Annotated in this window: 45 protein-coding genes and 1 pseudogene (2 of these 46 only partly in view); 17 read left to right on the forward strand and 29 right to left on the reverse strand. The window is 46.3% G+C overall.

Annotated features, from left to right (window positions below):
- Together P0M28_RS29545 and P0M28_RS29550 are read right to left on the reverse strand one after the other, a co-directional pair.
- Nucleotides 1–289, reverse strand: the 5' portion of a protein-coding gene (locus P0M28_RS29545) for a putative quinol monooxygenase (RefSeq protein ID WP_302207113.1). It extends 11 nt beyond the left edge of the window; the window shows 289 of its 300 coding nt (coding positions 1–289); it begins with the start codon at nt 287–289; the stop codon falls past the left edge of the window.
- On the reverse strand, nt 286–660 hold the full coding sequence (locus P0M28_RS29550) for a DoxX family protein (protein ID WP_302207114.1): 375 nt from the start codon (nt 658–660) through the stop codon (nt 286–288). The genes P0M28_RS29545 and P0M28_RS29550 overlap by 4 nt, the downstream gene beginning before the upstream one ends.
- 76 nt (nt 661–736) lie before the next feature.
- On the opposite strand from P0M28_RS29550, the gene P0M28_RS29555 reads away from it, so the two are divergent.
- Nucleotides 737–1,081: a winged helix-turn-helix transcriptional regulator gene (locus P0M28_RS29555; RefSeq protein ID WP_302207115.1), complete on the forward strand. Its 345-nt coding sequence runs from the start codon at nt 737–739 to the stop codon at nt 1,079–1,081.
- 457 nt (nt 1,082–1,538) lie between these two features.
- Here the strand turns inward: P0M28_RS29555 and P0M28_RS29560 are convergent, their stop codons facing one another.
- The gene (locus P0M28_RS29560; RefSeq protein ID WP_302207116.1) at nt 1,539–3,098 is read right to left on the reverse strand and encodes an MFS transporter; all 1,560 of its coding nucleotides are present in this window, start codon (nt 3,096–3,098) and stop codon (nt 1,539–1,541) included.
- An 88-nt stretch (nt 3,099–3,186) separates the two neighbouring features.
- Between P0M28_RS29560 and P0M28_RS29565 the strand changes: the two genes are divergently transcribed.
- The gene (locus P0M28_RS29565) at nt 3,187–3,813 is read left to right on the forward strand and encodes a hypothetical protein (protein ID WP_302207117.1); all 627 of its coding nucleotides are present in this window, start codon (nt 3,187–3,189) and stop codon (nt 3,811–3,813) included.
- A 36-nt stretch (nt 3,814–3,849) separates the two neighbouring features.
- Here P0M28_RS29565 and P0M28_RS29570 read toward each other — a convergent pair whose 3' ends face one another.
- From P0M28_RS29570 to P0M28_RS29605, 8 genes are all read right to left on the reverse strand, one after another.
- Nucleotides 3,850–5,346 (reverse strand): carboxypeptidase regulatory-like domain-containing protein, encoded by a 1,497-nt coding sequence (locus tag P0M28_RS29570; RefSeq protein WP_302207118.1) that lies wholly within the window; start codon nt 5,344–5,346, stop codon nt 3,850–3,852.
- A 122-nt stretch (nt 5,347–5,468) separates the two neighbouring features.
- A complete protein-coding gene (locus P0M28_RS29575; RefSeq protein ID WP_302207119.1) occupies nt 5,469–6,005 on the reverse strand; it encodes a hypothetical protein in 537 nt (178 codons plus the stop codon).
- Between the two features lie 83 nt (nt 6,006–6,088).
- Nucleotides 6,089–9,034 carry a hypothetical protein gene (locus P0M28_RS29580; protein WP_302207120.1) on the reverse strand — a complete coding sequence of 982 codons (2,946 nt, stop codon included), beginning with the start codon at nt 9,032–9,034 and terminating at the stop codon, nt 6,089–6,091.
- 61 nt (nt 9,035–9,095) lie between these two features.
- Complete coding sequence (locus P0M28_RS29585; protein WP_302207121.1) at nt 9,096–10,475, reverse strand: CsgG/HfaB family protein; 1,380 nt, start codon at nt 10,473–10,475, stop codon at nt 9,096–9,098.
- A 108-nt stretch (nt 10,476–10,583) separates the two neighbouring features.
- Nucleotides 10,584–10,997 carry a curli production assembly/transport component CsgF gene (locus P0M28_RS29590; protein WP_302207122.1) on the reverse strand — a complete coding sequence of 138 codons (414 nt, stop codon included), beginning with the start codon at nt 10,995–10,997 and terminating at the stop codon, nt 10,584–10,586.
- A gap of 70 nt (nt 10,998–11,067) precedes the next feature.
- Nucleotides 11,068–11,610 carry a CsgE family curli-type amyloid fiber assembly protein gene (locus P0M28_RS29595; protein WP_302207123.1) on the reverse strand — a complete coding sequence of 181 codons (543 nt, stop codon included), beginning with the start codon at nt 11,608–11,610 and terminating at the stop codon, nt 11,068–11,070.
- A gap of 10 nt (nt 11,611–11,620) precedes the next feature.
- On the reverse strand, nt 11,621–11,785 hold the full coding sequence (locus P0M28_RS29600) for a hypothetical protein (protein ID WP_302207124.1): 165 nt from the start codon (nt 11,783–11,785) through the stop codon (nt 11,621–11,623).
- A gap of 514 nt (nt 11,786–12,299) precedes the next feature.
- Nucleotides 12,300–13,970, reverse strand: a complete 1,671-nt coding sequence (locus P0M28_RS29605) for an alpha/beta fold hydrolase (protein ID WP_302207125.1) — start codon at nt 13,968–13,970, stop codon at nt 12,300–12,302.
- Between the two features lie 377 nt (nt 13,971–14,347).
- Between P0M28_RS29605 and P0M28_RS29610 the strand changes: the two genes are divergently transcribed.
- Complete coding sequence (locus P0M28_RS29610) at nt 14,348–15,616, forward strand: mandelate racemase/muconate lactonizing enzyme family protein (RefSeq protein ID WP_302207126.1); 1,269 nt, start codon at nt 14,348–14,350, stop codon at nt 15,614–15,616.
- A 43-nt stretch (nt 15,617–15,659) separates the two neighbouring features.
- Here P0M28_RS29610 and P0M28_RS29615 read toward each other — a convergent pair whose 3' ends face one another.
- A complete protein-coding gene (locus P0M28_RS29615; protein WP_302207127.1) occupies nt 15,660–16,496 on the reverse strand; it encodes a tail fiber domain-containing protein in 837 nt (278 codons plus the stop codon).
- A 13-nt stretch (nt 16,497–16,509) separates the two neighbouring features.
- Between P0M28_RS29615 and P0M28_RS29620 the strand changes: the two genes are divergently transcribed.
- Complete coding sequence (locus tag P0M28_RS29620) at nt 16,510–22,224, forward strand: DUF6443 domain-containing protein (RefSeq protein ID WP_302207128.1); 5,715 nt, start codon at nt 16,510–16,512, stop codon at nt 22,222–22,224.
- 611 nt (nt 22,225–22,835) lie between these two features.
- Here the strand turns inward: P0M28_RS29620 and P0M28_RS29625 are convergent.
- Nucleotides 22,836–22,964 (reverse strand): hypothetical protein, encoded by a 129-nt coding sequence (locus tag P0M28_RS29625; protein ID WP_302207129.1) that lies wholly within the window; start codon nt 22,962–22,964, stop codon nt 22,836–22,838.
- A 12-nt stretch (nt 22,965–22,976) separates the two neighbouring features.
- Here P0M28_RS29625 and P0M28_RS29630 point away from each other — a divergent pair, with 12 nt between their 5' ends.
- The 5 genes from P0M28_RS29630 to P0M28_RS29650 all read left to right on the forward strand — a co-directional run bounded on the left by P0M28_RS29630 (nt 22,977) and on the right by P0M28_RS29650 (nt 26,030).
- On the forward strand, nt 22,977–24,032 hold the full coding sequence (locus tag P0M28_RS29630; protein ID WP_302207130.1) for an RHS repeat-associated core domain-containing protein: 1,056 nt from the start codon (nt 22,977–22,979) through the stop codon (nt 24,030–24,032).
- 3 nt (nt 24,033–24,035) lie between these two features.
- Nucleotides 24,036–24,458 carry a hypothetical protein gene (locus tag P0M28_RS29635; protein ID WP_302207131.1) on the forward strand — a complete coding sequence of 141 codons (423 nt, stop codon included), beginning with the start codon at nt 24,036–24,038 and terminating at the stop codon, nt 24,456–24,458.
- Between the two features lie 205 nt (nt 24,459–24,663).
- On the forward strand, nt 24,664–24,939 hold the full coding sequence (locus P0M28_RS29640) for a hypothetical protein (protein WP_302207132.1): 276 nt from the start codon (nt 24,664–24,666) through the stop codon (nt 24,937–24,939).
- A gap of 174 nt (nt 24,940–25,113) precedes the next feature.
- Entirely contained in the window at nt 25,114–25,641 is a 528-nt protein-coding gene (locus tag P0M28_RS29645) for a hypothetical protein (protein WP_302207133.1), read from the forward strand.
- Between the two features lie 5 nt (nt 25,642–25,646).
- On the forward strand, nt 25,647–26,030 hold the full coding sequence (locus P0M28_RS29650) for an RHS repeat-associated core domain-containing protein (protein ID WP_302207134.1): 384 nt from the start codon (nt 25,647–25,649) through the stop codon (nt 26,028–26,030).
- 283 nt (nt 26,031–26,313) lie between these two features.
- Here the strand turns inward: P0M28_RS29650 and glgB are convergent, their stop codons facing one another.
- The 3 genes from glgB to P0M28_RS29665 form a co-directional block, all read right to left on the reverse strand.
- Nucleotides 26,314–28,281 carry a 1,4-alpha-glucan branching protein GlgB gene (glgB, locus tag P0M28_RS29655; protein WP_302207135.1) on the reverse strand — a complete coding sequence of 656 codons (1,968 nt, stop codon included), beginning with the start codon at nt 28,279–28,281 and terminating at the stop codon, nt 26,314–26,316.
- Nucleotides 28,274–31,612: a maltose alpha-D-glucosyltransferase gene (treS, locus tag P0M28_RS29660; RefSeq protein ID WP_302207136.1), complete on the reverse strand. Its 3,339-nt coding sequence runs from the start codon at nt 31,610–31,612 to the stop codon at nt 28,274–28,276. The genes glgB and treS overlap by 8 nt, the downstream gene beginning before the upstream one ends.
- Nucleotides 31,613–31,680: 68 nt before the next feature.
- Entirely contained in the window at nt 31,681–33,696 is a 2,016-nt protein-coding gene (locus P0M28_RS29665) for an alpha-1,4-glucan--maltose-1-phosphate maltosyltransferase (RefSeq protein WP_302207137.1), read from the reverse strand.
- Nucleotides 33,697–34,008: 312 nt separating this feature from the next.
- Between P0M28_RS29665 and P0M28_RS29670 the strand changes: the two genes are divergently transcribed.
- Nucleotides 34,009–34,221 carry a hypothetical protein gene (locus P0M28_RS29670; RefSeq protein ID WP_302207138.1) on the forward strand — a complete coding sequence of 71 codons (213 nt, stop codon included), beginning with the start codon at nt 34,009–34,011 and terminating at the stop codon, nt 34,219–34,221.
- Entirely contained in the window at nt 34,218–36,023 is a 1,806-nt protein-coding gene (locus P0M28_RS29675) for an alpha-amylase family glycosyl hydrolase (RefSeq protein ID WP_302207139.1), read from the forward strand. The genes P0M28_RS29670 and P0M28_RS29675 overlap by 4 nt, the downstream gene beginning before the upstream one ends.
- 34 nt (nt 36,024–36,057) lie before the next feature.
- Here the strand turns inward: P0M28_RS29675 and lpxB are convergent, their stop codons facing one another.
- Both lpxB and P0M28_RS29685 read right to left on the reverse strand, forming a co-directional pair.
- A complete protein-coding gene (gene lpxB / locus P0M28_RS29680) occupies nt 36,058–37,164 on the reverse strand; it encodes a lipid-A-disaccharide synthase (protein WP_302207140.1) in 1,107 nt (368 codons plus the stop codon).
- A 62-nt stretch (nt 37,165–37,226) separates the two neighbouring features.
- Nucleotides 37,227–37,643 (reverse strand): annotated as a pseudogene (locus P0M28_RS29685) (6-pyruvoyl trahydropterin synthase family protein); the annotation flags it as partial.
- Between the two features lie 368 nt (nt 37,644–38,011).
- Between P0M28_RS29685 and P0M28_RS29690 the strand changes: the two are divergent.
- Nucleotides 38,012–38,515 (forward strand): hypothetical protein, encoded by a 504-nt coding sequence (locus tag P0M28_RS29690; protein WP_302207141.1) that lies wholly within the window; start codon nt 38,012–38,014, stop codon nt 38,513–38,515.
- Nucleotides 38,516–38,680: 165 nt separating this feature from the next.
- A complete protein-coding gene (gene leuS, locus P0M28_RS29695; RefSeq protein ID WP_302207142.1) occupies nt 38,681–41,449 on the forward strand; it encodes a leucine--tRNA ligase in 2,769 nt (922 codons plus the stop codon).
- On the opposite strand, the gene P0M28_RS29700 is transcribed toward leuS, so the two are convergent.
- Entirely contained in the window at nt 41,450–41,842 is a 393-nt protein-coding gene (locus P0M28_RS29700; protein ID WP_302207143.1) for a hypothetical protein, read from the reverse strand.
- A 152-nt stretch (nt 41,843–41,994) separates the two neighbouring features.
- Nucleotides 41,995–43,404: a sulfatase family protein gene (locus P0M28_RS29705; protein ID WP_302207144.1), complete on the reverse strand. Its 1,410-nt coding sequence runs from the start codon at nt 43,402–43,404 to the stop codon at nt 41,995–41,997.
- Nucleotides 43,405–43,544: 140 nt separating this feature from the next.
- On the opposite strand from P0M28_RS29705, the gene P0M28_RS29710 reads away from it, so the two are divergent.
- Nucleotides 43,545–45,161 (forward strand): ATP-dependent DNA ligase, encoded by a 1,617-nt coding sequence (locus P0M28_RS29710; RefSeq protein ID WP_302207145.1) that lies wholly within the window; start codon nt 43,545–43,547, stop codon nt 45,159–45,161.
- Here the strand turns inward: P0M28_RS29710 and P0M28_RS29715 are convergent.
- The 8 genes from P0M28_RS29715 to P0M28_RS29750 form a co-directional block, all read right to left on the reverse strand.
- Entirely contained in the window at nt 45,144–45,974 is an 831-nt protein-coding gene (locus P0M28_RS29715) for an HAD-IIB family hydrolase (RefSeq protein ID WP_302207146.1), read from the reverse strand. The two genes, P0M28_RS29710 and P0M28_RS29715, sit on opposite strands and share 18 nt — an antisense overlap.
- 1 nt (nt 45,975) lies before the next feature.
- Nucleotides 45,976–47,277, reverse strand: coding sequence for a mannosyl-3-phosphoglycerate synthase (mpgS, locus tag P0M28_RS29720; RefSeq protein ID WP_302207147.1), 1,302 nt, complete (start codon nt 47,275–47,277; stop codon nt 45,976–45,978).
- A gap of 105 nt (nt 47,278–47,382) precedes the next feature.
- Complete coding sequence (locus P0M28_RS29725) at nt 47,383–47,592, reverse strand: Kazal-type serine protease inhibitor family protein (protein WP_302207148.1); 210 nt, start codon at nt 47,590–47,592, stop codon at nt 47,383–47,385.
- 62 nt (nt 47,593–47,654) lie between these two features.
- A complete protein-coding gene (locus P0M28_RS29730) occupies nt 47,655–48,881 on the reverse strand; it encodes a site-2 protease family protein (RefSeq protein WP_302207149.1) in 1,227 nt (408 codons plus the stop codon).
- Nucleotides 48,878–49,540 (reverse strand): HAD family hydrolase, encoded by a 663-nt coding sequence (locus tag P0M28_RS29735; protein WP_302207150.1) that lies wholly within the window; start codon nt 49,538–49,540, stop codon nt 48,878–48,880. The genes P0M28_RS29730 and P0M28_RS29735 overlap by 4 nt, the downstream gene beginning before the upstream one ends.
- A gap of 42 nt (nt 49,541–49,582) precedes the next feature.
- Nucleotides 49,583–51,091: a SpoVR family protein gene (locus P0M28_RS29740; RefSeq protein ID WP_302207151.1), complete on the reverse strand. Its 1,509-nt coding sequence runs from the start codon at nt 51,089–51,091 to the stop codon at nt 49,583–49,585.
- A gap of 148 nt (nt 51,092–51,239) precedes the next feature.
- Nucleotides 51,240–52,523, reverse strand: a complete 1,284-nt coding sequence (locus P0M28_RS29745; protein ID WP_302207152.1) for a YeaH/YhbH family protein — start codon at nt 52,521–52,523, stop codon at nt 51,240–51,242.
- Nucleotides 52,524–52,650: 127 nt separating this feature from the next.
- Entirely contained in the window at nt 52,651–54,579 is a 1,929-nt protein-coding gene (locus P0M28_RS29750; RefSeq protein ID WP_302207153.1) for a PrkA family serine protein kinase, read from the reverse strand.
- Between the two features lie 325 nt (nt 54,580–54,904).
- Between P0M28_RS29750 and P0M28_RS29755 the strand changes: the two genes are divergently transcribed.
- Nucleotides 54,905–55,606: an SDR family NAD(P)-dependent oxidoreductase gene (locus P0M28_RS29755; protein WP_302207154.1), complete on the forward strand. Its 702-nt coding sequence runs from the start codon at nt 54,905–54,907 to the stop codon at nt 55,604–55,606.
- On the opposite strand, the gene P0M28_RS29760 is transcribed toward P0M28_RS29755, so the two are convergent.
- Nucleotides 55,603–56,115, reverse strand: coding sequence for an adenine phosphoribosyltransferase (locus tag P0M28_RS29760; RefSeq protein WP_302207155.1), 513 nt, complete (start codon nt 56,113–56,115; stop codon nt 55,603–55,605). The two genes, P0M28_RS29755 and P0M28_RS29760, sit on opposite strands and share 4 nt — an antisense overlap.
- A 116-nt stretch (nt 56,116–56,231) precedes the next feature.
- Here P0M28_RS29760 and P0M28_RS29765 point away from each other — a divergent pair, with 116 nt between their 5' ends.
- Together P0M28_RS29765 and P0M28_RS29770 are read left to right on the forward strand one after the other, a co-directional pair.
- Complete coding sequence (locus tag P0M28_RS29765; RefSeq protein WP_302207156.1) at nt 56,232–56,681, forward strand: DUF7832 domain-containing protein; 450 nt, start codon at nt 56,232–56,234, stop codon at nt 56,679–56,681.
- Between the two features lie 69 nt (nt 56,682–56,750).
- Nucleotides 56,751–57,671, forward strand: the 5' portion of a protein-coding gene (locus P0M28_RS29770; protein WP_302207157.1) for an alanine/glycine:cation symporter family protein. It continues 462 nt past the right edge of the window; the window shows 921 of its 1,383 coding nt (coding positions 1–921); its start codon is at nt 56,751–56,753; its stop codon lies off the right edge, out of view.

Below are 57,671 nucleotides of genomic sequence, written 5' to 3' on the forward strand. Positions count from 1 at the left end.
CAAAAACCTCCCCATCAAAATGCCTGTATTTAGGCTTAGATGAAGTAAGTGGTATGACTTCGGTCACAATTTTTTTAACTACCTCAGATTCTTTATAAACCTTAAAATCGGTCATAGATTCAAACTCTCCGTACACCATGTATCCGTTTTTCACATGATGATCCCGAAACCAGGTATAAGCAATACATCCTTTCAGTTTCAGTGCATCATCACATACTTTTTGGATTGTTTTTTCAAAGGCGTCTGTATTTGATGGATTTACCGTTGTGGTTACATGAATGATTATCATTGATTAGGGGTGGTTTTAAGTTGCATAAAATTCACGAAAGCGGTGGTTAGAATCACCAATGCCACCAATATGATTCCAACAGCCGGAACAAGCCCTTCTACGATCAGGTGGGAAGCAATAGCTGAAATCAAATTGATGTAAAAACCAGCAAAAGCCCACTCCTTTAGTCTACTACTTACCGGAGCTACCAATACCATGATGCCTAGCACTTGAGCTAGCCCCAGAATTCTACCAAAGTATTCTGGGTAACCAAGCGTATTGAGACTTGCCACCATGTCAGGTAGCAACAGCAGATTTGATATTCCACCGAATCCGAACAGCACGACAAGTAAGCCTACTAAAATTTTGTAAATGATTTTTTTTCTTTCCATAGAACCAAAGTACTACTTTATCACTATATTTGATATAGTCCTATACTAAAGTATAGTTGAAAAGATAGCATGTTTTATGAGCAAGAAACAAGAATGCAAGGCGGCTATGCTACCCATTCTGGATGCGATGTATGTACTACAAGGAAAGTGGAAATTACCAATTATTCTTTCGCTCTCCTTCGAGCCAAAAGGCTTTGGAGAAATTGAAAAGGAGGTCTTAGGTATTACACCCCGAATGCTTTCTAAGGAGCTAAAGCACCTGCAAGAAAACTTTCTGGTGAATCGAAAAGTAATTGACTCAACTCCAGTTCGTATTGAATATTCTCTCACCAAACATGGCAAATCGCTCAAACCTGTTATCCTTGCCCTTAAAAATTGGGGTGAAAAGCATCGTAAGGTAGTATTTCTTAAAGAGGGTTAAGCCGGAAGCTTTACCGTTGCAGCTTCGTGGCTTTCAATACATCAGTCTTATCCGGCCTAACGATTAATCCCTTCGCTTTTAATATTTGTTAAAATAATTGGCCTGACTAATTGAGAACTTCATGCCTCAATTCTTAAATCAAAAAAATAGAATAAGCAGAAATACTTTAGAAAGTAGAGTCTCACGAAGCACAACCAAAGACGCTAAGGAACGATAACACAATAAAGTACCTATTTGTACTTGTTTTTTCGGCGCGGTACTTCGTCACGAAAAGCCTCTCATAGCTCGGCTATGCTCGGTTTCCGTTCCTCGTCCCGCACCAAAATCCCGGCGTTTAACTTAGATACTTTATTATCTCATCGTTCCTAAAAGTGTATAGCTTTACATTTTTTTATATTGTAATAACAAAAGAAACGCGCTTCTCTAAAAAGACTAAAGAAGTTTGGTTATTGACTATTCATTTCTCCGTTATCTGTCGTTTTTTAATGAGAATGAATGCTACTGCGGCTGAAACCCAAGCTAGCCCCGCACTGATGTACATAAGCTGATTAAACATATCGATAAATGATTGTTGAAAGGCTTGTTGCACCTTATCTCGCTTATCAATGGGAACTACTTTCGGAACTTGAGCATCGCCTAAGTTAGCAGCTTGTTGCATGATCGCTTCCCGATTGCTTTCACTTAGCAGCAATGAATCAACCGTAGGTTCCAAATAGTTAGTAAACAATACTACCGCCAATGCCCCCACCGTGGCGTTCGCAAATACATTGGCGGTTCGGGTCATCGCATTATTGATGCCTGACGCAGTTCCCGAATGCTGATCGGCTACCGATGCCATAACAGTAGTGGTGAGAGGTACAACGGTTAGGGACATACCCAGCCCGAATAATAGAATACCCGGAAAATACGTCGTCCAGAACTGCGAAGGGCCTTCAGTAAGCCCAACGGTGGAGAACCAAAAAAAACCAAACCCGGCTAATACTGAACCACTTACGAGTAGCCAACGGGAGCCGTAGCGATCTACCAAGCCTCCCACCCACCGAGCTAATGAAGCTAATAGTATAGTAAAGGGCAGCAGCGTCATACCCGCTTGCACCTGCCGATAGCCCTGCACTTGAACCAAATTCAAAGACAAAAACAGCATACCGATTGCCAGCCCTGCGTACAGCAAAAAAGTAAGCAAGTTAGCCCCGGTGAACGTTTGATCCTTAAATAAACTTAGTGGCACCATCGGATTACTTTTCACCTGCTCAATACGGACAAAGGCAACCAATAATATTGCACCTGTGGCCAATGTACCGTATACCTTCCAGTGGCTCCAGCCTAGCTCAGGAATCTCTAAGAAGCCAAAAGTAAGTAAGGCCAGCCCTAGTACTACAGTAATTGCTCCGGCATAGTCTAAGCGGTGATCCAGACTATCATTGGAGCTTTCCGGCACCTTACGATAAAGCACTACTAGCGAAGCTAACCCAATGGGCAAGTTAATAAAGAAGATTGCCCGCCACAGGCCGGCATCTCCTAAAGCCCCGCCAAGAATAGGTCCACCCACCGTAACCAGCGTAGTTGCTGCCGACCAAGTACCAATCGCTTTTCCTTTCTCCTGATGATGAAAAGTAGCTGAGATAATAGAGAGGCTACCCGGAATCATAAGCGCCCCACCGATCCCCTGTACCGCTCTTGCTCCAATTAGCCACTCTACCGTAGGGGCAAATCCACAGGCTACTGATCCTACCATAAATATGGCAATCCCGATCATAAAAATCTTTTTCCGTCCTAGCTTATCGCCCAACGTGCCCCCCACTAAAATTAAGGAGGCTAGCATTAGTAAATACGCGTTTAGTATCCAGAAAATATCCGTACCATTGGCTTGTAAGTTATTCTGCAATGAGGGTAAAATTACATTTAAGGCAGTGGAGTCAATAAAAGCCATACTGGATGCCAGAATGGTAGAGAAGAGAATCCACTTTCCAGCCGATGAGGAAAGTGTAATATCGGGGGTAGAAGTTGGTTCAGTCATTAGGCGATAAATTAGCGAAAAAACCGGAGGGGGCTTTGTAATTTTTGAATTAATAGCTATTGTTGGAACAACGACACGGAAAGAATGTATGGCGAAAAATAGTAGTGATCGAAACGGGGCGGCTTCTCACCAATTTATTAAACAAGAATACGGAGGTATTCCTGAGTTATTCTACTCTCATACTACCCAAGCTCCCTTTGAGCGGTGCATTTCTTGCGATCGGGCACTGCAAGCTCCTAATACCCAGTATCTGGTTGAGAAAGCATTCCGCAATTATCCCGATTTCAAAACTACGGATGTGATCTTTGAGTACGCCATGTGCCTAAGCTGTGCCGACCAAATGCGGAAAGAGCTGTCACTGTCTTCCCTCTCCCGCATCCAGGAGTTTTTTGAAAATCGAGTTGACTTTCACCTTCGTCGCGACCAATTGATGCAATCACATTCGCTTGATGCTCCGGCGTGGTTAGAAAACTGCCTAATCACCGGAAAGGCGCAACATACATTGGAGGAGTACCAGATTTACGGGCACTTTATGGATAACCGCTGCGTGTATTCGTTTTTGCCCTACATGATCGGTGGCCCTGCCGTAGATGAAATTACTAGCCTTCTTTCCGAAAAAACGTTGGGCGAGATCGATCGCTTTATTGACGAAAATTTTGGTTTACCACCCGAGCTTAAACAGCCAATTAGAGACAACCCTATTATCTTTGTCTGACCTCGCTTAGTTTGTTACGCCCTTTCTAACTTGATGCTATCTCCAGTCCGGCATTTGAGCGTGTTGATAAAGTAGCTGGCGATTATCACCGTTGAGATCCATAACCCAGACCGAAGCCGCGCGTGGATCATCATTAGGAGCATTCTCAAAGATAATCTTGGCTCCATCGGGAGAATAGCGAGGGCGAAGATCATTCGTCCCAGCCGGTTTGTTCACCGAAACATCCATCCACTCAATGCTATCCGGCGAAGCAGTAGTGGGTACCCGATAGATTCGGCTATCCAGTTGCCGACCTTCTAGGGATTGAAACTCGGAAGCATCGTAGGTGAAGAGTACCTCTTGCCCGTCTACGGAGAAGCTCGGACCGTGGAGCTGGCCCGGGTGATTAGCTACCAGCAAACGCATTGAATCTTCGGCGGGGGAGTAAAGGTAGATTTCTGCGTCATAAATACGGGTACCAATGGTTTGCAGCACAAATTGATTGCCCACTGCCGTCCAGTCCATCTCCCGAAAGTGACGATTGACCGGAGCTTGGGTCACCACCGTTAAACCACTACCATTGGCATTAATACGGTAGAGTTCATGATAATGGGCGTAGGCGAGCTGCCCTCCGTCGGGCGACCAGGTGTACCCAGTACCAATGTTATGAAATCCGGCTAAGGGCACCTGCGTGACCTGGGTAGGTGTACCATCTATCAGTGGGGTCATAAATAACTGGGTTTCTCCCTGCACGTTGGAAGCGAAAGCTACTTGCGACAAACGAGGATGTAACTGAGGTTGCACATCGCGGGCAGGTTGATTAGTGACTTGCACAATAGTGGTATCCGAACCATCCGAAGCATAAATCTCAGCGTTACCAGAAGTGTTAGAAACCCAAGCAATGCGTAGATTGGGGATGGGTTGAATAGTAAAACTACCTACTTCACTCTGGCTGCTCAACCCATTGGGATCGGTAGCAATTACCTGCCAGAAGTAGGTGGTGGCAAATTGCAAGTCACGTACTACCAGGGCTGTATCGGCTAGATTTTGAGCCACTACCGATTGACGTAAGTTGCTCTGCGAGGTAAAAAGTCGCACTTCGTAGTGCAGGCTATCCTCGTCCGGATCGGCACCTTGCCAAGTAAGGGTCAGCGTACGTGATAGGTCGCTAGCTTCGTTTTGCGGACTTACCAAGACAGGAGTGTTGGGGGCTCGGTTTTCTAGTTCAGTTAGCTCCGCTCGAATAGTGACCTCGGTAGCCGAGTCAGAGGTAACCAGAGCGGTAAGACTAGTGGTACGAATACCTTCGCCCCGCACCGTAATGGTGTAGGTATCAGCCGGAATACCCGCTATGCTGAAGCGTCCGGCAGAGTCGGTCAGGAGCTGATTGGTGGCGGGTTGCGTAGTGATATTGACATTAGGTAGTGGCAGGTCGTCCGCGGTCACGATGCCCTCTAGCGTACCTAGGGTGATGGGCGCGATGGTATCTTCGGTGCAGGCAGAAAGCCAGCTAAGTATACTAAGCCACAGGGTAAAAAAAAGTATGCGTTGCATAATTGACAGTTTGTTGGGGGTGGTAATAGAAAAGAATGGGGCGGCACGGAATCGTCTACACTAAGCTGGGTGCCCCATTCTACTTGTTACCCCCAACAAGTGCTATGAAAATTGTTTAAGGCTTAAAAGCCGTTCTCGATGATAACTTGCATGCTGCCTTGCTGATGAACTTGGTACTCCAGGCCGTTTCCGTATTCGCGCTGGATCAGCTCATTATTATCACCTTCTTGCAGCACCTGGTAGGTATTCTGGTTACCCACTATTTCTTGTACTAATCGATTATCGTTACCAAACTGACCGATATTCAGGCGGTTATCATTGCCTTGCACATGACCGTCGTAGGTATTACCATCGCCGACCTGCTGCACCGCTGCCTGGTTACTGTTACCCTGCTGGGTCAAGCTTAGCACATTATAGTGTCCGGTTTGTACCAAGGTGGCATACTGCTGGTTCTGATGGGGAACCGATCCTACCTGCTGGATAAACACTTCGTTGTACATTCCTGCCTGCTCAATATTAGCTCCGGGCAAGGTGATGACTTCGGAGGGAAAATTAACTATTTCTGGCTCTTCCGGTAAAGCGGGTGCTAAGTCCTGAGCGTAGCTCATCCCACTGCTCAGCAGTAATATAGCTAGTAGCTTGATTGTGTGATGTATCATGAGAAGTAGGTTAATAAATAGGCCGAGGTGAGGGTGGATACCCGAAGGAACCGCCCTCAACCCGACTTATTTCAAGTGAGGGATTAATTACCTTGGGTTACATCGGCGACATTACCGGTACCGATCTGATTGATAGTACTGATGTGGCCGTTTCCACTTTGGTCAACGTACGCCTCATTGTATTCGCCTTCCTGAAGCGTAGTAGAGGTTAACTCAAAACCGTCTTGTACTACATCCGATACATTGTACTCCCCGATTTGACTTTGGAACGAAATGTTATCGTAGCCAATCTGAAGAGCGTCAGCTTCATTGTAGTCACCTAGTTGCAGTTGTGTGATATCGTTATCGTAGCCATCTTGCTTAGCGTAGGCATCGTTTCCTTCGCCGTTTTGAGCTTGTACAATGCTATTACGCTCACCCATCTGCTCGGCGTAAGCCACGTTGCCTTCGCCGCCTTGTTGCTGCAAGCTGATGTTATCATCACCCGTTTGGTAGGCTTCGGCCTTCTGGTTATCACCGCGGGATAGTGAGAATGGATCTAAATTCTCTAAGTCAGCCACTTGATCAGCGGAAAGTTCGCCTATTTGCTGCTGAATAGCACTGTTTCGGTTACCAATCTGCTCAATGTATACTTCGGAGTTGTTAGCAATTTGCTGCTGAACAGCAGAGTTTTCGTCACCTGTTTGACTCACGTAAGCAGTATTGAAATCACCCGCTTGTTGGGTCAGGGCTGAGTTCTCGTCGCCTTCCTGGTATTGCTCCGCCAAGTTACCATCTACGAAGTTAGTAGCACTTCCCTGATTGATGGTGGCTTCGTTGTAGTCGCCGTACTGCTCCTGATCGGCTAGGTTATCATCACCGTACTGTCGGGCATCAGCCATATTGTAATCACCTTCCTGGTACTGATCGGCTACGTTATCTTCACCGGCTTGGAAGATGAAAGCGTCGTTTTCATCACCTTCCTGGTACTGAATGGCTTCACTATCTTCCGAAGAGCTACCATCCACTCCTTGCTTAATGGTGGCGATGTTATTATCACCGTACTGATCTTGCTCAGCACTGTTGCCTTCGGCGTAGCCACTCTCAACACCTTGATCGATGAGCGCCTCATTATCCCTGCCTTCTTGGTACTGATCGGCTACGTTATCGCGGGCTTCACCGCCTTGGTCAGCTTGGTTGATGTCAGCATCGTTTCCTTCGCCGTACTGCTCCTGCATCGCTACGTTGTCGTAGGCTTGACCATTATTATCACCCTGATCGATAAGAGCATCATTGTTATCCCCTTCTTGGTACTGAGTAGCCTCGTTACCTTCCGCGTACCCTCCATCATCGCCTTGCTCTATGCGAGCAGAGTTGTCGTCTCCTTCTTGGGTTTGGGTAGCTACGTTATCGTAGGCTTCGCCATTATCATCACCTTGAAAAATGTCAGCATTATTGTTTTTGCCATCCTGGTACTGAGTAGCTTCATTATCTTCAGCGTAGCCACCTTCATCACCTTGCTCAATATCAGCATCGTTTTCTTCGCCGTACTGTTGTTGAGTAGCCTCATTATCTCTGGCTATTCCACCTTGATCGCCTTGCTCAATATCCGCTTCATTGTAATCGCCGTACTGCTCTTGGGTAGCTACGTTATCATACGCTTCTCCTCCTGCGTTATCGCCTTGCTCAATCATTGCTTGGTTGTAATCCCCTTCTTGGGTTTGGGTAGCTACATTGTTGTAGGCTTCGCCATCGTAAGATCCTTGCTCCACAAACGCTTCGTTGTAATCACCCTCTTGCGTTTGCGTTGCTTCGTTCTCTTCGGCATAGCCTCCGTAAACTCCTTGATCGATAGTAGCTTCGTTCTCATCACCGGGTTGGCTCTGCGTAGCTACGTTTCGGTAGGCTTCACCATCTTCAATCCCCTGGTTAACCGTTGCTTCGTTTTTGTCGCCTTCCTGAATTTGAGTGGCTTCGTTGCCTTCAGCGTAACCACCTTCGTCACCTTGAACGATGAGCGCGTTATTGTTGTCGCCATATTGCTGCTGAGTAGCTACGTTATCTTCGGCCCGATCACCACCGTTGCCCTGGTCAACTTGGGCGTAGTTTTCGTCGCCGTATTGCTCTTGGGTTGCCACATTGTCGTAGGCTTCGCCACCAACACCATTACCTTGGTCAATCAGTGCTTCGTTAAAATCACCTTCTTGGTATTGAGTGGCCTCATTGCCTTCGGCGTAGCCAAAGTCATCACCCTGGTTAATTTCGGCTGAGTTTTCATCTCCGGGTTGGCTTTGGGTAGCTACATTATCATAGGCTTCACCACCATCAACGCCTTGGTCAATAGACGCATCGTTATAATCGCCCTCCTGGATTTGGGTAGCTTCATTGCCTTCACCAAAACCATCGTCCTCACCTTGGTCGATAAAGGCTTCGTTATAGTCACCTTCCTGCACTTGCGTGGCTATGTTATTGTAGGCTTCGCCAGCGTCATCGCCCTGATCAATAACCGCTCTATTGTAATCTCCTCCTTGAGTTTGGGTAGCTTCATTGTCTCTAGCGATACCTTCTTCATCACCCTGCTCAATGTCCGCAGAGTTTTCTTCCCCGGTTTGAGTCTGCGTAGCTACGTTATCGTAGGCTTCACCGCCATCATCGCCCTGATCGATCCGCGCCTCGTTTTTATCAGCTTCCTGTGTTTGGGTAGCGATATTGCCTTCGGCGTATCCGTCTCTAGTCCCTTGATCAATGTCAGCGGAGTTTTCGTCACCTTTCTGAGTCTGGGTAGCCACATTTTCGTAGGCCTCACCACCTTCGGTACCCTGATCGATAAGAGCTTCGTTGTTCTTGCCAACTTGGGTTTGCACCGCCTCGTTGAAATTAGCCGTTCCGCCAATTCCCTGAAGAATGGTCGCAGCATTGGTAGCTCCCTCCTGAACAACGACCCCGGAGTTTTCTTCGCCCTTCTGTTGGACGTCACTCTGGTTTTCTTGAGCCAAACTGACTCCGGTGGCCAGCCCACCGATCATTAAACTTGCGATTAACTTTTTCATGATTGTTTAAGAAATTAATTGGTTATAAAATGGTTGAATGAAAACATGATAAAACAGGAGGTTACCGTCCCAGGTAGAGTTGTACACCCAGGTTAGCTCCCCAGTAAAAGTCATTGCGTCGACCCTGGACCACCTGATCCAACTCATCGCTGAACAGGTAGCGGTTGTTAAAAGCAATCTGAATCCCCACTTGGTCATTGAGTAGGTACTCAAACCCGAGTTCGTAGACTGCGTGAGGATGGTAATTGCTCAGTACATCCGACAGATTGCCGGTATCCTCGCTGGTTAAGCCCAAGCCCATTCGTAGAAAAGGCGAGTAACGATAGCGTGGCAGTACCCAAAACTGGGTGCTAATTTCGCCGTAATAAAAATCTGATTGATAAGCTTCTTCCGTCGCTAAGGTACCTCGACCACCCGACAGGTTCAATGCAAAGGCAGTGCTGGCCTGCCACTGTATACCGCCCTCCACAGCGGGTTTGATAGTTGGCCTACGGAAGTCACCGCCGTAGCGCAGCACACCACCCCCTAAGCCCAGACTGACTGCCCCGCGTCGCTCTTGCTGCTGGCCACCCAGCGCATCCACCGATTGATTTTCTTCCTTCTCAGCTAGGTAACGCTGAATGGCCGGATGGTTACGTTCTTCTTCGTATTGCAAATTCCAGAGTCCATCCAGTACGCCCTCAATAACTAGGCCTTCTACAGCCTTTTCAATGGCTTCCCGCACGGCCAGTTCCCCCGGCTCGTTGTAGGTGAACCCAGTCTCTGTTTCTAGCAATCGCTGAAAGCTCACAAAACGAAACAAGCCCACATCTACTTTTTGGGATAGCACGGTTTTGGATGTATACACCGTCTTAAGGATGCGTCCCGTTTGGGTAGATGTAGCTCGCAGATAGACCGTCACCCGATCCTGACGGTACTGCCCCGAAGCTCCCGCCCCAAAGTAGCGCAGTCCTGCTCCACCCGTGAGCACATTGGCATCGTAAGAAACAATACCTCCTTCCAACAAAATCCCGGCAAAGAGCAAGGGAGATAGGTCGGGTTCCTGACTACCGTTCTTCTGAGAGAAGTTATCCCGACTGGAGCGAATGATCTTTCTTTCGTTGAGTAGATTGGACAGACCTTCCCGCTCAATGGGTACAAACCAACCCGATTCTTCCAAAGCCCGTAGCAGGATTGAGGTTGTCCCCTGGGTGATGGCGGTAGAATAGCTAATTCCGTTGCTGGCATCTTTGTACTGCCCGGTCTGATCGCGAAACTTGTATACTGCCGCCGTAACGGGTTGTTGCGGAGATGGTAAGCTAGTCAGATGCTGGTACTGGGGTGTTTCCGCGCCCAACCGAGCCGGTGCGGTAGACAACGGCTGACGAAAGTAAGGAGCACACGCTGTGGACAGCAAGGCCACAACGAGCCCAATTTGTATTAAATGAGTAATGCTTTTCATGGGGGTAAATTTTAGTCCACGGTCAATGGTCGATAGTAATCAGAATTACAGGTTACTCTTCGCGGATCATTGAACCGTTGACTGTTGACCGTCGACTATGGACTAATGTCAAAATTCGGGCACAGTAACAGTGGTTTGATCTCCGGTAGAGGTATCCAGGATGGTGATGCTCACGCCATCGGCTCCTTCAAAGACTTCAATCTGGAAGATACCTACTTCAAAGACTCCTTCTTCCAACCCTTCCTCGCCAAATTGATCGCCGACCAGCGAGCGAGACAGATCGCTAAGCAGGCGACGGTTAAGATCCTGCTGAAAGTCCTCGAGTGGATCACGTTCTTGCCGACCCAATGCAGCATCCGGGTCTTCAAAACCGTTCTGAGCCGTTGCCGAGCTAAGCAGCCACTGGTAGTTGAAGGTATCGCCCCCGAAAGCTGGATTTGTGGGGCGATAAACAAAATCTTGAGCCTGACTTGAAAGTACATTGAGTACTAGTGTCGTAATAAGGAATACAAAGGTTTTCATGGTTGGGGGTGGTTGATGGTTAATGAATGATGACTAATGATGGATGATTAGTGAATGATGGTTAATGGGTTTAATAAATACCGGTGCCTTGTTGGTCTTCTTCGTAGAGTTGCTGGGTAAGCCGCTGCTGATCGTTCACGTGTCGCTGGGTGAGGGAGACGGCCAGATCCGCACTGGCTTCCAGTTGGTCGTAACGGGGCTGAAGTATCCGTTGAAAAACGGTGGTCTCGTTGACCTTAACCACCACCAGCGTGCCAAAGCCCGGGGCGGGTAGTTCTTCAATTCGCACTTCGTAGCCACTGGCTGACGGGGGCGCCACCCAGCGTTGGTAGAACAAGTCGTAGAAATCTACCCCGATCTTGGTAAGCGTCTCACTAATGATCAGCCCATCGATTTCCATTGTGGGGTCACGCAATTCGTTAGCTTCAGCCTGTTCTTTTATTGCCCGCACCGCTCGTAGCATTAAAGTATTCTGCTCGGCTAAAGAATCAGCTTTTGACGGTAAGGATTGACTTACTGCTGCCACAAAGCACCCGGTAAGGGCTAACAGAGTGAAGAGAAGCCCAATCGCTAGTATGACTAGCCTCAAACGTATAGTAGGTTTGGCGTGCATTCCGCGTTAGTTATATTGGTTTTGAGATACGGAAGTAACGCCCCGATAAAAAGAGTCCGGCTAGCGGTTGCTTTATGGAGTAATTAAATTGCCATTGAGCAACTGACCGGTATTGGCTTTTAAACAGCGTAGGTTCGGTCCATACTGGGGGCAAATATGCTTCTTGATTTTTCATGGGTTTCCGGTTTACTTCATTATTCGTTTAGACATAGGTCATACATCTTCCATTAACCCAAGAGCACTTGACTTTTGGGTTTCTAGATTAAGTTTATCTGCGGGGTTAAGCGTAAGCCCTGTATCGCAGAATTAATAAATGAGGTAGGTAGAAAGTAAAAGCTATTTTAGCGACCAATAGCAAATAAGCGGTAAATAACCCGACATCCTCTAGAACAGAAATGAAAAAATTCATGATGAACTTTTGTCAGATCGAGGAATACGGTGCGTACAAAAGAGGTGGCATTCAGTAGGCTTAATGTCCATTGAATAGCCAAATTGGGTTTAGAGAAATTTGGGTTCATACTTATGGGGGTATTAATTGTGGTTGATAATAACTACTAAAACGTTGTTTACTGTTACAATACAAATATAAAACACTAAGAGGCTTTCGTTATGAAAAAAATCCGGCGAATTGTATGATATTTCCGACATGAAAACGAGATAAATCCGACACGACTATAACATTTCCGACATTAAACACTTTCCTGAACCAGGGAAGAAGGAGTTACGCCAAACTCTTTTTTGAAGCATTTAGAAAAATAGGAGGCATCCGAAAAACCCGTTTGAAAAGCAATTTCAACGATGTTACATTCATTGCTGATAATCAGTTCTTTAGCCCGGTGCAAGCGTACAGATCGGATCAGTTGATTGGGAGACTTATTGGTAGTAGATTTAAGTTTACGCTGTAATTGTCGTTCGCTAATACCAATTTCCTCACATAGTATATCTACTCCAAAGAGTTCATTACTCAAATGATTGTCGATGGTTTGCAGCACGTTCTCCAGCAAAGAACCATTTTTCAAAAGCTTCTCGTGATTAGGACGATCCAATTGTTCATTCGATCTTAAACGATCTTTTACCATCAGTAAAGTAAGCGACTCACCCGATGTAGGCTCAAAAATTGTTTTATAGGGCGTGAAGCTCAATCCTGCTCCCGATAATAAGTGCTTAATGGTCTGGGTGATAATCACTTGGTCAGGCTTCGTTTCCGTTAGTATTGCCTCTACAATATTTCTGGCTTCCGTGCTGATAGGATGAGCCCCATCCACCACACATTCTTTAATATGAACTCCGATAGCCAGTTGGGCGTCCAGTTGTTGAGAGGTCGCCAGTAAATCAGTGCTACAGTGTACAGCTTTACTAGGGCCTTCAAAAGTTGCGATAAAGGCTCGGTGATTATAGTGAACAATCTTTCCTCCGTAGCGCGCGGTGAATTGTTCTAGGAAATCCTTATTGTCAGTATTCGTAGACCCAAACGGTATGACACGAGCGGCTACAATAGTGAAAAGCTGTTTTTCGTAATTCATTGGTGGTTGCACGTTTAGTACAAAAGCTTTAATTTCTTCCAATACCTCCTGGGTGTTACCCGCCCAAAACAGATGGTCGTCACCTTCAAACTCTACGAACTTGGCTCCCTCAATACGTTCAGCAATAAACCGGCCCTCTTCAATTTTCACATCAATATCGTAGGTGCGCTGCATGAGCAAGGTAGGCACTTTGATAGAGTCTAGAATATCAATAATATCAACTTGAGTATTCATTTTGGTAAGAACCATCGCCGCACTAGGGCTGGCTCCCGAACGGAAATAGTTTGCTAGCCAATCCATAAATGCTGGGTCATCAGCTTTAGAAGGAGCTAGTGAAGCTAAGTTCATATCCCCGCTTCCCCAGCTATTTTCAATCATATCGTAAACTTCTTGCCGCTCTTCATCCGTAGGCGCCCACGGATAATTAGGGGAGTATCTGCGCTTAGCAAACGCACCAAATGCAATCAAGGAAATGGTTCGATTAGGGTACGTCGCGGCAAATAGCGCCGAGACCGATCCACCTTCAGAGTGCCCGAATAAGACCGCTTTCTCGGAACCTACCGCATCCATCACCGCACGGATGTCGTCCATTCGTTCTTCCAGTGTTGAAAGCTCCACCACTCGGTCAGAAAGCCCGGTTCCTCGCTTATCGAATAAGATAACTCGAGCTATTTTCCCTAGTTCCTGTAGAAAATCTACCAACTCCGGGCAAGCCCACATCCAGTCAATATTAGACACCCAGCCGGGAATGTAAACCAAGTCGATGGGTCCCGAGCCGAAGACTTGATAGGCAATGTTAATACGGTCGCTTTTCGTGTATTGAGTAATAGGTTTCATAAAATTCTTGATTAACTATTCTGGCTTTACAGAGATGCTTATGAGTATTTATTACCTTTAGTAAAGATACAGAAGCTCGACCAGCCTCGTTTAAAAATCGGGTAGATATGAGGTGAACACCGCAATTTCAGCAAGTAGACAAAAAGTATACAACCGCGAATTTCAGCCGTTTTATGGACATTTTGAGCAATAGACGGCTAGTCGTATGCGTAAAAAAGGTGGATTTTTCTTTGCATTGTTACGTAATTTTTATCTCAAAGATCAGTGAGAATAAAGTGAAAACACGTAGTTTGCGCTAGCCTTTTAGAAGACCATTCCTAAAATGCTGACGGGCACAGGTAGTCAACACTAACTTTATTACACTTAGCTACTTTTTTATGAAATCCATCAATACCCACCGAAGATCCTTTATAAAAACCGGATTAGCCGCAGGTGCTAGTGTACCGTTTCTATCTGTAAAAAAGACGAATTCCCCTTCATCTACCTCGACAGATTATACCGAATTAGATAAGGCATTAGCCCAGCCCGTTTTAAGGCGAGAGTTTTTTCCCGACCCAGTAATAATTGAACATTGTGAATTGCTACACCACAATGGTAACTATATGGTACGGGTACGCTCTGCCGACGGTGCTGAGGGCTACTGCGTGGGTCATAACATCCGGATGCCCCACCTCTACCCTATTCAACTGATGCTGGTCAACCCCTACTTTGTTGGTAAAGATGCCCGTGACCTAGATCAACTGATTGAGGGAGTGTTTATGTACAAAAACAACTATAAGTATCAGGGCTACACGCTCTGGATTCCAGTGGCAACGGTAGAAATGGCTATTCTGGATATGTTAGGACGCATTGCCCAAAAGAGTATGGGACAACTAATTGGCGATATTCATAATGCGGAAATTGCGATTTACCGAGCCAATAATAACCGAGGGAAATCGGCGGAGGAAAGTATTGAAAGCATCAAAGAACTCCAGGCCGAGACTAACGCTAAAGCAGTGAAGTTCAAGATCGGCGGTAGGCGCAGTAACCCCGAAATGCCTGCCGGACGTACCGAACGCCTTATTCCCCTAATGCGCGAAGCTTTTGGCGATGATATGACAATTTATGCCGACTGCAACGGTAGCTATGGTGCTCCCGAAGCCATCCGCATTGGCAAACTATTGCAAGCACACCGTATTGACCTGTTTGAGCAACCGGTACCTACCGACTGGTACGAAGACTGGAAACGTACGGCTGATGCTTTGGAAATACCTATTGCCTCGGGCGGAGGAGAAGTAAGTCTACGAAATTTTCGTTGGCTAATTGGTAACGAAGCCGTGCAGATGGTGCAGCAAGATTTATTCTATTTTGGTGGCATGATTCGTTGTATGAAAGTAGCCCGCATGGCGGCAACTAAAGGATACTCCTGCGTGCCTCATATTTCGGGTACTGGATTGGGCTACGTTTATATGATGCAGTTTGTCTCGGCACTACCCAACGCGGGCCCCTACCACGAATTTAAGGGGCTGAGTACTGATGTGCCCTTTGAGTGTAAAACCTCCTCACTCAAACCCGAAGACGGCATTCTACACCTACCCACCGGTATAGGTAGCGGAGTGGAGATTGACCCCGCTTTTATTGCCCAGCACAAAGTAATGAAAGTCTAAGTGGGTACATATGTTCAATTAAATATGGTGAGAGTCAAGAAGACTACTCTTGAGCACAGGCAGTATGTGGTTGGTTTGCCTGCTGAGTTGATAGCTGTTTTACTTGCTGCTGTAGCTGCTGAATTAACTGCTGTTGTTCTTTTAGCATGTTTTGTTGCTCTTGAATAGCGTTAATCAACATAAAATCAAAGGCACTAGGGTCAACAGTCAAATAATCATCCATCCCCTCTTGCTTTACCGTATTTACCATAAAGGGAGCTATTTGCTGTAATTCTTGAGCAATGACACCGACATTTCTTTCCCCCTCTTGGGTGTTTGCCAAGCCATTATATTCAAAAGATACAGGATTAACTTGCGTGATTGTCTCTAATCCGTAGGAAAATGGCTGAATGTTTCGCTTGAGTTTCCGATCGGAGCATACGGCCCAACTTCCTCCTCCTTGCGTTTTACAAGCCGTGCCAGCTACATAGAGTTTGTGTTGCGATTGTTCAGTATCTACTCCAAGCGTCACCGTACCACCATCAGAGGCCAAAAATACCCGACTATCATTTCCATCGGTAGCTGCTTTGAAACGAGCGACCTTTTTATCGGCTGGGCCTGCAATCTGAAAGTGTTTATTTCCCGATGAAGATTTAAGGGTGAGATAAGCACTAGTACCAGAACCCTCCTGGATGAATGACCAAGCGCGGGCAGTATTTAGTTGTAGGATGGTAGACCCACTCGTACCTGATCCGTTGATCTGAAGATAATCCCCAACTTCGGTTCGGTCTCCATCAGTAGCCTGTACGATTACTTCAGGAGTAGTCAGTTGGGCTTGAGCGGTTAAGTAATATACGATGGCTATAATTGTTTTCTCGTTGATCTGGTGTTGTCCTGCCAATAGCCAATGCCAAATGAATATTTACGATGTGGTTCCGAATGCTCATAGTATCCCTACTGGGGATACGGCATGGATTCAGCTAGAAGGCACTTCTCAAGCAGGAGTAGATTATCTGCTCTACCGAAATGGCAGTGCAACCGGACAAACCCTCTCGGGTACCAATACTCCTACTATTCAATTTGGGGCAACCCAGCCAGGGGCTTATACAATTATGGCTGAGCAAGGGGCTTGTCAGCAGCCGATGCAAGGAACAAGCCAGGTATCATTCAATGCCACCTCCTGTGGCTGTAGCCAAAGTATTGGTATCTTTCCCCCTTCAGGAGAGGTTTGTAGTGGGGACTCGGTAGAGGTGGGTATCCAAGGTGGCCTTTCTACGGGTACATATACACTGTTTTTGAACGGTAATCAAATTCGTACTGCCACCGTAACTAATTGCAACCAGGGTTTTTTAGGCTGGCAAGTAGCCAATCCGGGCACTTACACCGTGACGGGCCCTTGCCTGGTAAGTGGCCAGTCAGTGATTACCCAAAAGACCACGGGCTGCAATACCGATCCTTCCTGCCCTACCACGAGTATTGCGTGGGATGCCGTCGAACGAGGTTTTCTACCGGACGATATCTGTGAGGGTAGCCTCACCCTAGAAGCGACCAATAACGAAACTGGAAATTGGTATTACCGGGCTTTTGGCAGTAACGAATCAGAACGCACCTTACTAGCGACCGGAACTAACTCTATCACCATTAATGATAACCGTTCCGGTCATTATTACTTCCAGACCTCGGCGAGTTGCCCCGAGTCGTCCATTCCCCTGACCTTCAAGCCCGCGATGAGTGGCCTCGCGATTACGGGGGATACATTTCGTTGCCAGAACAGTGGGACAACGCAGTACGTAGCCAAGGGCAATAATGTAGATGCTTTTACCTGGAATGTGACCGGGGCCAATACAGATGACTATGCCATCAGCATTGTCAGCCGAGCCGACTCTAGTGTGGCTACCGTTAGCTGGGATGCTAACTATACCGGTACTGCCCAAGTACAAGCAACCGCCTTTGGCTGCGGGGCTACCCAAAATACCTTATCGGTGAGCGTAACCACTCAAGCTTTACCTGTGGCGACTATCACCCCCATGGGTTCCACAGTGATTCCCTTAGGCAGTGATATACTGACCCTAGAAGCCAATGCTGGGACAGGGCTTTCCTACCAGTGGCTGGTGAATGGCGTGTCCCTACCGGGGGAAACCAACCGGATGTTCAATGCCTTTGGACCCGGGAATTATCAGGTGGATGTAACCCTGAATGGTTGTACTGCCCGCTCAGCAGTGACTACAATCACCCAAGAAAATAACCATAACTACGTCATTACCCGCGTATTACGGGTAGAAGATGATGGAATGGGCAGTCCGATTGAAGAAAATAGCTTGTACGTTCTGTCATCAGATCAGAAAAACGAGTCCATTTCCTACTTAGACGGGCTAGGCCGCCCGATACAGGACGTGCTCTGGCAAGCTAGCCCCCAAGTGACCGATCAGGTCGCTCCCCGCACCTACGATAGTAGAGGTCGGGAATTTCAGCAGTACTTGCCTTATGTAGGGGGTAGCAATGGCTACTTTCAGGACAATGGCACCACCCAAGCTATCAACTACTACAATAGTGGCAGCAATGCGGCAAAAGGCGTGGTGCAAGATGCCACCCCCTACGGGGCTACCGTATTTGAAGCCTCGCCTCTATCGCGCCCAGTGCAGCAAGGAGCCCCGGGTACGAACTTTCAGCCCGGAACCGGGCAAGCGATGGGCTATCAGTACCCCGTTAATACCGCAGGGGAAGTCAAGCGATGGCTGCTCAATGATAGTGAGTTGCCCTATCAGCAGGGAACCTATCCGGCCGGAAGGTTATCCGTCAATGAGCAAAGTGATGAAGATGGCAGGGTGACTAGAACCTATACTGATCGTTTGGGTCGTACTGTCCTGAGCCGGGTGGTGCTGGATGGGGGCACCAACAGCTTTCAAGATACCTATTATGTCTATGACGCGGTCAACCGCCTGCGCTATGTCTTGCCCCCAGAGGGCAGTGATAACTATATCGGAAGCGCAGGTACCCCGAGTGCGGCAGATAGTACGCTATTGAACCAGTGGGCCTTTCAGTACGACTATGATGAGCGTAACAACATAACCCGCAAGCGTGTGCCCGGATCAGGCTGGCACTATATGATCTACGATAGTCGTGACCGGGTAATCTTATCCCAGGATGGACGGCAGCGTGAGCAAGATGAATGGAGTTTCACCCACTACGATGCCCTGAACCGTCCCATTGTGGAAGGCCTCTACTACAGTAACCAGAGCCTCTCCCAGATGCAAGCGACGGTCGCTACGTTTCTTGCCAGTAACGAAAACAACGGCAAGGAACTGTCCGAAGAGGATGCCCGCTACCGCTTGCACGGCAATCCCAGTTTAACCCTCAATAACTACGAAGGGCAGCACCTCATTACTGCTACGACCAGTATCACGCTGACCGAAGGGTTTTCCATCAAGAATTTCTCTGATGAAACCGTGACACTCACCATTGCCCCTGCCCCCACGGTGGTGAATAACCCCACCTTTCCACCGTTGGATGAAAGTCAGCCGTTGCAGCTCCACTACTACGATGACCATGACTTTGACGGGGATGCTTCGCCCGATGTCAGTTATGATGCGAGCGAGCTCACCGCCCAGCAGGTGGATCTGTTTCCTGTCCTGACGGGTAAGCTTACTGGTACTAAAACGAAAGTACTGACCTCCGGACTATGGCTGACCGAAGCCATGTTCTACGATGACAAAGGACGGGTGGTACAGACCCAGCGGGAAAACTCTATCGGCGGACAAGATATCGTTACTACCCAGTATTCGTTTCATGGTTTGGTGCTAGGGGAATGGCATCGCCAGACCAGTGATGGCCGTCACGGCAGCGAAGATAAGACGGTGCATACCCGCAACGAGTACGACCAAGCCGATCGCCTAACGGCTACGTACCAAACCATCGATGCAAATGATACGCTTTTGCTGGCGAGCTACGCCTACAATGAGATCGGGGAGCTGATCGATAAGCGACTACACGAAGAAAGTGCCAATCAGTATTTGCAATCAGTAGATTTTCGCTACGGCATTCGGGGCTGGCTGACTAGTATCAATGGGGATCGTTTGAGCACTACTGAGCAGCAGGCCACGGGAATTGTGAACGCGACTAGTGCCGATGATTTGTTTGCCCAGGCCTTGGACTACGATAATACCGTGGCCGGACTCACCACCAGCCCCGCGTTTAATGGTAACATCAGTGCCATTCGCTGGCAGGCTTCGGGGCAAGTCAATCCTTCCGCCTACGTGTACGGATATGACTCGGCCAATCGGTTGACCACCGGTAACTACTTTGCGGGCAGTGGCACCGCTTGGCAGGCATCCGGCAATTTTGATGTCTCAAACCTGGCCTACGATAAGAACGGTAACATCACCGCTTTGCGCCGTAATGCCGCCGATGGCAGTACGATGGATGATTTGGTGTATGGCTACGGCACAGGTAACAACCGCAGCAACCAGCTGGTGAGTGTAGAAGATGCTGGCGTGGATACGCTGGGCTTTATGGATGGCAGCACAGTGGCAATAGAGTACCTCTACGACGGCAGTGGGAATTTGACCCAGGACTTGAACAAGTCCCTGGATAGTATTGGCTACAACCACTTGAATTTGCCCGAGCTGGTACGCTTTAGCTCAGGTAACCAGATCCGCTACTACTATGATGCCCAGGGCACTAAGCTTCAGCAGGAAGTAAGCAATGCAGGTACTACCACTGAGACCGATTATGTGGCCGGGCGGCAGTACAAGAATGGCCAATTAGACCTATTGATGCACGCCGAAGGGCGGACGGTGTTTGAGGGGGCTAGCTTCACCCAGCACTACGATCTCAAAGACCATCTGGGCAATGTACGGCTGACCTTTGCCGCCGAACAAACCCAGGCCAGTATGAGTGCCAGTATGGAAACAGGCGGGAACAGTCCGGCGCTGGAAGAGCAGTACTTTGACAACATCGCCGAAACAAGGCAAACGCTGGAATTTCATAATGCGACCCAGCCCAACACCGATGAACCACAGCCCAATAAAGTAGCGACCTTAAATGCGGCCAACGGTAGAACCCAAGGCCCTACGCTGAAGCAAGTCGTCCACCGAGGGGATAGCATCCATCTGGAAGTGAAAGCCAGTTACGAAGAGCACAGCAAAAAGAAAGTGCAAGCGAATGGTATCCTTGCTTCGATAACCAGTTTGTTTAACCCCTCCATGGCCGGTTATGAAGCCGTAGGAGCTACGGAGACCCTGAATGAAGCCTTAGCGGGAACAACGCTGCTCAACCGCGATAAAACGGGCGTACCCAAAGCCTATCTGAACTATGTGGTGCTGAATGAGGATCAAGTTATTGTCGACCAGGGCTTTGTTCCGGTCAGTGAAGCAGCCAAGATTGAAAAAGGGAAGAAGGTGAAAGGTAAAGGGTTGAAGGGGGCGAGCGGAAGAGATAGCGTGCAGCATGAGACCTTAGTGGTAGATTTGGCCATTGCCGAAGATGGGTATTTGTATACCTACGTTTCTAACGAGAGTAACTGGGATGTGGATGTACACTTCGATCAGATGACGATGAGCATGAGTTCGTCTCAGCCTACCGTGGTACAGGTGAACGATTACTACCCGTTTGGACTTACCCATACGCAGCCATTGAGCAATCCGACCAATAAATATCTGTTTCAGGGCGCGGAATTGACCGATGATCTTGGGTTAGGGTGGTATGATTTCGGATTACGCAACAATTACAGGGCGGACTTAGGTCGGTGGGGCAGCATTGATCCGGCAGCAGATGCTTATTATAGTCACTCTGCTTACCACTTTGGGGGAAACAATCCGATCAGTGCTTTTGAGATTAACGGTGCTATGTACGACGATGGGGGTAGTGGTTTAGGGATGAGTCCGTTTGATATGAACCAACAGGGGATTGATCCTTACGCCAGTCGGTTTCCGTTCTTAGGGCAGCCTCGTGACTATATTGCTGGTGGTGCATCTAGCAGCAATGGAGATAGGCCAAACCCGGTAGGAGTTGGATCGGGTAGTGCCTATGCTACCAGATTGGCAGGAAATGATCCATACAATAGTCAACTATCCAGAGGGTCACACCCATATTATAACTCTAAAAATACTACTGGTGCTTCATTGATAGCATTAGGGCTAATGTCTACAGGTGTAGCTTTAGAAGCTAGTGAGGCAGGTTCTAATCATATATCCAGTTTTTTCAACAACAAAGCCAACTACAACCTTGGCTTGAGTCGACAAGGAAGATTTGGTTTTCGTTTAATTCCCGCACTTAAAGGGGGCGGTTATACTTTGCTAGGAAATTTCGCCTCTGAGGCTTCCTCTCTTTTTAAAGCCGGAGGCTTTTTTGTAAATAGTGTGGGTGTATCGATTAGTGCATTTGAGCTAGTTGATGCTATCGATAGAGGTGATTTAGGGGGTGGTACGAAAGCCGCATATGACTTGGGTGCTGGATCAGTCGGCTTTTTTGGCGTTCCAGGTTTGATTTTTTCATCTTCTTATTTTATTATGAGCAATTATGTCTTTACACCAAAAAAGATTAAGGAGATGCATAACAGTTATTGGGAAAAAAGGGCAAGAGGGAGAGGAGTGCATAGAAGACCAAATTACCCAAAGAAAAATCGTAGGTAAACCCTTAAAATTTTTATTGATTTACGGCTGCTTTAATTATAGATATCCGGTAGCAAACAGGAAGTAGAAATTCATCCTACGACTAAACGTTTATGAACTGTTAACCGAAATAGTAAATTATTATTTATTCTCAGTAATGTTTTATGTATAGGGCTTACAGGTACGCATTCTTTAAATTCTATGACTGGTTTTACAACCTTAATGACGGTAGGGACTTACCGCAGTTGAGGGCTGCTGGTCTACTTTCTATTCTGACTGCCTGTAATTTACATAGCTTACTAACTATAGTAGAAGTAATCTTTGGTATTGAGGGTGTAATAACAGGCTTTGCTAGTGGTTCAAAATTAAAAATAGCTTATATCGTCGTTCCCTATTTCCTGATTCACCATTTACTTCTGTTCAATAATGGGTACTATAAAACTATTATCAAGGAGTTTCAAAATGAAAGCGACAGAAAAAAGAGAAAAGGAAACATAAAGATCATCACGTATATTTTTGCTACTATAGTTATATTCGTCTCATTTGCCGTTATCTGGTAGTTAGGTGTATGTAAAAATTGTGTAGCAATTCCATTGTAGTAATACGGCACTCCCAAAGCTTACCTGAACTACCTACTCTTTGATGAAAATCATGTCCTGATTGACCAGGGCTTCTAACAGGTCAGTAGAGAAGCGGAAGTAGCCGTTGCACCTAAACGAGGGAAGGCCAGTGCTTCTCCGGTCGCCCCTGAAGCCAATCATGAAACATTGGAGTTGGAAGTAGCCATTCCAGTAAGTGGGTATCTGTATACCTACGTCAGCAATGAGAGTAATTGGGATGTGGATGTGCACTTTGACCAAATGATGGTGATGACTACAGGCACGCAGCCTACCATTGTGCAAAGTAACGATTACTACCCATTTGGTTTAACCCATACCCAACCCCTCAACGATCCAACTAATAAATATTTACATCAAGGAAAAGAGTGGCAAGACGAGTTTGGATTAGGTGTATATGACTTTATGTATCGGGCTTATGATCCGGCTGTTGGTAGAACGTGGCAGCAAGACCCTCATGCCGAAAGTTATGATAATTTATCGCCTTATAGCTGGGTTGGAAACAATCCTATTAGTAATATTGATCCTGACGGGAGAGATTGGTACCGGGATCAAGAAGGGAATGAGGTATTAATCATAGGGGTAACCGGTGAGGTAGATGGTTTTGAATGGGTAAGGGCTGATAATTCAGCTTATCAGTTGGAAGAAGTAACAGTTTCGGCTGGTATGTCTGAAAGTGCTGCTAATGCTGCGAGATTAGGAGTTTACCATACTTCTGACTTGTTTTGGGATCATGATGTAACGATAGCCACTACCGCTGTTGCAACAAGCTTCATAGGAGCAGATGCGTTTCTATTAGGAAGATTAGGTAACTTAGGTGGTAAACTATGGAGTAGTTGGACTGTGAGTCCTAATACAGTTGGTGCATTAGGATTACAGTTGCTAAAGAAGAGAGGGATAAGTATATCAAAAGTCGCACCGGATTGGGCGGTTAAGGGAGCTCACATTCACGTTGATGGAATTGAGTTGGCTGTCAAGCCTGGAGCAGATGGAACTATCGTATTTAGGTCTGTATTTAGTTCACAAAATGCAGCATCGGTAGAAAGAGCAATAAATAAAGCTCATGATGCATTAAATAGTAACCCTGCATTCAGGGAGGCGCTCAAAGATTTCTCTACAAGGGCAAGAGATATGTTAAAGAAAGGCGACGATTTATCAAGATCAAGATCAGGCGAATTGAATTTTCTGATAAAAGCTTTAGAAAAACTATAACTTATGCGTATCAATATAAAACATTTCTTGAAAACCGGCTTGCTGTCTAGTATAGAGCTAGGCGACAGTAGCGATGATGTTATTAGCATCTTCGGAGAGAACTACTTGTTGGCGAAACTAAAACCCAAGATAGAGATACTCAAATATGAAAACATAGAATTTACGTTTAGGAATAAAGTGCTAACAATGATAGCACTATCGTTCCTGAACAAAGCGAATCTCCTCTTACTTAAAGAGGAGGGTATTCCATCTAAAACTGACAAATTCTTGGCTTATCTGGATAAGTTCGATATCAGCTATAAGTTTGTTAGAGAATTAACGTTCATGAACCAGTTGTGTATAGAAACCATTGGTAAAACGAAAGTTTTTTTTGATAATGATTCAAAAGAACTAGAAAAAATGATTCTGGCAAAAGACTCAATCTGAGATCAGGAAGCATAGGAGTTGCAGGCTCTGTTGTCGCGAATGACTTAGTCCATAGGGTGGAAGATGTCTTGCTTTTCCTCGGCGGGTAGGCTCTATTCAAGCGTTTGAGTATCTCATTGTCTCAAGTGGCGTTTTGGTCTTCCCCCAACAGGACCAAACTCTTCCTTTAGTGTTCGGTGTATCCGTTCTGCTAATAGATTTTCTAATGAAAGCTATAGTATCTAAATTATATTCTAGAATTCCAGAGTTTTCTAAGATAGCTGATCATAATGATGATAAGCTTCCATCAGTGATCTATGGCGATTTTGGTATCTTCCTATCCCTTCTTATTAGGAAGAAGAAATTTAATGCTCAAGAAACAAAAAAATGGTTTGGAAGTGATATAACTTTTACCGAGAAAGAAGCAGAAGGCATTTTATATAAATCCTTCATTCTGAGTGTGTTGATTATCTTAATAAGATCGCCCCTTCAGAAGTCGTAGCCTACTTTCACTCCAACTTTCCAGAATAGTAGAAGGTAGTGAGCCTTTTCTTTTGAGGGGCATACTTTTGAGGAATCTCACATGTAATACTTTGACAATGTAGCCGAGACGCGGCAAACCCTGGCCTACCATAATGCCACCCCGCCCAATACCGATGAACCCCAGCCGAACAAAGTGGCGACCTTAAATGCGGCCAAAGGCCGAACGCAGGGGCCGACCTTACAGCAGGTGGTGCATCCCGGCGATAGCATCCATATTGAAGTAAAGGCCAGCTACGAAGAGCACAGTAGAAAGAAATTACAAGGGGGTGGTGGAATACTGGCCGCCGTCGCCAGCCTGTTCAATCCTTCCGCGGCCGGATTAGAAGCGGCGGGGGCTACGGAGAGTTTAGGTGAAGCTTTAGCCGGAACGGCTCTGTTAGATCGGGACAAATCGGGGGTACCCAAAGCCTATCTGAACTATGTAGTGTTAAATGAGCAGCAAGTAATTGTGGATCAAGGGTTTGTACCCGTCAGTGAAGCGGCGAATATTACGAAAGGAGAACGGAGAAGGGAAAAGGGAGAACGGAAGAAGAAGAACGGGATGGATAGCATAACGCATGAGACTTTAGCCGTGGACTTAGCTATTCAGGAAGAAGGGTATCTGTACACCTACGTCAGTAACGAGAGCAACTGGGATGTGGATGTACACTTTGACAGATGATGGTGATGAGTACGGGTACCCAGCCGGTGGTGGTACAGAGCAACGATTACTACCCGCACAGACTCACCCATCAGCAACCCCTGACCAACCCCACGAATGACTATCTCTACAACGGGATGGAGCGGGTAGATGATCTGGATCTAAACGTCTACTCGGCCCCCTTCCGCACCTACGACCCCACCCTGGGACGGTGGTGGCAACAGGACCCGGGGCAGAAAGCCATACCCGGTTTGAGTGTCTACCACCAGACCTACGGCAACCCGGTCAACTACGCCGATCCACTGGACTTGTACGGTAGCCAGATTAACCAGCATCTGGGCGAGAGCTTAGGTAAGCAGTGGATGCGTCAGATTAGTATCTTTAGGGCGATCACTTATTTACGAAGTTAGCTCAACCCTACTGTGAAATCCGTCCGCCTATGCTCTGAGACCCAGTGTACGACAATTTTGCGTATTGCCTTGCATGAGGCTTTGCGCCCGACGTTCAGTGAATTCTGGCCACCGTAGCGCGGAATCTCCCACATCATAGGAAGGAGACCCTACCCCACGCTGGGCGCGTGTAGTCGCTTCGGCGATCTGATCCCCGCCGGGATATCCACAGGAATTCGCGTTCGCTTATCCAAGCCACCGTGGCAACGGGATACCTCACTTTTTGCAAAACTGTCGTACATCCTTAGCGGTCGTACTTTAGAATGATAGTGCCTAGCGGGGGAAGACGTAAATTCACCGAACGGCTGCGGCCGTGCATCGGTACGGGCTTCGTTTCTAGATTTCCCTCATTGAGCACTCCGCTGCCCCAGAAGTCGGGGTGGTCGGTATTAAAAATTTCTTTCAAATGTCCCTTGTGCGGCATTCCTATACCATAACTTTCCCGCACAACCGGGGTAAGGTTCATCACCACGTAAAGATCATTCTGGGGTTGGTGCCCTTTACGGGCAAAACTAACTACGCAGTTTTGGTAGTCGCCAATATCAATCCACTCAAAGCCCGAAGGGTCAAACGGTTTTTCGTACAGAGCCGGTTCGGACTTGTACAGCTCGTTGAGTTGCTTAAACATCCACTGTAGTGAGCCGTGGGGCGTAAATTCATTAAGGTGCCAATCTAAACTCTGATCGTGTCGCCACTCTTGGGTTTGACCAAATTCGCCCCCCATAAACAGTAGCTTGGTACCAGGGTGAGCGTACATGTAGGCGTACAATGTGCGGAGGTTGGCAAACTTCTGCCACTCATCGCCGGGCATTTTATCAATGAGAGGGCCTTTGCCGTGTACTACTTCATCGTGAGAGAGCGGTAGCATAAAGTTCTCCGTGAAAGCATACATCATACTGAAAGTGATCATTCCTTGGTGGTACGATCGATAAACCGGATCTTGGGAAAAGTACTCCAAGGTATCGTGCATCCAACCCATCATCCACTTCATTTCAAAACCTAATCCCCCCACTGAAGTAGGTCGCGATACCATTGGCCAGGCCGTTGACTCTTCCGCAATGGTTTGCACCTCGGGGAACTCCGCATCTACCGCATCATTAAACTCCCGTAAAAACTGCAGAGCTTCCAAATTTTCTCGTCCGCCGTATTGATTTGGAATCCACTCTCCGCTCTCGCGGGAGTAGTCAAGATAAAGCATAGAAGCGACTGCATCTACCCGTAAGCCATCAATATGATATTCTTTCAGCCAGTACATCGCACTACTGATCAGGAATGCACGAACTTCGTTGCGACCGTAGTTAAAAATATAGCTGTTCCAATCCGGATGATACCCTTGGCGAGGATCTTCATGCTCAAACAAGTGGGTACCATCAAAATATGAAAGCCCGTGCTGGTCAGAAGGAAAATGGGATGGAACCCAATCCAGTATCACTCCAATCCCTGCCCAATGGAGTTTATCAACTAGATACTTAAAATCTTGAGGAGTGCCGTAGCGGCTGGAAGGGGCAAAAAAGCCAACCAGCTGATACCCCCAGGAGCCGTAAAACGGATGTTCCATTACGGGAAGAAACTCCACATGGGTGTAACCCATCCACGACAAATAGGTGGGTAGTTCTTCGGCCAAATCCCGGTAGGTTAGAAACATTTCACCGTCGTCTCCTTTACGCTTCCAAGAACCAAGGTGCATCTCGTACACCGACATGGGTTGGGGTTCGGAGGCCTTTTCCTTTCGAGCTACCATCCAGTCCTGATCCGACCATTCGTAGGTGCCATCCCACACTTTAGTGGCGGTATGAGGCGGAGTCTCCCAGTGAATAGCAAACGGATCACCCTTTTCTACGCTGTAGCCATTATGGCTAGATTCAATAAAATACTTATAGGTAACGCCCTGCTCAATACTCGGAATAAACGTTTCCCAGATACCGGAGCCATCCCAGCGCGGGTTCATTTTATTGGAATCATTGTTCCATCCGTTGAAATCACCAACTACTGACACCCTTTGGGCATTAGGAGCCCAAACTGCAAAGTATACCCCTTTAACTCCCTGGTATTCAATCAAGTGGGACCCAAGCTTCTCGTAAAGCGAATAATGATTTCCCTCCCGAAAAAGATGAATATCGAAATCGCTTAACAAGGAATAGGCGTCTGCGTCAGAGTCTGGCGCGCCTGCTGGGTTAGCATCGGTTGTAAGGTTAGTGTGGTCGTCATTCATCTTCATTACATTTTTGCATTACGTACTGAATACCCCGCATGGGAATAATAGTCCAGTTCGGGCGGTTATTGAGTTCGTAATTAAGTTCATAAACGGCTTTTTCCAGCAGGAAAGTTTGAATCAGCGTGTCAAAATCTTGCTGATTGTCGGGCAAAAAGTTGTGCCCCTGGGCTTTTTCAATGTAGGCGTGGATGTAAAAACCACTCATGTAGTGATACCACAACTCCGCCCAGCTTTCTAGGTAATCAGCATCACCACGCTTGAAGGCTTCATTTTCAAACAAGCCACTGTAGGCTGCGTAGTGAAACGAGCGAACCATTCCGGCTACGTCGCGCAAGGGCGAGCGTTTCAGTCGTCGCTCACTAAAGGTACGGGCGGGTTCTCCTTCAAAATCAATAATCACAAAATCTTTTCCCGTAAACAGTACTTGACCCAGATGATAATCACCGTGGGGTCGGATTTTGGTCGAGGTTATCTTACGCTGGTAAATACGTTGCATACATTTTAGTATGTCTTTACGCATTCCTTTTACTGTTTTTGCCTCGTCTTGCATCATGTCCGGCAGTACGCTCAACTTTTTATCCAGGCTTTGAAATGCAGACCGCACCAGCGATTGTAGCGAGGAATAGAGCGATCGTTGGTAGTGCAGGGAGAAATTCTCAGCATCAAAGTTGGGTTCATCGGGGTGAGAGGCCAGGGCAATGTGCATCTCGGCCGTTCTGGTGCCCAGTAGTGAAGCCCGCTCCGCCGGTATGCCGCTAAGCAGGGTTTTTAAATCTTCGGGAAGCTTCTCAAACGTAACTGGTTTAGTCAGCGATCCTCTTAGCGTCGGCACTTTCTGCGTTTTGTAGTCAATGCTCACCCGCTCAAAGTAGCGACTAATCACGTCTTTCATATACACCCAAGCATCGCCCTGATTTGGAATCATTTCCTGCATCATCGCCAGCACGAGTGGGTCTTTTTTATCGTCGATCACCGCAATACTGCCTGCGTACTGCGGTACATTTTCGAATTTTGCCTTCTCAGTTAAAAAGCGGGTAATCTCCAGATCGGGATTAATAATGTAATCTATTTTACGGTACAGCTTCAGGAAGTAGCGTTGAGAATAAATAATAGACGTGTTGCTCTGTTCAGCGTTCAGTACTTTAGAACTGATCTCTGGTTTCTCTTTTTTGAACCACTTTACTACCGAGGGCTCCGCTTTTAATGATAGTTCGGCACCATTTTCCTTCGCTTTTTTACCTTTCACCATTAGGCTAAACAATGTGTCTCGGAAGCTTTCATTGTATACCGCATCGTAGAGGTAACCATCTCTCTCACCAATAGTGGCCAGCCCAATAATTCCTTGCGAAGATTGCGCTCGGATGGCTTCACTCAGCCCTTCTTCTACAAAAGAGATGGGAAGTTGGTAGTATTCATCCAGCCCTTCGTTGTAGCTTACCTCAATAATAAGTATTAGCACACTCGGTGAAGCGGAGTTGACCGGAAGCTGGTAGACAATACTGACTCCTTGTATAGTACGGGCTTTTCCTCCAAACCAACGGCACTGCATTAGGTACGTGGGAAGAAAATCTTCCAGTGCCGTTCGGTACTTAGGTTTCTGTAAATCTTTCCAATCATTAGCCTTCAAAATGGTTGTAGGTGAAGACTCGTTGTGCTCTTCTAGAATCTCTTCCGGTGGCTCTAGCAAAAACCAATTGTATCCGTAGGGAGAAAGCGTGAATAAGTAAGGGTACTCCTTGATAGAAGGAAATCGGTTCTTGCTAAAAACCTCTTTGGGTATATAGTTTTGGTACTCCGCCAAATCTAATTCTACAGCCTGCGAAAAACGTGATAGATTCACCAGCACCAAAATGGTCTGATCTTCGTAAGTGCGGGTAAAGGCCAGCACTTTGGCATTTTCGGCCGGAAGGAAATTAATATCGCCCCGCCCAAATGCCTTATAATTTTTTCGCATACTGATGTGTCGCTTCATCCACCACAGTATGGAGTTTGGGTTGCGCTGCTGAAGCTCCACGTTCACAGCCTCATACTGATATTCTGGATCGAGGATCACCGGTAAATACAGTTGTTGGGGATTAGCTAGTGAGAAACCAGCGTTGCGGTCGGCACTCCACTGCATAGGAGTACGCACTCCATCCCGATCACCCAAATAAAAATTATCACCCATCCCAATTTCATCGCCGTAGTAAATAACTGGAGAGCCAGGTAGCGAAAACAGCAGATGATTCATGAGTTCAATCTTGCGGCGGTCGTTGTCCAGCAGCGGAGCCAGCCGATGGCGAATGCCTAAATTGATTTTCGCCAGCGGGTCTTTGGTGTACACTTTGTACATATAGTCCCGCTCTTCATCAGTCACCATCTCCAGGGTCAGCTCATCGTGGTTACGCAAGAAAATACCCCACTGGCAGGTTTCGGGTATTTCGGGGGTTTGATCGAGAATGTCGGTAATGGGGTAGCGATCTTCCATTCGCAGAGCCATGAACATCCGCGGCATAATCGGGAAGTGATAGTTCATATGGCACTCATCGCCATCTCCGAAGTAGGAAGCTGAATCTTCCGGCCACATATTGGCCTCAGCCAGCAGCAGTGTTCCTGGTTTTTTATTATCTACGTGCTTTCGCAGTTTCTTTAAAAAGTCGTGGGTAATGGGAAGGTTCTCGCAATTAGTACCTTCCCGCTCAAACAAATAAGGCACAGCATCCAGCCGGAATCCATCTACTCCCAGATCAATCCAGTAGTCTAGCACGTTGAATACTTCTTCTTGCACCAGCGAATTATCAAAGTTTAAATCAGGCTGGTGGGAATAGAACCGATGCCAGTAGTAGGCGTTAGCCACAGGGTCCCACGTCCAGTTGGAGGCTTCAAAATCTTGAAAGATAATTCGTACTTCGGAGTATTTTTCAGAATTATCGCTCCATACGTAGTAGTCTCGCTCGGGAGAACCGGGCTTAGCTCGCCGGGCCCGCTGAAACCAAGGGTGCTGATCGGAGGTGTGATTGATGACCAGCTCGGTAATCACTTTCAATCCCCGCTTATGTGCTTCCTTCAAGAACTTTTTAAAGTCTTTCAGCTTACCGTAAGAGGGATTGATGGAGTAGTAGTCTTTAATATCGTAGCCATCATCGCGCAAGGGAGATGGATAAAAAGGTAGCACCCAAATGGCCGTAACGCCCAAGTCCTGAAGATAATCCAGCTTTTCTAATAACCCACCAAAATCGCCAATCCCATCGCCATTGCTGTCCCGAAATGCCTTAATATGCAGTTCATAAATAATTGCATCTTTATACCAATGCAACTCATCATCTAGTTTGGTTAAGTTATCAGCCATAGATCAGTGATATGAAGAAGTAGTGTACGTAATATGCAGTTAATAATACAAAATTATTGGGTTCGCCATTAGTCCTGAATTACTTTAAAAACGTGAACCGGAATTTGGAACGGATTAAGTTCTACGTAGTTCCATTCTCCGTGCCACGTGTAATGCGCCCCACTAATCTGATCTTCCACCCGATAAGGCTTATTGAAATCCATTCCTAATTCATACATCGGCACCTTCAAATAAGCACTTTGTGTGTGGTAGGGGTCCATATTCACAACCATAAACATGGTATTTCCGGTAGCGGCATCCTTCTTTGCATACGCCAGTATCTGATCGTTTTGCACCTCGGCAAATAGTACATTTGCGGTGCTCTGCAATGCCGGATTATCTTTTCGTACTTGGTTAATGATGGTGATAATCTCCCGAATTCGGGTCTCCGCTTCCCAATCCCAGTGCTTGACTTCGTACTTTTCTGAATCGAGGTACTCCTCCTTTCCCGGGTAGGGAGTATTGATACCAAATTCGTATACTGGGCCGTACAAACCATAGTTAGAAGAAAGGGTAGCCGCCAGAACTAAGCGCATAATGTGCGCGGGCTCTCCGCCGTGTACCAAATCGGGCGTAAGAATATCGGGCGTATTCGGCCAGAAATTAGGGCGAAAATAGTTTCGCATTGGCCCCTGCGTAAGTTCCAGCACGTATTCCCGCAGCTCATGCGGGTTCTGTCGCCAAGTGAAGTAGGTATACGACTGATTAAATCCACTTTTTGCCAACCACTCCATAATGCGAGGGCGGGTAAACGCCTCGGCCAGAAAAATAATTTCAGGATTCTTGGTTCTGATTTCTTTGATACACCACTGCCAAAACCGAAACGATTTGGTATGTGGGTTATCAATACGAAAGATAGTCACTCCTTTATCTACCCAGTACTCAATAATACTCTTCAGTTCCTGCCAAAGATTCTGCCAGTCTTCGGTTTCAAAGTTGATCGGCAGAATGTCTTGGTACTTCTTAGGGGGATTCTCTGCATATTGCACTGTACCGTCTGGTCGCCACTTAAACCACTGTGGGTGCTCCTTCACGTAGGGATGATCGGGGGCACATTGAAAGGCAATATCCAGTGCCACCTCAATATTATGTTCACCCGCTGCCCAAATAAAATCTTGAAAATCTTTTAAGGTACCCAACTCAGGGTGAATAGACTTATGCCCTCCCTCATCAGAGCCAATAGCCCAACAAGAACCCGGATCGCCCGGATTCGCCGTAAGCGCATTATTTAACCCTTTGCGGTGCTTCTTGCCAATGGGGTGAATGGGTGGCAAATACACTACGTCAAACCCCATTTCAGCAACACGTGGCAGAATCGCCTTCGCGGTCTGAAAATTTCCGTGCTTGCCCCGCTCCCGCGAAGTAGAACGCGGGAAAAATTCGTACCAAGTACTGAACAAGGCCTTTTTTCGCTCTACTTCCACAGAAATAGCTGGAGCGTAGTGGCTGGCATTGCTCCGATCGTAGTATTTATCTACAAGCTGAGTTACCCCATCACTCAACGCCATAATAACACCTTCTTCGGCATCTAGTGTATTGCGAAGCCGACTGGCTATATCATTGAGTTGATGCTGATCTTGACCGTCGGCATGTTTGGCAACATCTTCTATCATTTCGGCTCCGATCAGTATCTCTACCGATATATCTTGCTTAGCCTCGTGCTTTTTACGCAGCCCGTGCTGCCAAGAAGCATAGTGATCAATATATCCTAGAACCGTAAACTCGTAAAACCCGGCAGATTCAGGAATGAACGTTGCCGACCAGCGGTCGTTCATAAACGGGTTCATCGGTACTTCTTGCCACCCTTGGTCTCCCTCTTTTCGAAATTGAACCAACGAACGAACTATATCGTGACTGTCGGCAAAAATGTCAGCCGTAACGTGTACCGCCTCACCCACCGATCGCTTTACCGGAAAGTAATTATCGTGTACCTGCGGGTCAACGTTGGTAATGATAACCCGCTGCTTGCCTTGAATACTATTTAATGAATTAAGAGACTTGTTTTTACTTTTGTTTTTCGGTTTGGTAGCTTTTGCAGTTGGCATGGTATTCATATGGTTTCAACTGCGAAAGTACAGCATTGTTATTGAAATAATTGGCTTGTGAGATACTTTTTTGTTTCAAAAAGTGTAGCAATTTCCCTCAGTGAGCACGAGCAAATTGGGCAATTTCCACCTCACTATTTAGATGCTGCGTTCAAAATTTCAGCATTTGGGCAGTTGGTTACAAAGTTGCAGCAAGCAAGTTGCCGGATTGCAGTATTCACTGCATGATTCAATTATAGATACTAAGCGAGGCGGGTTGGGTCCTGCTTCGCTAATTTTTTTTAGAAAATTCACTTTTTAAACATAACTATAATGCTCACTACTGGCAACCAAGAACCCCAGCCAATGGACGCAACCCACCAGGTGCAATTAACCATGGCCGAAACCAAGGAAATTATTTACCAACTACAAAACTCTATTGAGCATATGAATACGGCAGAAAATACCGCCCAGGAAGTGGGAAGTATTCAGGATGACAAGGTTCATATGCTAGAGCACATTATTCGGAAATTACAAGGTTTATGAAAACAGCAGAAAAACTAGCGGGGATGGGAGCCATCCCTACTTCAGAAGGAGTGGCTTTCCGGGTATGGGCTCCTAACGCCCAGGCGGTACGAGTAACTGGCATTTTTTGCGACTGGAATCAGGAAGGCCCATCATTAGAAGCCGAAGAAAATGGCTACTGGTACGCATTTGTCCCGAAAGCTAGCGTAGGTGATGAGTATAAATTTCTAATTCAATCCCCTCAAGATGATTGGCTGTATCGTAATGATCCCTACGCTCGTCAGCTTACTAACTCAGATGGTAATAGCATTATTTATGATTCCAGTCGGTTCAATTGGCAAGATGACTCTTTTGAACTTCCGCCCTGGAACCAGTGCATCATTTACGAGATGCACATTGGCACTTTCCACGTTACAGAAGAAGGGCAACCGGGCACCTTTGCTTCGGCAATAGAAAAATTACCTTATCTGAAAGATTTGGGAGTAAATGTAATCGAACTGATGCCCACGGCTGAGTTCCCCGGCGATTATTCCTGGGGCTACAATCCGGCTTACCCGTTTGCAGTAGAAGAAGCTTACGGTGGACCTAACGCACTAAAGGAACTGGTGAGAGCAGCCCACGAACATGGCATTGGTGTCATCTTAGACGTGGTGTACAATCATTTTGGCCCTACCGATATTGATCTATGGCGCTTTGATGGCTGGTCAGAGAATGACGGTGGAGGTATCTATTTTTATAATGACAATCGGGCGGATACGCCCTGGGGCAGCACTCGCCCTGACTACGGACGCGCCGAAGTACGCAACTATCTGCGCGATAACGCACTTATGTGGCTTGAAGATTTTAGGATGGATGGCCTACGGTTAGACGGAACCATGTTTATGCGTAGCCAAGACGGCGGATACAGCCACGTAGCCGATTTGGATATTCCTGAGGCTTGGGACTTCTTTCGGGATTTGAACAACGAAATAAGTACTAAGTATCCTAACAAACTAATTATCGCCGAAGACTTGCAGGATGAAGAAGCACTAACCAAACCTCATTTTGAAGGTGGGGCGGGGTTTGGCAGCCAATGGTGGGCTGGCTTTGTTCATCCTGTTCGCAAAGCGATCATCACGATGGATGATACCAACCGGGATATGGAAACAGTAGCTAACTGCGTAAATATTCCTACTGAACAGGCCTTCCGGCGGGTAATCTATACTGAGTCACACGATGAAGTAGCCAACGGTAAATCCCGGGTTGCCGAAGAGATTAAGCCGGGTGAGGCAGATAGCTTTTATTCTAAAAAACGCTCGACGCTAGGAGCCGGACTAGTCTTTACTGCTGCCGGAATTCCTATGATGTTTCAGGGGCAGGAGTTTCTGGAAGATCGCTACTTTAGCGATACCGAACCGTTGCAATGGGTAAAGCAAGATGTGTTTACCGGTATCACGCAGCTTTACCGCGACTTGATTACTCTCCGACTTAACCGCTTTGGTCATTCTAAAGGCTTAACCGGATCGAATACTCAGATTATCCACCTGAATAATGAAGGTAAGGTAATAGCTTACCAACGATGGGAAACAGGTGAGCCGGGCGACACGGTAATGGTTGTAGCCAATTTTTCCTCCGAGCATCATATTGGTTATACTATCGGAATGCCTAACTTGGGGTTATGGAAGGTGCGCTTTAACAGCGATTGGGAAGGGTACGATCGTGATTTTACCAATCAAAACTTGCCCTCGGTAGAAGGACAGGAGGGTGAGACCGACGGAATGCCCTGCTACGGATTGTTTGATCTACCGGCCTACACTATGTTGGTATTATCGCAGGATAGTTGATAGAATCTGCCTACGTACGATGCAGAAGGCGGATCTAAGTTAGGTCTGCCCTTATCTGCTCGGCTACAATGCGTGATGTTGGTCGGTCACCTACTACTGCTTGTAACTCAGTGTAGGCCTGAAACTGACTTTCTCGTTCTTCAGTTTCTACTAGCAGCTTCTTACTCCAAGATACAATATTTTCTACCGTGAAATCTTGCTGAATAAGTTCAGGCACTACTTCAGAGTCCATAATTAGATTGACTAGCGAAATGTACCGAACCCGAATCAAAGCCCGCGCAATACGGTAAGAAACTGTACTGGTTCGATATACCACCACCTGAGGAACGTTGAATAATGCCGTTTCTAGCGTAGCTGTACCCGAGGTAACAATCGCCAGATGAGCTTCCCTCAGCACTTGATAAGTTTCGTCGGTCACAATACTGATCTGAGGATGAGAACGTACCGGATCATAGAATGAAGATGGAAGGTTTCCGACTGCTGCTACCACAAAGTGAGTTTGAGGAAAATGAGGCACCGCTTCCAACAGTGTATTCAGCACGTTTTGAATTTCCTGCTTGCGACTTCCCGGAAGAAGTGCAATAATTGGCTCACAACCAAGTTGGTGCTTTTCGCGAAATGAGGGATCTGGCTCAAAATTTCGGATAGCATCTTTCAGCGGATTACCCACGTAGGTAGCATTTACGCCATATTTTTTAAAGAAGTCGGGTTCAAACGAAAGAATAGAAAATACTCGGTCAGTGTACTTCCTAAGTTTATGGGTGCGAGAAGCATTCCAAGCCCAGGTTTTAGGAGCGATGTAGTAGTATACGCGAAATTCTTGTTCTTTAGCAAAGCGCGCAATGCGGAGGTTGAAACCCGCGTAATCAATCAGAATAACCGCGTCTGGCTTATATTTGAGTATGTCCGCTTGACAAAACTTGAGGAAACCTCGAATAGTATGCAGATTCTTCAGCACTTCCCAAAAACCCATAAAAGCCAAATCGCGGTAGTGCTTTACCAAAATCCCACCAGCCTCTTCCATTGAATCTCCCCCCCAGCAGCGAATTTGCGCCTCGGAATCTAACTGACGAATCTCCCGAATTAGGTTACCCCCGTGTAAGTCGCCGGATCGCTCTCCCGCGACTATATAGTATTTCATAGGTTCAACATCAGTTCTGGCTGCTGTTGTGCTTCTGTTTTAGCGGTAGCTGGTTCCAACCCTTCGCCAAAGAATTCCACAAAATTGTTACGGGTCTCGAATAATCGAATGGAGTGTAATTCTCCGCGAGCGGTAATTTTAGCCACTTCGGGAGCAAGTATTTTCCAGAACTCTTCTACCAAGATCTCGCAACTGGCCATTTTACCCCGCATAAAATCTACGTCTACGTTGAGGTTTTTATGATCGACCTTTTCAATGATTGTGCTCTTAATTACCCGACTCAGCTTCTTCAGATCAACCACAAATCCAGTCTCGGGATCAGGCTTACCCTTCACCGTAACAATCATTTCGAAATTATGGCCGTGCCAATTCTCATTAGCGCAGGGTCCAAAGACTTCCTCGTTTCTCTCCCGACTCCAGCTAGGGTTATATAATTTGTGAGCTGCATTAAAGTGCTCTTTCCGACTTACGTAAATCATTTGTTTTCAATTGTTCGATTGCTAATTCGTTATTAGTCCACGGTCGATAGTCCATAGTCGACGGGCATTGGTTAATAGTTAATAGTCAACAGTCCATAGGCATTGAGTTACAGGCAGCTGTCGTACGGTTTAGCAGGTTAAAGTGTTTTGGTGTTAGCGTAGTTTGGTGTACGGGGTTTAGCTTTACCCATTGCTCTTTATCTACTGTACAGTGTCCCATACCAATTCATCATGATTCATCAGTCATTATTCATTATCAATTGTCTTCTGTACATTACTCATTGCCCATCGTTTTTTTCTTTTTTACAAATATAAACAATCTGTCTGCTATATTCAGTTCTTCAAAAGAATCGTAAAACCTGTCGATTATGATGGTAATTATGGAAGCCCAGTCATTACTGGGTAAAACGCTAGTTAAGAAACTAAACCATGAAAACTTTAACTATCTGGCCTTAGTGAGCGACGATGCATCCTTCACAAAGGAATGGCTGGAAGAGATTCAGTACTGGCATCAAGTTCCAACTTCAGCCTCGCTTAACTGGGTTCAGGAAAATGCCGAAGAGATAGAGTTTATCGTTGACTGCCGCCCTTTGGATACCCAACCTGAGCCTGCTCGCTTCGTTTCACTCTGGAATTTGGGGTACCAGCATCATATCCCGGTGATTGGAATTAGTCATTCAGAAGAGAAAGTACAGGAAATAATATCCACTGAGCCCGCCCCGTTTTTCTGGACAATACTATTAGTAGATGAGCTTCACGACCCCACTAAGGTGGGCAAACCGCTAGTAACCCGCGTAGCTGAAGCGATCTACCACTTCATTCGCCACCGTCAACATCCGGGTATCCGAACCCTTGAAGAAGCAGCGGTCTAGCGATCACCGAAGAACCAGCTCATTCAGAACGATTACTCCCTGTTGTTTCTGACGAATTTCTGCTAATTTTACCTCGAAATAATGAATAATGAGTAATGATTGATGACTAATAACTTCAATCAGTATTCATCAATCATTACTCATCCATCATTCATAATTACAAACATGGCAGATTATAACTTTCGGGAGATAGAAAATAAGTGGCAGCAGCACTGGCGGGATAATAATATTTACCAAGTTTCCGCAGACCCAACCCGCCCCAAGTACTACGTACTGGATATGTTTCCTTACCCTTCAGGGGCTGGATTACACGTAGGGCATCCGTTGGGCTATATCGCTTCCGACATTGTGAGTCGCTATAAGCGGTTAAAAGGGTTTAATGTGCTACACCCGATGGGCTTCGATTCCTTTGGATTACCCGCCGAGCAGTACGCCATCCAGACCGGGCAACACCCGGCAATTACTACTGCCCAAAATATTGAACGCTATAAAGAACAACTCGGCAACCTTGGATTCTCCTTCGATTGGAGCCGAGAGGTGCAAACCAGTTCACCCGACTTTTACCGCTGGACACAGTGGATTTTTATGCAACTATTCCAAAGTTGGTTCAATCAAAAAACCAATCAGGCAGAACCTATCGAGTCGCTCATTACTCAGTTTGAACAAAATGGTAACACTTCCGTAAACGCTGCCTGCGATGAGGATACCCTGGCCTTTACGGCCGAAGAATGGAGTAATTCCTCAGAAGCCGAACAGCAAAAAATGCTGTTGAACTATCGCCTGACTTACTTAGCCGATACAGTAGTAAATTGGTGCCCGGGTTTGGGAACCGTGCTGGCAAATGATGAGGTGAAAGACGGCTACTCTGAGCGGGGCGGCTACCCGGTTGAGCGTAAGAAGATGAAGCAGTGGATGATGCGAATTACCGCCTACGCCGACCGATTGCTAGACGGTTTGGAAACCATCGAGTGGACTGATTCTCTGAAAGAGATGCAGCGCAACTGGATTGGCCGTTCTACTGGCTGCGAACTAGACTTCAAAGTTCAGAGCGCTGGCATTACGCTAACTGCTTTCACTACGCGCCCTGATACCATTTTCGGCGTTACCTACATTACTTTAGCTCCCGAACACGAGCTGATTGGTGAGTTAACCACTCCTGAACAGCAAGAGGAAGTAGCTATCTACGTAGAAAAAGCGGTGAACCGCTCGGAGCGCGACCGGATGGCCGATGTAAAAACGGTTTCAGGAGCGTTTACCGGATCCTACGCTATCAACCCTATTTCTAACGAACCCGTACCCATTTGGATAGCCGACTACGTATTGGCCGGCTACGGTACCGGAGTAGTGATGGGCGTCCCCTCTTCTGACGACCGCGACTTTCGGTTCGCGAAGCACTTCGATCTACCCATTATCCACGTGATTGAAGGAACTGAGAACCTGGAGAATCCTACCGAGAAAAAACACGGAACCATTATCAATTCTGATTTCTTAAATGGAATGGATTCGCACGATGCTATTCAGGCGGCTATTGACAAAGCGGTGCAACTAAAATTAGGTGAGGCGAAAGTGAACTACCGAATGCGCGATGCGGTGTTTAGTCGTCAGCGTTACTGGGGCGAACCGGTTCCGGTCTACTTTAAAGACGATATTCCGCATTTGCTGGACGAAGAAGATTTACCGCTAGAGTTACCCGCCGTAGACGAATACAAACCTACCGAAGATGGCGAACCACCGCTCGGCCGAGCCAGCGACTGGCAGTATAAGAATCAGTACGGCTACGAACTGACGACCATGCCGGGTTGGGCGGGTTCTTCTTGGTACCATTTTCGCTACATGGATGCCCACAATGAAGAAGAATTTGTAAGTAAAGAAGCGCAAGCGTACTGGGGCAACGTAGATTTATACATCGGTGGAACCGAACACGCTACCGGCCATTTGCTCTACTCCCGCTTCTGGACTAAGTTTCTGCACGATCGAGGCTACGTCACCGTTGATGAACCCTACCAAAAGCTCATTAACCAGGGGATGATTCAGGGGCAATCCAGTATCGTTTACCGGGTTAAGGGAAAAAATGAGTTTGTTTCGCTAGGATTAAAAGATCAGTACGAAGTAATGCCCATGCATATAGACGTGTCCTTAGTTTCTAATAATGTATTAGATACCCAAGCATTTCAGCAGTGGCGAGACGATTTGAATGGTGCCCAGTTTATTCTGGAAGAAGGAAAATACCTCTGCGGTTCCGAAGTGGAGAAAATGTCTAAACGGCTGTTCAACGTAGTTAATCCGGACGATGTGGTAGAACAGTACGGTGCCGATACCTTACGGTTGTACGAAATGTTTTTAGGTCCACTGGAGCAATCCAAACCCTGGAACACTAACGGTATTGATGGAGTATTCAAGTTTTTGCGAAAGCTCTGGCGATTATTTCACGATGGGTCGGGTAACTTCTCGGTGAGCGAAGCGGAGCCTACTTCCGAAGAATTAAAAGTACTGCATCGAGCAATTAAGAAAACGCAGGAAGATATTGAGAACTATTCTTTCAATACGACAGTCAGCAGCTTTATGATCTGCGTGAACGAATTAACCTCACTAAAGTGCAACAAACGATCAGTGCTGACTGACTTGGTTGTAATCTTGTCTCCGTTTGCCCCCCACATTGCCGAAGAACTGTGGCATTTGTTAGGAAACGTAGACAGTGTGACCCAGACCAACTTTCCCAATTACAACGAAGAATATCTGATTGAAAATGTTCACGAGTATCCAATTTCAATCAACGGAAAAGTGCGAACCAAGCTAAATTTTGCCCTGGACATGTCGAAGGAGAATATTGAGCAGGCCGTTTTACAGGACGAAACCGTACACCGCTGGCTAGACGGGAAATCACCCAAGCGAGTAATTGTGGTTCCTAAACGAATTGTGAATATTGTAATTTGATTACTGCGGCTCTTCGTCCACAATCATCGGAGTGTTTACCGAATCAGCCGGAGCCATCATGGGGTCGCCTGAATTGAGTGGGTCAACGTAGGCCGAATCTTGCGACTGAGGTTCACCGGGCGGAAATATGGTCACCATCTCAATGGTTTTGATAGAATTGTACTTTTTAGGATAGCTCACCTCGGACATAATTCCGTAGCGACTCTTATCAGTCACAAACTCCTTGGGAGCATAAGCCGTGGTATCACCCTCAAATAAGGAAAAGTGCGTAATACGTACGCTATCATCCAAAATAAAGCTACTCTGGAAAGCCGGACAAATCATTCCTCGATGGCAAGCCGATAGCGCTAATAGAATAAATACGTACTTCGTGGTATACTTAATAATACTCATCGCTACGGGTGAGAGCGGTTGCTCATTCTTTCCTTTGCAAATATTCGGCTTTGATTTGCACTAAACATGAAAAAAGTTATACAAAACTTACTTTGTTGTATTTTTCCATAATTAAGCGTAACTATTTATTCTATAACTGCTAAATCATTGTATTATTTCTGCTTCTCAGGTAAAGGAGCGTACATTTCTGGAGGGTCGCCCAAAAACATTGCCCCAGTAACGCGGTCAGTATTGTCGTACCTTCGGCGAAAATGCGGAGGAAAATCGTTAGTTTCTTTCATCCACTGCTGTAAAGCACCATAGTGCTCTCGGATAATCGGTCGATATTCGGATCGAAAAGCCAAATTATTCAACTCAAAAGGGTCGTTAATTACATCATAAAGCTCAATAGCGGGTCGGGGCACTTGAAAAACTAGGGATTGCACTTCATTTAGTTCGCCTTTTTCTTTTAGTCTCAGTAATGATTGATGAGATGGACTACCAGCTAAATCCGCTGCTGTGCCGTGCGGAAGTTCAATATAGCTATTCACAATCAGCTTAAAACTGTCGCTACGAACGCTTCGCATATGTTCATCGCAATCATGCCAGTTGCGCTCACCGTAAACGTATTCGTCAGCCACTGAATTTCCTTCAGTAAACAAAGACGCCATGCTTTCGGCAAACATTTTTTGGGGCTTATCAACTCCAGCTATATCAAGAACTGTGGGAGCTAATCGTAAAGTTGTAAGTAAATTACTATTTACACGGGCTTCAGCTATTCGGGCGGGCCAATTGACAATAAATGGTGTCTTTATTCCTTCGTCGTATAATGTGCCTTTGGCCCGGGTAAAAGGTTTGCCGTTATCACTCATAAAAATTACCACGGTATTCTCCCGTCTACTACGATCTTCCAGTAAAGCCAGTGAAGCCCCAATTACGCTATCCATTCGGTTAATTTCATCGTAGTACATTGCCAAATCCTGCCGGGTTTCGGGAGTATCGGCTAAGTAAGGCGGCACTACTACCTCTTCAAGATCGTGCGGATTAGCGATGGTGTTCGGTTGATAGCTACGGTGAGGATCAAAAAAAGCAAACCAGGCGAAAATGGGTTGTTCACCGGCATTATCCAGCGCAGTGGCTAAATCTTGCCCCCGAGGATTCTCCTTACCCGCATTAAAATAATCAAATTGGGCGGTAGCCTCTTTGCCAATGTGGGATTTCCCTAGCAAAGCAGTGTAGTAACCTGCTTCGCCCAGATGATGCGCCACCGTTTTCTCGCTAACGTCTAGTGGAGTATGCAAGTCTTCGGTACGCAGCGTGTGGGCAAACTGACCGGTTAGTAAGCTGGTACGAGTCGGGCTACACTGAGGCGTGGGCAGAAATACATTCGTAAACCGAATGCCATCGGCTGCTAATTGATCAATATTGGGCGTTCGAATAGCCGGATTACCATAACAGCCGAAGTCGCGCCACCCGGCATCGTCAGCAATAAAAACGACAATATTAGGCTTATCCGACCCAGTTTGAGCAAACACAGCCTGATTGAACCATAAGCAGGCAATAAAACTAAGAAGCGTTCTCATAAAAATTGAAGATTGAAAAATTGCAAATGAAGAATTGCACAAAGGGCAATCAGTAATTTGCAATTTTTTAATTTGTAATAAGGTTGTCGGCTTCCGAGATACAAAACATTTCCTAGTTTCACAAGTTGGATTTTCTGATTATGAAGCAGTTTGCCGACCTATTTGTTCAGCTCGATCAGACCAATAAAACCAACGATAAAGTTGCTTTATTACGGGAGTATTTCGCTACGGCCCCGGATCGGGATAAGCTTTGGACGATTGCCTTTTTCAGCCATAAACGTCCTAAGCGACCGGTAAACTCTACGTTACTAAAAACCTGGACGATGGAATTAGCGGGTTTACCGGAGTGGCTCTTCCGGGAATCGTACTCTTTTGTAGGCGATTTGGCGGAGACCATTTCACTACTACTGCCCCCTCCTACCCAAACCCAAGATCAGCCCCTAGCCTACTGGATTGATTATTTGCAAGGATTGGCTAAACTAGAGGAAGATGAGAAAAAAGCACGAGTAATTGCCGCTTGGCAGCAGATGACCCAGCCCGAAAAGTTTGTATTCACTAAACTGATGACCAGCAGCTTCCGCATCGGAATTTCGCAAGCCCTGGCTATTCGGGCGTTAGCCGAACAAGCTAATCTGGATAAAACCATAGTGGCTCACCGACTGATGGGCGACTGGAACCCCAATAAAGTCTCGTTTGATTCGCTGGTGCTGGAAGAAAGCCGGGAAGACAACCTCTCTCGCCCCTACCCTTTCTTTCTGGCGCATCCGGTGACTACCGACGAGGTAGAAGATTTAGGTTCGGTAGATGAGTGGCAAGTGGAATGGAAGTGGGACGGCATTCGGGCGCAGGTAGTAGTGCGAGAAGAGAATCACTACGTATGGTCGAGAGGAGAAGAGCTAGTCACCGATAAGTTTCCGGAACTGGCTGGGTTTGCGCTGGATTTACCTTCGGGAACCGTTATTGACGGCGAAATACTTCCTTATGCTGAGGGGCAGATTTTACCATTCGCGGTGCTGCAAACCCGTATCGGACGAAAAAATGTCTCCAAAGCAATACTAAAAAAGGCTCCAGTGGTGCTGAAAGCCTACGACTTGCTGGAGTGGGAAGGCAAGGATATTCGGGATTGGCCCATAACGGAGAGACGGAAAAAATTAGAAGAAATTCATCAGGCAGTTCGCGAACAAGCTTCGTACTTTTTGCTGTCGGATACCGTGGAAGCCGATAGTTGGGAGGCTTTAGCATCCATTCGGAAACAATCACGTTCGTTGATGGCGGAAGGCTTTATGCTGAAGCGAAAAGATAGCCCGTACCGAGTAGGACGCAAACGTGGCGACTGGTGGAAGTGGAAAGTTGACCCGCTGACCATCGATGGCGTGCTAATTAACGCTCAACGAGGTACCGGTCGCCGATCGGGTTTGTACTCTGATTATACCTTTGCGGTATGGGACGAATCCGACGGGCAACGCCGCCTGGTTCCGTTCACCAAAGCTTACTCAGGATTGACCGACGAAGAAATGCGAAAGGTAGATGCCTTTGTGAAGCGAAATACCAAGGAAAAGTTCGGCCCAGTGCGTTCAGTCACACCCGAGCTAGTCTTTGAAATCGCGTTTGAGGGAATTCAGAAATCATCGCGGCACAAATCAGGGGTAGCGTTGCGGTTTCCGCGCATTTTGCGGCAACGGCACGACAAACCGGCAGAGGAAGCCAATACACTGGTAGAACTCCAGGAATTGCTAAATTTATACGGCAATCAGTGATTGAGCTACGTTTACCCAGCCCTGCGGTCCCACTCCTGTTACTTTCTGAATACGCTCATCATCGGTAGCCAACCAAGTTTTATCCGGTTTCTGAACTAAGTAGCCAACGTCAACTGCTCGCAACAGCGGTAAGTCATTAGCTGAATCACCCAGACCAATCGTATGTACCTCACCAAACTCCTGCTTGAATAACTCGGTGAGCACTTGAACCGCTTTGCCTTTATCACTACCCTGCCCCATCACGGTATGAAACTTTCCACCCGATACGCAAGATAACCCTCGTGAAGACAGCACATCTTGGAATTGGCGAAAACCTTCACCCGATTTGTCGCCTGTCAACAAAGTTTCCGAAAAATCGCGCGTGGCCGCCCGCTGGGCAAATTCCTTATCGAGCTGAATGATTTCTTGTATCTCTGCCAGAGATAAATCGGCGTAACCCCATAATTGAACATCTATTTCCTGTCTCGCCTGCTCAATTCCAGCTCTCACTGTTGAGAATTTCTCTCCCAAGACAATAACTTCGAAATCACTTTCTAGTACTACCTGATGTTGCGCTGATAATTTATCGGCTACGCTGAATGAAAAATACCCTTCGGGAACAAAAATAGCACTTCCATTTTCTACAATAAACGGATCAGCATTGTGCAGAGCTTTTCGGTAGTGTTGTTGCTCGGCTTTGGTTTTAGAAGAGCAAAACACCACCGGAATCTTCCCCTGACGCAGTTGATGAACTAGTGGTTCAACCGTCTGGTAAGAATAATCTTGAAAATTCAGTAGCGTGCCGTCCAGGTCTGTAAAGACAACCGTTTTCATCTTATTTCATCTCCAGTATTTTGTTCTGATCAGGCGGAAGCTCACCAGTATCCACAATTTTTTCTCGCATAAGCCCGGGAGTTTCATTGCTCACTTTCTTCACTGCAGTAGCCTTCAAATACTTAGCGTATTCATGGTTTTCTAAGGTTTTAGCAAACTTTTTCAGATCAGCATTGCAGATAGCCGGATAGTACGATAAGGTTTCGGGTAGCTTTTCACCGTCTTTAAGAAGCTTACGGTTGTACAAATCATTTAAGATTTCCTTTTTCAGCGACTCGGGGCAAATAGGTGAGCGATAAATTACTTCCATAGCGGCCCGGCTCATATCTTGTACGTGAACATCGCCCTTCACTTCGTGCAGGTGCGGATTACGCGATTCAATCTGGAAGAGTTCAATTCGGTTCTTCATCACATCCTTTTCAGGATTCCCAACAATGCCTCCGAAGCGTTCTAGCATGTTAATGTAGTGGTACGGCTCAATAGAATAGCCTGACGAAAAGTCTAGTTTAGCGGCTAAATCCATGGACATAGCGTGCTCTCCGGCGTTTCCGGTCTTGATAATTTCGGTACCATAGCCAGTATACTGACTGATTAAAGAATTGAGAATGCGGTTGGTGTATTCGGAAGCCCTGCCCCGTTTGGCGAAAAATAAGTTAGACTGCACAATTTTAGGTTTACTATGCCAGGAGATACGCACCATAGAGTAGCGCGATTTTGCTAATAAAAACCCAGCGCAGTATTCCTTTACATACTCTAGTACTGCCCCCGGAAAGAAGTTGTCGGAGTCAATAAACCCAATGTATTTTCGCCCAGTGAGGTTAGCCAGAATCGTGCCCAGAATCATGCCCTCGGCCTTACCATTCATTACCTTATTTTCCTTATCAAGAATATACTTGTAACCCGAAGCAATACAGGCTTTGGCTAGCAGCGGATCTTTCTGATGAACCACCAGGATTTTTTTATTCATGAACCGGGCGGCATGTTCAATAGCATCCTTCTCAATATAGAAGCGATCAATCGGTTCGCGGGGGCTATTAGAAACCACAATGGTGAGGCAGTCATTAGGGATACCGCAGAGTACTCCTTCAATAAGCTTTATTCGCTCTTCCATTACTGGCACTACAATTACCATCTGCTGTTCAATAGCATTAACAGATTCGTAAGATAGGCGAACAATTGTTGAGTTTTCTTTCCCTTCGTTTTTGGCAAGCTTTAGTCCAGCATCCAGTTCGTACACTTTTTGCACATCATGAAACATAATTGGGCCAAAACGCTCAACCTCGCGGGGTATTTCAATTCTCATATTTTCTAGGTAAGGGTGAGACGTGAAAATAGTCAATTCTTTCCTAACTGGTCAACTTCTGAGAAGAATTAACAAAACAGTAATCCTCCGAAGATACCATTTCCCTTATTCACATTCTCCCGAAGTATATTCGGTAATTCCGAAGCTTTCGGCTACGCAGTCGTTACCGTATGTTTTACCATTGCATCCGCAAACTGGTCGATACACATCGTAGCAGGCTCCGCTACCATCTTTTGTTTCTTGGCAAAAGCGATCTTCCTCTTCGCAGGAGAGAAAATGAATAGAAAGCAGCAGCAAAAGTGCTATTTTTTTCATGGTACTATTTTACTCTACCAGACCAAGAAACGCCATGAATGGTTGTAATCTTTCGGAGCTGGTCAGGAGAATCCAAACGGGTTAGGGGTAAAACATAGGACAAATACCACCAGCGCAATCCAACCCAAAATTTTACGAGTAAGCGACAGTGGCTCATTTACAAAAGTCACCGGATGGTATATACCCAACACTCGCCCGATGAGAAAAGCAAAGACTAGCCAGCCGAAATATCCCTGCACATTGAAGTACGAGGAAATAAAAAACTGAGCGGTAAATACGGCTACCGCCACCATTAAGTTCGTCTGGATTGAGCGGGTAAGTCGGGAAAACATGAGATATAAAAACCCAATATAGAGCGGTATCTCCCACATCAGCACATCAGAAGAAGCCGCTAGTGTCACGGTACCTAAACCGGAGTAAAACACGAAAGCGGTAAATAGCCCGGCTGATACTTTACGATGTAATCGGCTACCAATCAGACCGTAGAGAATGTGCCCCCCGTCGAGTTGCCCGATCGGAATTAGGTTGAGTGCTGTAAAAAATAGAGCCAAATATCCGGCAAAAATCCAGGGGTAATGAATAATCTCGTAGGCATTGGGCACCCAATCATCTTCCGGGGCTACGTACTCCTCAAAAAATGTCATCAACAGATTGCTACCTAATGCAAACGTGGCATCACTCGAGCCAAACCGCATAGTATCTGGCCAAAACGTAGGAGCCGACCCAAACTGCCGCTCGTAATCTTCAGTCAGAAAAAAAGTGTCTTTTTGGTAAACAACCTCTTCAAAATTATCACCGAAGTACTGATACTCAGGATGAATTTCATAAATATAATCCTTCGGTGGTAGATGCGTGAAGCCGTAAAATAATACAGCCAGAGCGGCTACAAATCCGGCGAGTGGTCCAGCAATACCAATATCAAAAAACTGCTTACGGGAATTGATATGGTCTTTGATGCGAATAACAGCCCCCATTGTGCCAATAGAAGGTATGCCGACCAGCCCAATCCAACCTAAAAAACCAAACCAGAGGGGAATGTAGTAAGGCAATGTGACTTTTACTTTATGCCACTTCGCAGTAAAATAATGCCCAAATTCATGAATAGTGAGCACTCCCAGAAACGGTACCGAAAAGGCGAAACCTTTCACAAACCATTCCCAGGTAATTGGGTTTTGGTCGAAGCCTACAAAACGCATGAATTGCCACTCAGCACCCGCAAAAGTGGTAGTGGTCAGTGTAATTAGAAACAGCAGCAAATGGATTCCCCAGCGACGATAGCGTTCTCTCATGGATTAGCGAAGAATGAAAGTATATCCTGTTCGGGAGTGATTTGAAAAGTACGGATACCAACCTCCTGAGCCGCTACCAGATTTTCTGTTTTATCATCAAGAAAAAGCGTTTCCTCTGGTATAAGTTGACCATCGTTTAGCACGTATTCATAAATTTCGCGCTCAGGCTTTCGCATTTTTACTTCATGAGAGAAATATACTTTCTCGAAAAAGGCATTGATAGATGACTGACCGCTTACGTTCTCTACAATTTGATTAAAAGCCGGAACATGAATAGCATTGGTATTGCTCAGCACGAATAAGCGATATTTTTCGGATAGGCTCTGTAGTAACTCCAGCCGGGCCGGAGGAATATCCAGCAGCATATTGTTCCAAATTTCATCAATCTGCTCGTCAGACAAATCTGTATTGCCCGTCATCTCCCGAATACCTGTCCGGAATTCCTTACTGCTGATAGTTCCTTTCTCATAGTCCAGAAACAAATCTACTTCATCCACTGTATTTTGCGACCAGTTGGTATACTGACTTAAAGCCAAAAAGCCATCAAAAGTAGCTTTAGTATCCAAGTTGATAATTACTCCGCCCAGATCAAAGATAATATTCTCGATTGTTGATAAATCCATGCGGGCAAAGATGATGGGAAATTGTGGCTTTGCCAAACCTAATGACCGTAGCGGCGTGATTAATCAAGCCGCTACAAATCAGCACTCATAAAAGTCCTCATCAATGCCAGCCCGGTTGCGGGAATGCAGTTCTACGGGAAACTCCCAGAGGTAGCGCAGATGGCGAATGGTTTCTTCGGCTTCGTCTTCTTCTAGCAGCCGATCGTTCTGAATTTTGTGGATAAGGGTAAGTTTGCTGGTTTTGTGCGTATCCACATTTTCTACTTGAATGTTGGGTACCCGGCTGGAACGGTCGTGCTGTTTGCTCAGGGCTTCGCGTATTTTTCGGTAGCCCCGCTCGTTATGAATCGAGGTAATTTCGTAGTGTTCTTCGTCCTCATCGTCCAGCACCGAGAACAGTCGCATATCGCGCATCACTTTAGGTGAAAGGTACTGGGCAATGAAACTATCATCGCGGAAGTTTTCCATTGCTACGTGCACTTCTTCCAGCCAATCTTTGCCAATCAGGTTAGGAAACCAGTTTCGGTCTTCATCAGTGGGCTCCTGGCAAATTCGCTTAATGTCCATAAAAATATTGAAACCCAACGTATACGGATTGAGACCGGAAAAGTGCGGACTATTGTACTGTGGCTGATAGATAACCCCGCTGTGGCTTTTGAGAAACTCCAGCATAAACCCATCGTCTAGGTACCCTTCATCGAAAAGCTTATTGATGATATGGTAGTGCATAAACGTGGCGAATCCTTCGTTCATCACCTTGGTCATTCCCTGCGGATAGTAGTACTGGGCTACTTTACGAACGATGCGGATAAGCTCTCGCTTCCAGACCGGTAGCTTGGGAGCATTTTTCTCAATAAAGTAAAGAATATTTTCTTCGGGTTCCTTCGGGAATTTTGCCTTCTTTTGGGTTACTTCAATTTGCTTTTTAAGCCCCTCCGGTAGCGTGCGAAGTAGATCATTATAGTTTTCGGCCTTCACTTTGGCTAACCGACGTAGCCGGGCTTCTTCTTTAGCAGACGAGAGTTTAGAAGGCTTCTTATACTTATCTACACCAAAATCCATCAGAGCGTGGCAAGCATCCAGTACTCCCTCTACTTCTTCCCAGCCAAACTCGTCTTCACAACGAACCACAAAGTCGCGAGCAAACACCATATAGTCTAGAATAGACTCGGCGGAAGTCCACTCTTTAAATAGGTAATTATTCTTGAAAAAGGCGTTATGTCCCTGGCAGGCGTGAGCAATGACCAGCACCATCATACAGGTGGTGTTGTTCTCCATATTATAGCTCACACAAGGGTTGGAGTTGATAACCATCTCGTACGATAGCCCCATTCTTCCCTTCTGGTAGCTGTTCTGGTTCATCACAAAGTCCTTCCCAAACTTCCAATGCGGATACGTGGTGGGTAAACCTACCAATGCGTAAGCATCTAGCATTTGCTCTGAGGTGACAATCTCTATCTGGTTAGGATAGGTATCCAGTTTAAAGTACTCCTTCCCTACCCAATCGGTAATCTCATCCGCCGCCTGAAGCGTGGCAAAATCCCAATTGGAATTGCTGAACATTGCTCTATACTTTTCTTTATCCATAGCTCGATGGCTCGATTGTTGAATGGTTCAATTATTTGTTAGTCCACAGTCCACCGACTATAGTCCATAGTCATTGCTGGTTGCTAAGTTATCATCAGTCATTACTCATTATCAACTTTCCACTGTCAATTATCAATTGTTCATTGTTCTAAGCTGCTTTATCTTCCACCAAATCTTTCTTCTTAAACAAAGCTCGGAATACTGGCCAAATTTGGCTGACATCGTTGATATTTCGCATCGCAAAGTTTTCTTGACTGCGGAGCCGCTTGTAGGCGTGCCAAAGGTAACCTTCTAGTCCCCGGTTTTTGATTTCAATGTAGGCCATGTACTGAACGGTCGGCAGCACTTCTTGCTTGAGCAACTGACTGCATTCAATGGCATCTCCGTTGGACCAAACATCGCCGTCGGAAGCTTGACAGCAGTAGATGTTCCAGCGGTTTTCGGAGTAACGTTCGCGAGCAATCTTGGTCATCAATTTAAGCGAAGGGGCTACGATTGTTCCTCCACTTTCTCGGGAATTGAAGAACTCTTCTTCGTCTACCTCCTTCGCTTCGGTATGGTGGCGAATGAAGACAATTTCCACCTTCTGATACTGCCGGGTCAAAAAGATATAGAGCAACGTAAAAAAACGCTTGGCGATATCTTTTTCGTGATAGCCCATGGAGGCCGATACGTCCATAATGCAGAACATCACCGCCGCCGTGGTGGGCTCCGGTACGCGTTCGTAGTGATTATACCGCAAATCTACATCATCAAAAAACGGAATGGTGAGCCGCATTTTGCGGTATTTCTCCAATTCTTCGGTTAAACGTTCTTTCTCCGTGGCATCTTTTGCTTGGGCTACTTGCTGCTCTAGCTTCTTAATTTTAGCATCGTAAGCTCCTTGAATGGAAATCTGGCGAGCTAATGACTGCCGATAACTGGTTTTGATATTGAGTCGCGACGGAATACTGTTTTTAGTGTAGCCCGCTCGCTGGTTACGGAAGCTCACCGTGCTCTGCATGTATTTCTTTACTAAATTGGGTAACTCCAAATCGTCGAAGAAGTACTTAATAAATTCTTCTCGGCTTAAGATTACCACAAAGTCATCTTCTGTTGTTCCGGGGCTGTTAGAGCCTTTACCTTGACCCGGCCCTTGGCCACCATCTTCGGGCTTAGGCACTCGATCTCCTTCCGAAAACTTATCGTTGCCGGGGCGCACGTACTGCTTACGGCCCGAACGGGGATCGTGGTGGAAACTAGGTTCTTTCACGCCCTTGATCGGCACCTTCACTTTCCCCCCCTGACTAGCGTCTTTGATACTTTCCTGACTAAGAATATCGGGAATCGCTTTACGAATCTGCCCTTCCACCCGCTTCAGAAACTTCTGGCGGTTATTGATGGACTTGCCTTTCGTATTCTTCCGCCGATCAATGATGTTACTATTGCTCATACAATTTCGTTGAAAGTAAGGCGTGATCAATCACGCTTCTACAAAATTTCACCCTTTCATGTCCCTCATCCCGGAACAAGTCCGGGACTAGTTTCATATTTCACACTTCTTATCTCATATTTCCTACCTACCCCATCGTCTTACGAACCCGCATAAACCAGTCGACTAAAATCCGAATTTGCTTGGCGGTGTAGCCTCGGTCATTCATTCGGCGGGTAAAATCCTGGTGCTTACGATCGTCTTCTTCGTTGCTTTTAGCGTTGAAGGAGATCACCGGAAGTAAATCTTCGGTATTGGTAAAGATTTTCTTCTCTATCACATTTTTAATCTTCTCGTAAGAATCCCAACGCGGGGTATCGCCGCCATTATTAGCTTTGTAACGCAATGTGAAATTGGTTACTTCGGCCCGAAAATCTTTCGGATTGGCAATTCCCGCCGGTTTTTCAATTTTTTCCAGCTCCTCGTTCAAGATGCTGCGATCTAAGATTTCGCCCGAATCGGGATCACGGTAGTCGTTGTTCTGAATCCAGTAGTCAGCGTAGATCACATACTTCTCAAAGATATTCTGACCGTAGGTGCTGTACGATTCAATGTAGGCTTTCTGAATTTCGTCGGCAATAAACTCGGCGTACTTTGTCGCCAGAATAGATTTAATGATATTCAGGTACCGCTCTTCGGTTTCACCGTCTAACTCTAGTTTCACTACTTCTTGTTCTAGCACGTAGAGCAAATGCACCGGGTTAGCCGCTAATTCTTCGTTATCGAAGTTAAATACTTTAGACAGCACCTTAAAGGCAAAGCGAGTGGAAACCCCCGTCATTCCTTCGTTAATCCCAGCGTCGTCGCGGTACTCCTGAATTGACTTAGCATTAGGATCAGTCTCCTTCAACGTTTCACCGTTGTACACCCGCATTTTGGAGTATAAGCTAGAATTTTCCGGTACTTTCAGTCGGGTCATTACCGAAAACTGAGCCAGCAGTTCCAACGTAAGCGGAGCGCAAGGTGCCTGATCGAGCGAGCTTTCCCGAATTAGTTTTTCGTAAATACTAATTTCTTCGTCTACCCGCAAACAGTAAGGAACCTGCACTTTGTAGATTCGATCTAGAAAAGCTTCATTCTTTTTATCGTTAGCAAATTTCGCCCATTCAGACTCGTTGGAGTGCGCCAAAATAACTCCATCGTAAGGAATAGCCCCAATGGGCTCCGTACCTTTATAGTTATTCTCCTGAGTAGCCGTCAGCAGTGGGTTCAGCACCTTAATCGGCGATTTAAACATCTCTACAAACTCCATCACTCCCTGATTGGCCAAACACAATGCCCCCGAGTAGGAATACGCATCGGGGTCACTCTGCTGAAATTCGGCTAGCTTACGAATATCTACCTTACCCACCAGCGTGGAAATGTCCTGATTGTTTTCATCGCCCGGTTCGGTTTTAGAAATTCCAATCTGGTTCTGCACCGACGGGTAGAGCTTTACTACTTTGAATTTGTTCACATCCCCGTCGAACTCGCGCAAACGTTTAGCCGCCCACGGACTCATACAAGCCGGAATGTATCGAGACGGAATATTATACTCCGATTCCAATTCCTTTTTATAGTCGGAAAACAGTCCTAATGGACTTTCGTAGACCGGGCTAAGCTCTTCTCCGGCTTTTAGTACGTAAATCGGGTTTTCCTGCATTAAGTGCTTAACCTTTTCGGCTAATGAACTTTTACCCCCACCAACGGGTCCCATCAAATACAGTATCTGTTTCTTTTCTTCCAGCCCCTGCGCTGAATAGCGGAAAAAGGAAACAATCTGATCGATGGTATCTTCCATACCGTAAAACTCCCGGAAAGCCGGGTAGCGCTTAATCACCTTGTTAGAAAATATCCGGCTGAGTTTGGGATCATCTCGGGTATCTACTAACTCGGGTTCGCCAATGGCCTTCAGAATTCGTTCCGAGGGTTTGGCGTACATCGCAGCATCTTTCTTACACTCCTTTAAGTACTCAGCCAACGTTATTTCGCTGACCGAAGAGCTGTAGTTGGTTTTTATCTTATCTAGTACACTCATATCCTTCTAAGATTACTCTTGTAAATAAGTTGATAATCACTAAACAGATTACGTTAACGACTTTGACGTAATTGGATGGCTTGTTGGATGGTAGTGCAGATAAGTGACTTCTTCATTACTGCACTGAGGGCCTTTTATAACGACTGTGGCGAGGTTATGGTATTCACGGATACCGCAAAGGCTGCTTAATCAAGCATAGGTTAGCTTGAATATTCTTTATTTGATAGCTTAATATACTGAAAATTTTTAAAGATGAAATAGTTTAGTAAACATTTTTCTAAAAAACACCTTCTTATTTCAAGAGTCACAAAAATAAAATTAGCCCATGTCACAAAATAAAATTGCCTTAGTAACCGGTGCATCCGGCCATATGGGTAAGTCAGTCACTACTCAACTTTTAAACGACGGTATTAAGGTAGTAGGTACTGTCCAAACACCAGAAGAATCAACGGATTTTGACAACCACCCTGCCTTTGAGAAATATGCCATCGATGTAAGTAATGAAGCCGAGGTTAGCCGTCTGGTAGATTATATCACTAAAAATTACGGACAGGTTGATTTTGCCGCACTGCTGGTTGGGGGATTTGCGATGGGTTCTTTAGCGGAAACCAGTAGCGCTGATTTGGAAAAAATGTACCGACTAAATTTCTTGACCGCCTACCTATGCTGCCAAAAATTATCAGCTCAGATGAGTAGTCAGGAACAAGGTGGCCATGTTGTGCTGGTAGGAGCCCGACCGGCACTTGATCCTTCCGCCGCTGCCAGCATGGTATCTTACGCGCTCTCTAAATCACTGATATTCAAACTTGAAGAAATTATCAACGCGAACACGGCTGAAACCGGAGTGCGATGTTCGGTGATTGTGCCTAGCGTATTAGATACACCACCCAACCGGGAATCTATGCCCGATGCTGACTTTAGCGATTGGGTCACTCCCGAGCAAGTGGCTGCAACAGTTGCCTTTTTAGCCTCTTCGGATAGTGACCCACTAAGAGAAACCGTGCTCAAGCTCTACGGAAATGCTTAAAACGTAACTAGGCTGAATATAGGATGCTGCTTGATTTTCTCTTTTCCGTTAAGAAAAGATAGCTCCACCAGAAAAGAAACCTGCACCACTTCCCCACCCAAACGCTGCACTAGTTCGCAAGCGGCGGCGGCAGTGCCACCGGTAGCCAGCACATCATCGTGTATCACTACTTTCTCGCCCGGTAATATTGCATCTCGATGAATCTCGAGGCAATCAGTACCGTACTCTAGGTTGTATTCTTGCTGCAACGTCTGAAAGGGCAACTTTCCTTTTTTGCGAATTGGCACAAAACCTGCGCCCACTCGATTGGCTAATGATGCCCCCAAAATAAATCCGCGCGATTCTATGCCCACCACTTTCTGAATCCCTAGCTGAGCCAGTGGATTGCTGAGTCGAGTAACCGCCTCTTGAAAAGCGTCAGCGTTCCCCAAAAGCGGAGTAATATCTTTGTAGGTAATACCGGATTGGGGAAAGTCGGCAACATTACGAATATAGTCAGCTAGTTCCATAGCAAGGTGTTGAGTACGATTTATCGGAATATGGTAAAACTTCACAAGCGTAATAAATTGATTGAAACTTCACAAAATCGCCGCCGGTAATCCTCTACATTTGTTGTAAAAAAATTATGGCCACATCAGTATCCGCAAAGGGAAAAAGTATTTACGACAATGCCAAGACCCACTTTTTAGGAAACTTTCCTGGTGACTTACCCATTGAGCAGGCGTACGTTCACATCGGAATGTACCTGGGTTGGATTATCGACAATGAATTGTATTCGGAGTATTTTGAGGATGAGGCCGACACGCAAATCTTTAGATTTAAAAATCGAGAAATTTCTTGTACAATCCTTAGCGAGATTTGGGATGGTTATTTGGGTCATGAGCTATTCAGCGAAGAGGGCAACTTATTTACTTTCTACTATTACGGAGGCGGACTTTATCGTAAAGATTATGAAGATTTGCTATCTGGCAATCTTCCCTCTTTGTATCATGTAAAAGATTCTTGGGAGAACTACGACAAAATTGCCCAGAACGTTTCTGTGCGCTACCGCGACTGGAAAAAGCTGGTGGGCTAAGTTTTTGTTTGGTGAGGAATAGGCGAATCCGTATATTCACCACTATAGTTAACCATTCCTACCAATCCGTTGAGCCAAGTCGAGAGTATTTTAAAGCAATTTAGCACATTAGCCTGGGGCACTCACCTACTAGTATTACTGTTGGGTGGAGGCCTTTTTTTTATGCTCTACTCTCGGTTTCTCCCCTTTCGCCATTTCGGGCACGCCATTGATGTGCTGCGTGGAAAGTACGACGATCCGAATGATCCGGGTGAGATAAGTCACTTTGAAGCCCTTTCCAGTGCTTTAGCGGCTACCGTAGGTATGGGCAATGTTACCGGAGTAGCGGTAGCAATCACCGTTGGAGGTCCGGGGGCACTCTTCTGGATGTGGGTGAGTGCTTTTCTGGGGATGGCTACTAAGTTTTTCACTTGCACACTGGCAATTATGTACCGAGGTAAAGATAGTGCCGGGCAAGTGCAGGGTGGCCCCATGTATGTGATAGAGGAAGGCTTAGGAAAAAAATGGAAGCCTTTAGCTATCTTTTTTTGCGTAGCCGGACTTCTGGGTCCGCTACCCATGGTAAATGCCAATCAGTTGGGGCAAGTTATCAAAGATGTTGTTCTGCTTCCGATGGGAATGCAAGAAAGCTTTGGGCTGAATCTCACGCTGGGGCTTTTGGTAGCCGCATTAGTTGCCGTTGTTATCTTCGGCGGAATTAAAAGAATTGCACGTGTAGCCAGTCGTATGGTTCCCGCTATGGTCGCTATCTACGTGGTTTCGGTGGTGTATATATTATTTGCTAATGCCAGCCAGATTTTGCCCTCGCTCAGCTTGGTAGTAACCGATGCGTTTACCGCTACCTCAATGCTGGGCGGAGCCGTTGGGTCTATCATTGTGGTAGGTGCCCAGCGGGCAGCTTTCTCTAACGAGGCCGGCATTGGTACCGCCCCTATGGCACACGGAGCAGCTAAGACAAAGGAGCCAGTGCGGGAAGGCTTAGTAGCAATG

Source organism: Tunicatimonas pelagia (assembly GCF_030506325.1).
GTDB classification, from domain to species: Bacteria; Bacteroidota; Bacteroidia; order Cytophagales; family Cyclobacteriaceae; genus Tunicatimonas; species Tunicatimonas pelagia.

Bases quoted from the DNA above. Each gene is read 5' to 3' on its own strand.
- P0M28_RS29590 (WP_302207122.1), bottom strand. From the start codon at position 10,997: ATGAAAACCTTTGTATTCCTTATTACGACACTAGTACTCAATGTACTT.
- P0M28_RS29565 (WP_302207117.1), top strand. From the start codon at position 3,187: ATGGCGAAAAATAGTAGTGATCGAAACGGGGCGGCTTCTCACCAATTT.
- treS (WP_302207136.1), bottom strand. From the start codon at position 31,612: ATGGCTGATAACTTAACCAAACTAGATGATGAGTTGCATTGGTATAAA.
- P0M28_RS29730 (WP_302207149.1), bottom strand. From the start codon at position 48,881: ATGAGAGAACGCTATCGTCGCTGGGGAATCCATTTGCTGCTGTTTCTA.
- P0M28_RS29715 (WP_302207146.1), bottom strand. From the start codon at position 45,974: ATGAAAACGGTTGTCTTTACAGACCTGGACGGCACGCTACTGAATTTT.
- P0M28_RS29710 (WP_302207145.1), top strand. From the start codon at position 43,545: ATGAAGCAGTTTGCCGACCTATTTGTTCAGCTCGATCAGACCAATAAA.
- P0M28_RS29560 (WP_302207116.1), bottom strand. From the start codon at position 3,098: ATGACTGAACCAACTTCTACCCCCGATATTACACTTTCCTCATCGGCT.
- P0M28_RS29670 (WP_302207138.1), top strand. From the start codon at position 34,009: ATGCTCACTACTGGCAACCAAGAACCCCAGCCAATGGACGCAACCCAC.
- P0M28_RS29580 (WP_302207120.1), bottom strand. From the start codon at position 9,034: ATGAAAAAGTTAATCGCAAGTTTAATGATCGGTGGGCTGGCCACCGGA.
- P0M28_RS29575 (WP_302207119.1), bottom strand. From the start codon at position 6,005: ATGATACATCACACAATCAAGCTACTAGCTATATTACTGCTGAGCAGT.
- P0M28_RS29550 (WP_302207114.1), bottom strand. From the start codon at position 660: ATGGAAAGAAAAAAAATCATTTACAAAATTTTAGTAGGCTTACTTGTC.
- P0M28_RS29650 (WP_302207134.1), top strand. From the start codon at position 25,647: ATGAGTACGGGTACCCAGCCGGTGGTGGTACAGAGCAACGATTACTAC.
- P0M28_RS29700 (WP_302207143.1), bottom strand. From the start codon at position 41,842: ATGAGTATTATTAAGTATACCACGAAGTACGTATTTATTCTATTAGCG.
- P0M28_RS29725 (WP_302207148.1), bottom strand. From the start codon at position 47,592: ATGAAAAAAATAGCACTTTTGCTGCTGCTTTCTATTCATTTTCTCTCC.
- P0M28_RS29740 (WP_302207151.1), bottom strand. From the start codon at position 51,091: ATGGATAAAGAAAAGTATAGAGCAATGTTCAGCAATTCCAATTGGGAT.
- P0M28_RS29640 (WP_302207132.1), top strand. From the start codon at position 24,664: ATGAAAGCTATAGTATCTAAATTATATTCTAGAATTCCAGAGTTTTCT.
- P0M28_RS29570 (WP_302207118.1), bottom strand. From the start codon at position 5,346: ATGCAACGCATACTTTTTTTTACCCTGTGGCTTAGTATACTTAGCTGG.
- glgB (WP_302207135.1), bottom strand. From the start codon at position 28,281: ATGAATGACGACCACACTAACCTTACAACCGATGCTAACCCAGCAGGC.
- P0M28_RS29690 (WP_302207141.1), top strand. From the start codon at position 38,012: ATGATGGTAATTATGGAAGCCCAGTCATTACTGGGTAAAACGCTAGTT.
- P0M28_RS29595 (WP_302207123.1), bottom strand. From the start codon at position 11,610: ATGCACGCCAAACCTACTATACGTTTGAGGCTAGTCATACTAGCGATT.
- P0M28_RS29600 (WP_302207124.1), bottom strand. From the start codon at position 11,785: ATGAAAAATCAAGAAGCATATTTGCCCCCAGTATGGACCGAACCTACG.
- P0M28_RS29555 (WP_302207115.1), top strand. From the start codon at position 737: ATGAGCAAGAAACAAGAATGCAAGGCGGCTATGCTACCCATTCTGGAT.
- P0M28_RS29745 (WP_302207152.1), bottom strand. From the start codon at position 52,523: ATGAGCAATAGTAACATCATTGATCGGCGGAAGAATACGAAAGGCAAG.
- P0M28_RS29625 (WP_302207129.1), bottom strand. From the start codon at position 22,964: ATGATTGGCTTCAGGGGCGACCGGAGAAGCACTGGCCTTCCCTCGTTT.
- leuS (WP_302207142.1), top strand. From the start codon at position 38,681: ATGGCAGATTATAACTTTCGGGAGATAGAAAATAAGTGGCAGCAGCAC.
- P0M28_RS29675 (WP_302207139.1), top strand. From the start codon at position 34,218: ATGAAAACAGCAGAAAAACTAGCGGGGATGGGAGCCATCCCTACTTCA.
- P0M28_RS29585 (WP_302207121.1), bottom strand. From the start codon at position 10,475: ATGAAAAGCATTACTCATTTAATACAAATTGGGCTCGTTGTGGCCTTG.
- mpgS (WP_302207147.1), bottom strand. From the start codon at position 47,277: ATGAGAATTGAAATACCCCGCGAGGTTGAGCGTTTTGGCCCAATTATG.
- P0M28_RS29605 (WP_302207125.1), bottom strand. From the start codon at position 13,970: ATGAAACCTATTACTCAATACACGAAAAGCGACCGTATTAACATTGCC.
- P0M28_RS29705 (WP_302207144.1), bottom strand. From the start codon at position 43,404: ATGAGAACGCTTCTTAGTTTTATTGCCTGCTTATGGTTCAATCAGGCT.
- P0M28_RS29760 (WP_302207155.1), bottom strand. From the start codon at position 56,115: ATGGAACTAGCTGACTATATTCGTAATGTTGCCGACTTTCCCCAATCC.
- P0M28_RS29750 (WP_302207153.1), bottom strand. From the start codon at position 54,579: ATGAGTGTACTAGATAAGATAAAAACCAACTACAGCTCTTCGGTCAGC.
- P0M28_RS29665 (WP_302207137.1), bottom strand. From the start codon at position 33,696: ATGCCAACTGCAAAAGCTACCAAACCGAAAAACAAAAGTAAAAACAAG.
- P0M28_RS29635 (WP_302207131.1), top strand. From the start codon at position 24,036: ATGCGTATCAATATAAAACATTTCTTGAAAACCGGCTTGCTGTCTAGT.
- P0M28_RS29765 (WP_302207156.1), top strand. From the start codon at position 56,232: ATGGCCACATCAGTATCCGCAAAGGGAAAAAGTATTTACGACAATGCC.
- P0M28_RS29755 (WP_302207154.1), top strand. From the start codon at position 54,905: ATGTCACAAAATAAAATTGCCTTAGTAACCGGTGCATCCGGCCATATG.
- P0M28_RS29620 (WP_302207128.1), top strand. From the start codon at position 16,510: ATGAATATTTACGATGTGGTTCCGAATGCTCATAGTATCCCTACTGGG.
- P0M28_RS29610 (WP_302207126.1), top strand. From the start codon at position 14,348: ATGAAATCCATCAATACCCACCGAAGATCCTTTATAAAAACCGGATTA.
- lpxB (WP_302207140.1), bottom strand. From the start codon at position 37,164: ATGAAATACTATATAGTCGCGGGAGAGCGATCCGGCGACTTACACGGG.